This is a genomic window from Geobacillus sp. 47C-IIb, from assembly GCF_014679705.1.
GTDB lineage: Bacteria > Bacillota > Bacilli > Bacillales > Anoxybacillaceae > Geobacillus > Geobacillus thermodenitrificans.
On record NZ_CP061473.1, the window covers coordinates 1,856,690 to 1,914,360 of the forward strand.

Annotated in this window: 48 protein-coding genes and 6 pseudogenes (2 of these 54 running past the window's edge); 16 read left to right on the forward strand and 38 right to left on the reverse strand. The window is 47.0% G+C overall.

Going from position 1 to position 57,671, the window contains the following annotated elements:
* From IC804_RS09425 to IC804_RS09435, 3 genes are all read right to left on the reverse strand, one after another.
* Window positions 1-1,027, reverse strand: the 5' portion of a protein-coding gene (locus tag IC804_RS09425) for an MFS transporter (RefSeq protein WP_008880768.1). Its footprint begins 170 nt before the window's first position; 1,027 of the gene's 1,197 nt are visible here — the first part of the coding sequence; its start codon is at window positions 1,025-1,027; its stop codon lies beyond the left edge, outside the window.
* 330 nt (window positions 1,028-1,357) lie between these two features.
* Window positions 1,358-1,852, reverse strand: coding sequence for a PTS sugar transporter subunit IIA (locus IC804_RS09430; RefSeq protein ID WP_008880769.1), 495 nt, complete (start codon window positions 1,850-1,852; stop codon window positions 1,358-1,360).
* A gap of 92 nt (window positions 1,853-1,944) precedes the next feature.
* The gene (locus IC804_RS09435) at window positions 1,945-3,006 is read right to left on the reverse strand and encodes a tartrate dehydrogenase (RefSeq protein WP_008880770.1); all 1,062 of its coding nucleotides are present in this window, start codon (window positions 3,004-3,006) and stop codon (window positions 1,945-1,947) included.
* A gap of 145 nt (window positions 3,007-3,151) precedes the next feature.
* Here IC804_RS09435 and IC804_RS09440 point away from each other — a divergent pair, with 145 nt between their 5' ends.
* The 4 genes and pseudogenes from IC804_RS09440 to IC804_RS09455 form a co-directional block, all read left to right on the forward strand.
* The gene (locus tag IC804_RS09440) at window positions 3,152-4,387 is read left to right on the forward strand and encodes a PucR family transcriptional regulator (protein WP_008880771.1); all 1,236 of its coding nucleotides are present in this window, start codon (window positions 3,152-3,154) and stop codon (window positions 4,385-4,387) included.
* Between the two features lie 117 nt (window positions 4,388-4,504).
* Window positions 4,505-5,638 carry an alanine dehydrogenase gene (gene ald / locus IC804_RS09445; protein ID WP_008880772.1) on the forward strand — a complete coding sequence of 378 codons (1,134 nt, stop codon included), beginning with the start codon at window positions 4,505-4,507 and terminating at the stop codon, window positions 5,636-5,638.
* A 318-nt stretch (window positions 5,639-5,956) separates the two neighbouring features.
* On the forward strand, window positions 5,957-6,772 hold the full coding sequence (gene pdxK, locus IC804_RS09450) for a pyridoxine/pyridoxal/pyridoxamine kinase (protein ID WP_008880773.1): 816 nt from the start codon (window positions 5,957-5,959) through the stop codon (window positions 6,770-6,772).
* A gap of 92 nt (window positions 6,773-6,864) precedes the next feature.
* Window positions 6,865-8,201, forward strand: a pseudogene (locus tag IC804_RS09455) (IS1182 family transposase); the annotation flags it as partial.
* Window positions 8,202-8,744: 543 nt separating this feature from the next.
* On the opposite strand, the gene putP reads toward IC804_RS09455, so the two are convergent.
* Window positions 8,745-10,202 (reverse strand): sodium/proline symporter PutP, encoded by a 1,458-nt coding sequence (gene putP / locus IC804_RS09460; protein ID WP_008880775.1) that lies wholly within the window; start codon window positions 10,200-10,202, stop codon window positions 8,745-8,747.
* A gap of 409 nt (window positions 10,203-10,611) precedes the next feature.
* On the opposite strand from putP, the gene IC804_RS09465 reads away from it, so the two are divergent.
* The 3 genes from IC804_RS09465 (at window position 10,612) to IC804_RS09475 (ending at window position 12,879) form a co-directional block, all read left to right on the forward strand.
* On the forward strand, window positions 10,612-11,433 hold the full coding sequence (locus IC804_RS09465) for a basic amino acid ABC transporter substrate-binding protein (protein WP_008880776.1): 822 nt from the start codon (window positions 10,612-10,614) through the stop codon (window positions 11,431-11,433).
* 70 nt (window positions 11,434-11,503) lie between these two features.
* Window positions 11,504-12,160: an amino acid ABC transporter permease gene (locus IC804_RS09470; RefSeq protein ID WP_008880777.1), complete on the forward strand. Its 657-nt coding sequence runs from the start codon at window positions 11,504-11,506 to the stop codon at window positions 12,158-12,160.
* Window positions 12,157-12,879, forward strand: a complete 723-nt coding sequence (locus IC804_RS09475; protein ID WP_011888433.1) for an amino acid ABC transporter ATP-binding protein — start codon at window positions 12,157-12,159, stop codon at window positions 12,877-12,879. Before IC804_RS09470 ends, IC804_RS09475 begins: the two co-directional genes overlap by 4 nt.
* A gap of 193 nt (window positions 12,880-13,072) precedes the next feature.
* Here the strand turns inward: IC804_RS09475 and qoxD are convergent, their stop codons facing one another.
* The 5 genes from qoxD to IC804_RS09500 all read right to left on the reverse strand — a co-directional run bounded on the left by qoxD (window position 13,073) and on the right by IC804_RS09500 (window position 17,860).
* A complete protein-coding gene (gene qoxD / locus IC804_RS09480) occupies window positions 13,073-13,372 on the reverse strand; it encodes a cytochrome aa3 quinol oxidase subunit IV (protein ID WP_008880780.1) in 300 nt (99 codons plus the stop codon).
* A gap of 1 nt (window position 13,373) precedes the next feature.
* Window positions 13,374-13,988 (reverse strand): cytochrome aa3 quinol oxidase subunit III, encoded by a 615-nt coding sequence (gene qoxC / locus IC804_RS09485; RefSeq protein ID WP_011888435.1) that lies wholly within the window; start codon window positions 13,986-13,988, stop codon window positions 13,374-13,376.
* A 3-nt stretch (window positions 13,989-13,991) separates the two neighbouring features.
* Window positions 13,992-15,938: a cytochrome aa3 quinol oxidase subunit I gene (qoxB, locus tag IC804_RS09490; protein ID WP_060476334.1), complete on the reverse strand. Its 1,947-nt coding sequence runs from the start codon at window positions 15,936-15,938 to the stop codon at window positions 13,992-13,994.
* 17 nt (window positions 15,939-15,955) lie between these two features.
* Window positions 15,956-16,864 carry a cytochrome aa3 quinol oxidase subunit II gene (gene qoxA, locus IC804_RS09495; protein ID WP_011888437.1) on the reverse strand — a complete coding sequence of 303 codons (909 nt, stop codon included), beginning with the start codon at window positions 16,862-16,864 and terminating at the stop codon, window positions 15,956-15,958.
* Between the two features lie 273 nt (window positions 16,865-17,137).
* Window positions 17,138-17,860, reverse strand: a complete 723-nt coding sequence (locus IC804_RS09500; protein ID WP_081157506.1) for a TrmH family RNA methyltransferase — start codon at window positions 17,858-17,860, stop codon at window positions 17,138-17,140.
* A 233-nt stretch (window positions 17,861-18,093) separates the two neighbouring features.
* Here IC804_RS09500 and IC804_RS09505 point away from each other — a divergent pair, with 233 nt between their 5' ends.
* Entirely contained in the window at window positions 18,094-19,482 is a 1,389-nt protein-coding gene (locus IC804_RS09505; protein ID WP_008880787.1) for an amino acid permease, read from the forward strand.
* Window positions 19,483-19,586: 104 nt separating this feature from the next.
* Here IC804_RS09505 and IC804_RS19035 read toward each other — a convergent pair whose 3' ends face one another.
* The 4 genes and pseudogenes from IC804_RS19035 to IC804_RS09515 all read right to left on the reverse strand — a co-directional run bounded on the left by IC804_RS19035 (window position 19,587) and on the right by IC804_RS09515 (window position 21,979).
* Window positions 19,587-19,658: a hypothetical protein gene (locus tag IC804_RS19035; protein ID WP_366664336.1), complete on the reverse strand. Its 72-nt coding sequence runs from the start codon at window positions 19,656-19,658 to the stop codon at window positions 19,587-19,589.
* Window positions 19,628-19,906, reverse strand: coding sequence for a hypothetical protein (locus IC804_RS18865; RefSeq protein ID WP_233129498.1), 279 nt, complete (start codon window positions 19,904-19,906; stop codon window positions 19,628-19,630). Before IC804_RS18865 ends, IC804_RS19035 begins: the two co-directional genes overlap by 31 nt.
* A 27-nt stretch (window positions 19,907-19,933) precedes the next feature.
* Window positions 19,934-19,996: pseudogene (locus tag IC804_RS19040) on the reverse strand (hypothetical protein); the annotation flags it as partial.
* A 597-nt stretch (window positions 19,997-20,593) separates the two neighbouring features.
* The gene (locus IC804_RS09515; RefSeq protein WP_029761090.1) at window positions 20,594-21,979 is read right to left on the reverse strand and encodes a putative DNA binding domain-containing protein; all 1,386 of its coding nucleotides are present in this window, start codon (window positions 21,977-21,979) and stop codon (window positions 20,594-20,596) included.
* Between the two features lie 184 nt (window positions 21,980-22,163).
* Here IC804_RS09515 and IC804_RS09520 point away from each other — a divergent pair, with 184 nt between their 5' ends.
* Both IC804_RS09520 and manA read left to right on the forward strand, forming a co-directional pair.
* On the forward strand, window positions 22,164-23,690 hold the full coding sequence (locus IC804_RS09520) for an FAD-dependent oxidoreductase (protein ID WP_081157507.1): 1,527 nt from the start codon (window positions 22,164-22,166) through the stop codon (window positions 23,688-23,690).
* Window positions 23,691-23,859: 169 nt separating this feature from the next.
* Window positions 23,860-24,822, forward strand: coding sequence for a mannose-6-phosphate isomerase, class I (manA, locus tag IC804_RS09525; RefSeq protein WP_011888441.1), 963 nt, complete (start codon window positions 23,860-23,862; stop codon window positions 24,820-24,822).
* 160 nt (window positions 24,823-24,982) lie between these two features.
* On the opposite strand, the gene IC804_RS09530 is transcribed toward manA, so the two are convergent.
* A complete protein-coding gene (locus IC804_RS09530) occupies window positions 24,983-26,137 on the reverse strand; it encodes a glycerate kinase (RefSeq protein ID WP_008880791.1) in 1,155 nt (384 codons plus the stop codon).
* Between the two features lie 618 nt (window positions 26,138-26,755).
* Here IC804_RS09530 and IC804_RS09535 point away from each other — a divergent pair.
* A complete protein-coding gene (locus tag IC804_RS09535; protein WP_008880792.1) occupies window positions 26,756-27,994 on the forward strand; it encodes a GGDEF domain-containing protein in 1,239 nt (412 codons plus the stop codon).
* A 329-nt stretch (window positions 27,995-28,323) separates the two neighbouring features.
* On the opposite strand, the gene IC804_RS09540 is transcribed toward IC804_RS09535, so the two are convergent.
* The gene (locus IC804_RS09540; protein ID WP_223812797.1) at window positions 28,324-28,713 is read right to left on the reverse strand and encodes a MarR family transcriptional regulator; all 390 of its coding nucleotides are present in this window, start codon (window positions 28,711-28,713) and stop codon (window positions 28,324-28,326) included.
* A 195-nt stretch (window positions 28,714-28,908) separates the two neighbouring features.
* Here IC804_RS09540 and IC804_RS09545 point away from each other — a divergent pair, with 195 nt between their 5' ends.
* Entirely contained in the window at window positions 28,909-30,078 is a 1,170-nt protein-coding gene (locus IC804_RS09545; RefSeq protein WP_008880572.1) for an IS256 family transposase, read from the forward strand.
* Window positions 30,079-30,236: 158 nt separating this feature from the next.
* Here IC804_RS09545 and IC804_RS09550 read toward each other — a convergent pair.
* Window positions 30,237-30,434: pseudogene (locus IC804_RS09550) on the reverse strand (helix-turn-helix domain-containing protein); the annotation flags it as partial.
* A 500-nt stretch (window positions 30,435-30,934) separates the two neighbouring features.
* Here IC804_RS09550 and IC804_RS09555 point away from each other — a divergent pair.
* Together IC804_RS09555 and IC804_RS09560 are read left to right on the forward strand one after the other, a co-directional pair.
* A complete protein-coding gene (locus IC804_RS09555; protein ID WP_081157674.1) occupies window positions 30,935-31,849 on the forward strand; it encodes a tyrosine-type recombinase/integrase in 915 nt (304 codons plus the stop codon).
* 38 nt (window positions 31,850-31,887) lie between these two features.
* Window positions 31,888-32,145: a hypothetical protein gene (locus tag IC804_RS09560; RefSeq protein ID WP_081157675.1), complete on the forward strand. Its 258-nt coding sequence runs from the start codon at window positions 31,888-31,890 to the stop codon at window positions 32,143-32,145.
* Window positions 32,146-32,298: 153 nt separating this feature from the next.
* Here IC804_RS09560 and IC804_RS09565 read toward each other — a convergent pair whose 3' ends face one another.
* From IC804_RS09565 to IC804_RS09590, 6 genes and pseudogenes are all read right to left on the reverse strand, one after another.
* Window positions 32,299-33,177 carry an IS982-like element ISGth1 family transposase gene (locus tag IC804_RS09565; protein WP_087960355.1) on the reverse strand — a complete coding sequence of 293 codons (879 nt, stop codon included), beginning with the start codon at window positions 33,175-33,177 and terminating at the stop codon, window positions 32,299-32,301.
* Window positions 33,178-33,338: 161 nt separating this feature from the next.
* Window positions 33,339-34,484, reverse strand: a complete 1,146-nt coding sequence (locus IC804_RS09570) for an ABC transporter permease (RefSeq protein ID WP_081157635.1) — start codon at window positions 34,482-34,484, stop codon at window positions 33,339-33,341.
* Window position 34,485: 1 nt separating this feature from the next.
* Window positions 34,486-35,607: an ABC transporter permease gene (locus tag IC804_RS09575; protein ID WP_081157636.1), complete on the reverse strand. Its 1,122-nt coding sequence runs from the start codon at window positions 35,605-35,607 to the stop codon at window positions 34,486-34,488.
* 26 nt (window positions 35,608-35,633) lie between these two features.
* Window positions 35,634-36,506 (reverse strand): ABC transporter ATP-binding protein, encoded by an 873-nt coding sequence (locus tag IC804_RS09580; RefSeq protein ID WP_223812945.1) that lies wholly within the window; start codon window positions 36,504-36,506, stop codon window positions 35,634-35,636.
* A gap of 146 nt (window positions 36,507-36,652) precedes the next feature.
* Window positions 36,653-37,731 (reverse strand): annotated as a pseudogene (locus tag IC804_RS09585) (IS1634 family transposase); the annotation flags it as partial.
* A gap of 682 nt (window positions 37,732-38,413) precedes the next feature.
* Window positions 38,414-39,423 (reverse strand): annotated as a pseudogene (locus tag IC804_RS09590) (sensor histidine kinase).
* Here IC804_RS09590 and IC804_RS09595 point away from each other — a divergent pair.
* Window positions 39,412-40,545, forward strand: coding sequence for an IS4-like element IS5377 family transposase (locus IC804_RS09595; protein WP_015374614.1), 1,134 nt, complete (start codon window positions 39,412-39,414; stop codon window positions 40,543-40,545). The pseudogene IC804_RS09590 and the gene IC804_RS09595 overlap by 12 nt on opposite strands.
* 241 nt (window positions 40,546-40,786) lie before the next feature.
* On the opposite strand, the pseudogene IC804_RS09600 reads toward IC804_RS09595, so the two are convergent.
* Window positions 40,787-41,424: pseudogene (locus tag IC804_RS09600) on the reverse strand (response regulator).
* 240 nt (window positions 41,425-41,664) lie between these two features.
* Window positions 41,665-41,922 carry a DUF3949 domain-containing protein gene (locus IC804_RS09605; protein ID WP_081157658.1) on the reverse strand — a complete coding sequence of 86 codons (258 nt, stop codon included), beginning with the start codon at window positions 41,920-41,922 and terminating at the stop codon, window positions 41,665-41,667.
* A 126-nt stretch (window positions 41,923-42,048) separates the two neighbouring features.
* On the opposite strand from IC804_RS09605, the gene IC804_RS09610 reads away from it, so the two are divergent.
* The gene (locus IC804_RS09610; RefSeq protein WP_081157659.1) at window positions 42,049-42,309 is read left to right on the forward strand and encodes an NUDIX hydrolase; all 261 of its coding nucleotides are present in this window, start codon (window positions 42,049-42,051) and stop codon (window positions 42,307-42,309) included.
* A gap of 263 nt (window positions 42,310-42,572) precedes the next feature.
* Here IC804_RS09610 and IC804_RS09615 read toward each other — a convergent pair whose 3' ends face one another.
* From IC804_RS09615 to IC804_RS09680, 14 genes are all read right to left on the reverse strand, one after another.
* Window positions 42,573-43,451 carry an IS982 family transposase gene (locus IC804_RS09615; RefSeq protein WP_190300596.1) on the reverse strand — a complete coding sequence of 293 codons (879 nt, stop codon included), beginning with the start codon at window positions 43,449-43,451 and terminating at the stop codon, window positions 42,573-42,575.
* Window positions 43,452-43,560: 109 nt separating this feature from the next.
* A protein-coding gene (locus IC804_RS09620; RefSeq protein WP_076611651.1) for an IS630-like element ISBs2 family transposase occupies window positions 43,561-44,606 on the reverse strand; the annotation gives its coding sequence in 2 pieces (ribosomal slippage) (window positions 43,561-44,100 and window positions 44,103-44,606; 1,044 coding nt in all).
* A 140-nt stretch (window positions 44,607-44,746) separates the two neighbouring features.
* Window positions 44,747-45,226, reverse strand: coding sequence for a 23S rRNA (pseudouridine(1915)-N(3))-methyltransferase RlmH (rlmH, locus tag IC804_RS09625; protein WP_041264774.1), 480 nt, complete (start codon window positions 45,224-45,226; stop codon window positions 44,747-44,749).
* Between the two features lie 83 nt (window positions 45,227-45,309).
* The gene (locus IC804_RS09630) at window positions 45,310-45,459 is read right to left on the reverse strand and encodes a CxxH/CxxC protein (RefSeq protein ID WP_008880799.1); all 150 of its coding nucleotides are present in this window, start codon (window positions 45,457-45,459) and stop codon (window positions 45,310-45,312) included.
* A 66-nt stretch (window positions 45,460-45,525) separates the two neighbouring features.
* Complete coding sequence (locus IC804_RS09635; RefSeq protein WP_035499498.1) at window positions 45,526-46,743, reverse strand: S1C family serine protease; 1,218 nt, start codon at window positions 46,741-46,743, stop codon at window positions 45,526-45,528.
* Window positions 46,744-46,844: 101 nt separating this feature from the next.
* Window positions 46,845-47,639 carry an MBL fold metallo-hydrolase gene (locus tag IC804_RS09640; RefSeq protein WP_008880801.1) on the reverse strand — a complete coding sequence of 265 codons (795 nt, stop codon included), beginning with the start codon at window positions 47,637-47,639 and terminating at the stop codon, window positions 46,845-46,847.
* Between the two features lie 6 nt (window positions 47,640-47,645).
* On the reverse strand, window positions 47,646-48,428 hold the full coding sequence (locus IC804_RS09645) for a two-component system regulatory protein YycI (protein WP_008880802.1): 783 nt from the start codon (window positions 48,426-48,428) through the stop codon (window positions 47,646-47,648).
* The gene (locus tag IC804_RS09650; RefSeq protein ID WP_008880803.1) at window positions 48,415-49,743 is read right to left on the reverse strand and encodes a YycH family regulatory protein; all 1,329 of its coding nucleotides are present in this window, start codon (window positions 49,741-49,743) and stop codon (window positions 48,415-48,417) included. The genes IC804_RS09645 and IC804_RS09650 overlap by 14 nt, the downstream gene beginning before the upstream one ends.
* The gene (walK, locus tag IC804_RS09655; RefSeq protein ID WP_081157359.1) at window positions 49,736-51,565 is read right to left on the reverse strand and encodes a cell wall metabolism sensor histidine kinase WalK; all 1,830 of its coding nucleotides are present in this window, start codon (window positions 51,563-51,565) and stop codon (window positions 49,736-49,738) included. The genes IC804_RS09650 and walK overlap by 8 nt, the downstream gene beginning before the upstream one ends.
* 6 nt (window positions 51,566-51,571) lie before the next feature.
* Window positions 51,572-52,243, reverse strand: a complete 672-nt coding sequence (yycF, locus tag IC804_RS09660; RefSeq protein WP_190300597.1) for a response regulator YycF — start codon at window positions 52,241-52,243, stop codon at window positions 51,572-51,574.
* Between the two features lie 224 nt (window positions 52,244-52,467).
* Window positions 52,468-53,754 carry an adenylosuccinate synthase gene (locus tag IC804_RS09665; protein WP_008880807.1) on the reverse strand — a complete coding sequence of 429 codons (1,287 nt, stop codon included), beginning with the start codon at window positions 53,752-53,754 and terminating at the stop codon, window positions 52,468-52,470.
* A gap of 159 nt (window positions 53,755-53,913) precedes the next feature.
* Complete coding sequence (dnaB, locus tag IC804_RS09670; protein ID WP_008880808.1) at window positions 53,914-55,278, reverse strand: replicative DNA helicase; 1,365 nt, start codon at window positions 55,276-55,278, stop codon at window positions 53,914-53,916.
* 94 nt (window positions 55,279-55,372) lie between these two features.
* Window positions 55,373-55,822, reverse strand: coding sequence for a 50S ribosomal protein L9 (rplI, locus tag IC804_RS09675; RefSeq protein ID WP_011888453.1), 450 nt, complete (start codon window positions 55,820-55,822; stop codon window positions 55,373-55,375).
* On the reverse strand, window positions 55,819-57,671 hold the 3' portion of the coding sequence (locus IC804_RS09680; RefSeq protein WP_029761080.1) for a DHH family phosphoesterase. The gene runs 124 nt beyond the window's last position; 1,853 of the gene's 1,977 nt are visible here — the last part of the coding sequence; its start codon lies beyond the right edge, outside the window; the stop codon is at window positions 55,819-55,821. The genes rplI and IC804_RS09680 overlap by 4 nt, the downstream gene beginning before the upstream one ends.

Here is a 57,671-nt window from a genome sequence, read left to right on the forward strand (position 1 = left end):
CCGCCATACCGGCCCCGGTCGCACGGATTGACGTCGGGTATTGCTCCGGCGTGTAGGCGTACAGCGCCCCCCAGGCGCCAAGGTTGAAAAACGAGAGGAAGATGCCAGCTGCCATCAATCCAACAAGCGACTCGGCCGTACCGAAAAAGTAAGCACTCGCCGCTGTACCAAGCAAATAGGTGGTCAAAACAAACTTCCGCCCCGCCCGCTCGATCAGCCATGCGGCGCTGAAATAGCCAGGCAGTTGCGCCAAGGTCATGATGAGCACATATTCAAAGCTTTGGATTAAACTAAATCCCTTCATCACCATAACACTTGGCAGCCATAAAAACATGCCGTAGTACGAAAAGACGACACAAAACCAAAGGAGCCAAAGCATCGTCGTTTCCTTCCGATACGGAGCCGACCATACTTTCGCAATGTTGCTCCATACCGTTTCTTCTTTTTTTGTCGCTACAAACCGCGGTGAATCCGGCAATTGGAGGCGCAAATAAATGGCGTACAGCGCCGGTACGGCCGCCAACCATAACGCCACTCGCCAACCGTAAGTCGGAATGACAAAATACGAAATGAGCGCCGCCAGCAACCAGCCGCCGGCCCAAAAGCTTTCAAGCAGCACGACGACCCGGCCGCGGTCAGCCGCCGGCACCGCTTCGGAGACTAATGTCGAGGCAACCGGCAACTCACCGCCAAGCCCCATGCCAATCAAAAAACGAAGCACCAAAAATGCGGCCAACGTTGTCGTCAACGCTGACAGCCCGCTGCCGACCGAAAACAATAACAATGTGATAATAAAGACGTTTTTCCGGCCGATCCGGTCAGCCAGCAACCCGAACAAGAGCGCCCCGACCGCCATGCCGATCGAGTTGATACTGCCGATCCAGCCGACCTGCCCTGCATTTAAGTTCCAATCTTTTTGCAAGGCGGCCATCAAAAACGACAACATACCGACATCCATCGCATCAAACAGCCAGCCAAGGCCGGCGATACCTAACAGCTTGCGCTGGGAAATCGTCTGTTGATTCATGTATATCCTCCTGTCATTATTGATGTCAAGACAGAACCTATATCCATTATAGAAGCGGTTCAGCGCAAATTCAATCATATATTGATCATTTTCTCACAAAACGAACCGTCACATACAATGACCGCTCCCCTTCACTCACGCTTGGAAGTGAGGGTTTCTCGGTTCGAAATGATAAAAAAAAGCCGCCAAACAATTCCCCCTCGTTTGACAGCTTTGTAGATGCAAGCATATTTTAGCGTTCCCATTTCTCGATATCCATATGAAGATACCCGTGAGTGCCAATTCCAACCGGCTGGTTATCCTGATGTGAGGAAAACCGGGCGGTGAATGTTATTTCATTTTTACATGAAATAAGACGGTCTCCCCTTTTGTCGCCGAGCCTTCAGCCTTTTTCTCAAGGGTAGCAAGCGCGTCGCCGTTCGTAATGATGATCGGCGTAATGGCGCTTTTCGCCTTTTCACGAACGAGCGAGAAGTCAACAGAAAGGAGCCGCTCGCCTCGTTTCACCCGGTCGCCGGCCTGTACATGGGCGGTAAACCCTTCTCCGTTCATCGCCACCGTATCGATGCCGACATGAATAAGCAGCTCAACCCCTGCTTCCGAGCGCAAGCCAACGGCATGTTTCGTCGGAAAAAGCTGAATGACTTCGCCATCCACTGGAGCGACAACGTCCCCGTCCGTTGGATCAATGGCGATACCGTCGCCCATCATTTTTTGCGCAAACACCGGATCAGGCACGTCCTCAAGTGGCACGACCGTCCCACTCAGCGGCGCAACAATCGTTTCTTCCTCTGACTGTTTTTTGCCAAACCATTTTTTGAACAACGTATGTCATCCTTTCTTTGTCAGTTCTTCCGACAACAAGTATACCCGAATGGAAGGAAACTGCAAACCGCGCCGCTTGCTGCTCTGACGGGTCAAGCATGCTCGCGCAAGCGTCGGCAAATTTCCGCGGCTACTTCCTTCGTCGTCGCCGTGCCGCCGATATCCGGCGTTTTGACGCCGTCGGCCGTAACCTCCTCGACTACGTTTAACAACAGAGCGCCGAGTTCTTCTTCACCGAAATGGTCAAGCATTAATTTGGCCGTCCAAATTTGCCCGATCGGGTTGGCAATGCCTTTGCCGTAAATGTCGGGCGCTGAACCGTGCACGGGCTCAAACATTGACGGGTACTTGCCGTTGACGTTTATGTTCGCCGCCGGAGCGATGCCGATGCTTCCCATAATGGCGCCGCCGAGGTCAGTCAAAATGTCGCCGAACAAGTTGCTTGCGACAACAACGTCAAACATGTGTGGCCGTGTGACAAAAAAGGCCGCCAACGCGTCGATATGGTACGACGCGGTCGCGACATCCGGATAGTCGCGCTTGACGTCGGCGAACACTTCGTCCCAAAACGGCATCGTATGGAAAATACCGTTTGATTTCGTTGCGCTCGTCACATGCCTTTTCCGCTTTTGGGCCAGCTCGAACGCGTAGCGCATCGCCCGCTCCGTTCCTTTGCGGGTAAATACGGCGTTTTGGATGGCGATTTCATCTTCACCGCGATGAATGCGCCCACCGACTTCGCTATATTCACCTTCGCTGTTTTCACGGACGACGATGAAATCAAATTCGTGCGGCTCCGCAAGCGGGGAGGACAAGCCGCGGAAATATTTCGCCGGACGGATATTGATCACTTGTTCAAATTCGCGGCGGATTTTCAAGAGCAAGCCCCATAATGAAATATGATCGGGAACAAGCGCTGGATTGCCGACCGCTCCAAGAAAAATGGCATCAAAATTTCGCAAAATCGATAACCCGTCATCCGGCATCATTTTGCCGTGTTCAACATAGTAGTCACAGCTCCACGGAAATTCGGTGAACGAAAACGTCATCCCCCCATGGACATCGGCGACGGCCCGCAGCACATCCAACGCTGCTGGCACGACTTCCTTACCGATGCCGTCGCCCGGAATAACAGCGATTTCCCACTTTTTCACAACCATCTCCTCCTTGTCCACTCTCTCTTTGCCATTCATTCAACAAAAAGTGCACTCACTCCTCTTTCTTTGTAGAATGCATGAACAATCCTCATTTATGGTAAAATCAAACTAAAATCCTATGGACAATGCGAGGGAAACAAATATGTCTCATTACAATGACCCGTTCCGCGGCGAGTTTGACAGCCTTGAAGAGTTTGCCGACCGCGTCAGCGACGTGCTGCGATGTCCGGTGACCATCGAAGACGCGAACCATCGGCTCATCGCCTACAGCGCCCATGATGATTACACCGACCCGGCACGGACGGCGACAATCATCAGCCGACGCGTTCCAGAAAAAGTGATTAACAGCTTATGGAAACAAGGTGCCATTCCAGCGTTGCTGAAAAGCCGTGAACCGGTGCGCGTTCCACCAATTGAAGGTGTTGGCCTCGGCAGCCGCGTCGCCGTCTCCATTTGGAAAAACGATGAAGTGATCGGCTTTATCTGGGTGCTCGAAACGAACCGGACGCTCTCGCCTGAGGAGATGGAATGGCTGAAGCTGGCGGCCAAAGCGGCGAAAAATAAAGTGTTGCAACTGTATATGCGCAAAAACAAAAAAGAAGAACGAGTGCAAGAGCTGTTTTGGAAACTACTCACCAGTCATATCGCGACCGAAGATGAAATCCGTGCGCACCTTGCCGCGATGCAAATTACGGCAGCGCCGCAGTTTGCTGTCGTCGTCTTCCGTTTTGCGGCCGATTTGACCACCGAAATGGAACGGCAAATTTCCTATTTATTACAAACAACTCAGCAACTCCCGCTCCTTCTCTATACAACCGACAGACGTAACGTCATTTTGCTAGCAGCGCCGAAAACAGATCAGCCGCTAAAAGAGCTGAACGAATTCATCGAGTCGTTTTCTGCGAAGATGAAAGAGCGATTTCACATTCATGATGTGCAAAGCGGATTCGGTGGCGTATACGAGTCATATCGTCTGATCGAAAAAAGCTACCGTGAAGCGCTCGCCGTACTAGCGCTGAAAGAAAAATTCGGCAATGAAATAAAGACGGTTTACGGCTACGCCCAGCTCGGCATTTACCAGTTTTTTGACTTTTTGCTTGAGAAAAAGCGGCAAGGGGAATGGGCCAACCCAGCTTTAGCCAAGCTGCACATATACGATAAAAAACATCATAGCGATTTAGTGAAAACGTTCGAAACATTCTTTGATCATAATGAAAACGTGCAAGAAACCGCCGACGCCCTCAACATTCACCCGAACACGCTTGCTTACCGGTTAAAAAGAATCGCTGACATTGCTGAGCTTGATCTCAATGATATGAATCAAAAAATCAAATTATATATCGATATTAAATTAGCAAAATATGAAGCGCACAGTTAATTTGTGAAAATCCACAAAAACTGTGTGCTTCTTTTCTCTTTTTTGAACAATGTCCGACCTGCTCCTTTTCTTTTATACTATAGGTGCAGCCACTTCTTACGAGGAGGAACGATATTGATGATTATTGGAGTACCAAAGGAAATCAAAAATAACGAAAACCGTGTCGCGATTACGCCAGCAGGCGTTTTGTCATTCGTTCAAGCAGGACATAAAGTGCTCATCGAAAAAGAGGCAGGAGTTGGAAGCGGTTTCAGCGACGACGATTACATCCGCGCTGGAGCGCAAATCATTGAACGTGCCGAAGACGTTTGGGCACAGGCTGATATGGTAATGAAGGTAAAAGAGCCGCTGCCAAGTGAATACGGCTATTTCCGTCCAGGTCTCATTTTGTTCACGTATTTGCATTTGGCGGCAGAGCCGGAATTGACTCGCGCCTTAAAAGAAAGCGGTGTCATCGCCATCGCTTATGAGACAGTGCAAGTCGGCCGCACGCTGCCGTTGTTGACGCCGATGAGTGAAGTCGCTGGACGGATGGCGGCGCAAATCGGGGCGCAATTCTTAGAAAAACCGTACGGAGGAAAAGGCATTTTGCTTAGCGGCGTTCCTGGCGTTGCCCGCGGTAAAGTAACGATCATCGGCGGTGGGGTCGTCGGTACGAACGCAGCAAAAGTCGCGGTCGGTCTTGGTGCAGACGTGACGATCATCGACTTGAACGCTGACCGTCTCCGTGAGCTCGACGACATTTTCGGCCACCAAATTACAACGCTCATGTCCAACCCGATGAACATCGCTGAAGCAGTTGCTGAAGCTGACCTTGTCATCGGTGCGGTTCTCATCCCAGGCGCACGGGCACCGAAACTCGTCACGGAAGATATGGTAAAAGCAATGAAACCGGGTTCGGTCATTGTCGATGTCGCCATCGACCAAGGCGGTATCGTTGAAACGAGCGACCACGTCACGACACATGACAACCCGACCTACGTCAAACACGGTGTCGTCCACTATGCAGTCGCTAACATGCCGGGTGCCGTCCCGCGCACTTCGACGATCGCCTTGACGAACGTCACGATCCCATACGCTTTACAAATCGCTAATAAAGGCGTTATCCAAGCCATTGCTGACAACCCGGCGCTCGAGCTTGGCCTCAACGTCGCCAACGGCGAAATCACGTACGAAGCGGTTGCCCGCGACCTCGGTTACCGCTACGTACCGGCCCGCGAAGCGCTCGGCAAAACGTTGGCGGCCAACTAAACGCTAACGAATGCGGCCGGCAAAGCGCGTTGTCGGCCGCATGTTCATCGCTGCCCATTCACTGCCATAAATTGCCGTCCCATACGGACGGCTTTTTTTATTTGTTCGTCATGCAAAATCGTTTTCTTCCATCAAGACAGGCGTTGTATAATGATAATGCTTGGGAAAGAAGGACGTTTTGTGAACTGTCTAGAAAAACAGATTGTTTCGCGGCGCGTTCGCTTGTTCTCGAGATCTTTTCTGCCGATGTGGAACGACTGTTTTATCCTTGAGACAGATTCATGATATGATTTTCATTAAAAAGGAGAGTGAATCACGATGACGATGCCCAAAGCATTAACGATCGCCGGCTCAGACAGCAGTGGCGGCGCTGGACTGCAAGCGGATATAAAAACCTTTCAAGAGCTTGGCGTGTATGGAATGACGGCGATTACGACAATCGTCGCCATGGATCCGCACAATCGTTGGGCGCATCAAGTGTTTCCTGTTGACTTGGCAACGATCGAAGCTCAGCTTGAGACGATCATCGTCGGTGTCGGCGTTGACGCCTTAAAAACAGGGATGTTACCGACGACTGACATCATTGAGTTGGCCGCACGAACGATTGAAAAACACGGCTTAACAAACGCCGTCATCGACCCAGTCATGGTGTGCAAAGGGGCGGACGAGCCGCTTCACCCAGAAAATACAGTGTGCTACCGTGAAACGCTCGTGCCAAAAGCGACGGTTGTGACGCCGAATTTGTTTGAGGCAGCTCAATTATCCGGTCTGCCGCGCATTGAAACGGTGGAAGATATGAAAGAGGCAGCCGGGCGCATTCATGAGCTCGGCGCGCAATATGTCATCGTCAAAGGTGGACGGAAAATCCCGCATGACTACGCAGTCGATGTCCTCTATGACGGCAAAACGTTCGAGCTGCTTGAATCAGAACGAATTGAAACGACGTATACACATGGAGCCGGCTGTACGTTCTCGGCGGCCATCGCTGCCGAACTGGCAAAAGGCCGCCCGGTCAAAGACGCCATTGCGACCGCCAAGGCGTTCATCACCGCTGCCATTCGCCATTCATTCCCATTAAACGAATACGTAGGACCGACACACCACGGCGCTTACCGCCGCTATATGGAACAATAGACAAGGCTTCAGCCTTGTCTCAGCTTGTCGACAAAGTCGACAAGCTGTTTTATTATGAAGGTAAGACGAGGGAGAAATGGAGGAAAGGAACGATGCTTCGGCCACACCAAGAAGATGGGCGCTATACCGAAACCACGGTGAAACTGGATGATCTGGTTCCAGAGGATCACTTGGTAAGAAAGCTGGATGCGGCCATTGATTTTTCTTTTATCTATGATGTGGTGAAAGATCTCTACTCTCCTGATCATGGACGTCCGAGCATTGATCCAGTGATGTTGTTTAAAATGTATTTGATTCAGTATGTATTTGGGATTCGCTCCATGCGTGAAACCGTCGAACAAATCCGAACCAACGTCGCCTACCGTTGGTTTTTAGGACTTAGTCTTCATGATCCCGTTCCTCATCACTCGACGCCAAGTAAAAACTATGCGCGTCGTTTCGCTGGAACGGATGTATTCCATCAAATTTTTTCACGGATTTTAAAAGAAGCCTTTGAACACGGATTGGTAGATTCGAGTGTCTTGTACGTAGACTCCACTCATGTCAAAGCAAGCGCCAATAAAAAGAAGTTTACAACGGAAATGGCAGAAGTCGAAGCCAAAGCCTACCAACAGGAACTCGAAAAAGAAATCGAACGGGATCGGATCGCTCATGGAAAATCGCCGTTGCCATCTGAGAAAAAAAAAAACGGGAAGTAAAAGTAAGCAAAACGGATCCGGAGAGCGGACTGTTGGTGAAAAATGAACGGGAGCGAGTGTTTGCCTATTCGTATCATACAGCTTGTGATCGCAACGGATGGATTCTACAGACCTACGTGACGGCAGCCAACGTCCATGACAGTCAAGCGTTTTTTGTGCTGTTCGAACGAGTGAAACGGGAAATCCAATCATGTCCGGAAGCCGTGTGTGTAGACGCAGGATATAAAACTCCTGCCATTGCCAAGTATTTACTCGAACAAGGGGTAAAGCCGATTTGGCCGTACACTCGCCCGAAAACAAAAGATGGATTCTTTCGGAAATCAGATTTTGTGTATGACGAATATTTTGATTGTTATCTATGCCCCAATGATCAAGTTCTATCTTACTCTACTACGAATCGGGAAGGGTACCGGGAATACAAATCGGACCCGGCGGTGTGCCGAAGCTGTCCGTATCTTCATCAGTGCACGCAAAGCAAGAGCTACACCAAAGTAGTCACTCGCCACGTATGGCAGGACTACTATGAAGAAGCAGAGCATTTGCGGTATGTTCCGGAATACCGGGAACTCTATGCCCTCCGAAAAGAGACGATTGAACGGGATTTCGCCGATATGAAAGAGAAGCATGGTCTGCGCTGGACGCATTACCGGGGATTGGAAAAAAATGAGGCGCAGGCGATGCTTGTTTGTGCTGCCATGAATTTAAAAAAACTGGCGAATTACCTATGGAAGGCGAAGCACCGCCCTTTCTTTTCCTTTGCATGGCTTCCCATCCTACCCACTTTTTTTGAAAACATAGTCTATTTATGGAACAAAATGGGTTTCAGACATTCGTCTGAAACCCATTTTGTCAACAGTCTGAGACAAGGCTTCAGCCTTGTCTTTTTTTATCAAGCAGCAGGTGGCCGCATCGGGACATCTAACTGCCGTCTCGCCGTCAAAAACAGATTTCATGATGAGGTTTCCATGTGCAGGAGCGAAAAAAGGAGGCGCAATGATATCGAAAAGGTCTAGGATAAGGGATTCCTTCCACCTAAGCATGAAAATGGCGTGCGCATTTTCAGAAAAAAAGGGCGGTCGCGACATAGCGCAACCGCCACACCGACTTGTACTCGGATGGGGACGGGACGACATCATGCCGCGACAAACGCCCGCATCCGGACTAGAATCGGGTGACATGGTGTCGCGACAACACCTGTACTTGAGTCGGGACATACAAAATATCTCATTGATAACAGGGTGTCCCTACGACAAAGGACACCCTGTTTGTCTTGCTTATGACAGCGACTGTTTAAACCGGTCAAATTGCTCGGCCACTTTCCCTTCCGGTGCCTTCGTCAGCAAGCTCACCACGACAATGGCAAGCAAGCTTGCGGCAAATCCCGGGATCATTTCATACAGCAGCCCTTTTAAGTAGTCTGATTGCGTCCAGAGGATGACTGTCATCGCTCCGGCGACCATGCCGGCGAACGCTCCCCATTTCGTCATTCGCCGCCAAAACAAGCTTAGCAAAATAACTGGACCAAATGACGCGCCAAACCCAGCCCACGCATAGCCGACCAAGTTTAAAATGGTGTCGTTTTTCGTGTATGCCAACGCGGTCGCGACAATGGCGACAACGAGCACCGACAGGCGGCCGACAAGGACAAGCTCCTTGTCTGAAGCCGAGCGGCGGAACAGCACTTTATACAAATCTTCAGTCAGCGAGCTGGACGTGACAAGCAGCTGTGAGGAAATCGTGCTCATGATCGCTGCCAAAATCGCCGCCAGCAAAAATCCCGTGATGATTGGATGGAACAAAATTTCACCAAGTTGGATAAACACCGTTTCCGGGTCATCGAGCTTCATGCCGCGTTGCGAAAAGTAAGCGATTCCAAAAAGACCTGTCAGCATCGCCCCAACGATTGAAAAAATCATCCAGCCCATGCCAATGCGACGGGCGCTTTTCATTTCTTTGACCGATTTAATGGCCATAAAACGGACGATAATGTGCGGTTGGCCAAAATAACCAAGCCCCCAGGCGAATAATGAAATAATCCCGAGAAAACTCGTTCCTTTCCACAGATCTAACAAAGCTGGATCAATATCGCGAATCGTCTCGATCGTATCAACCGGCCCACCTGTGTGAAACAGTGTCACAGCCGGGACAAGAATGAGAGCGATAAACATGATGGTCCCTTGTACAAAGTCCGTCCAGCTGACCGCCAAAAAGCCGCCGAACAACGTATAAGCAACGACAACACCGCCGACGATCCATAACCCCGTATGGTAGCTGACCCCAAACGAGTTCTCAAACAACACACCACCTGAGACAAGACCGGATGAAACGTAAAACGTGAAAAAGATCATAATGACAATCCCAGACACCATCCGCAACAATTTCGTCGTATCGCTGAAGCGATTTTCTAAAAATTCCGGAATCGTAATCGAGTCGTTCGCTACTTCTGTATAAACACGCAGCCGCGGCGCAACATACAGCCAGTTCGCATAAGCGCCTAGCGTCAGCCCGATGGCAATCCAAGCGGCGCTCACCCCGTCAAGATACATCGCTCCTGGCAACCCCATCAACAGCCAGCCACTCATATCGGAAGCCCCAGCGCTCAACGCGGTGACCGCTGGTCCGAGCGTCCGACCGCCGAGCACATAATCGGACAAATTGGACGTCCGTTTATACGCCCAATAACCGATCCAAAGCATGCCAACTAAATAAACAATGACGGAAAATAAAACCATGAAGGCTCTCCTTCCTTTGCTGTCTTGTCATCACTTTCATCATAACGAAATCGATAGTATTTACACAATAGTATTTATTTTTTTCCATATCGCTATAGTAAACGAATTCACAAAACCTTTGCCAATCCCTATCCCTTTCTGCTATAATATTTTGTAAATTCAAATAAATCATTTGTACTTTTCTCTATTACAAAAACTATTTCATAAAAATGCATGTAAAATTATATTCCCCATATAAATTCCAGTTAATGCAGAGAAAAACATTGGAAAAATGCGCATTTTCCCTTTTTGTAACCAAGTACCAAAATGTTCAAACAATTATTTTTATAAAACCTATTGCATAATCACAAAAATATTGATAGTATGATAATCGTTCATCGACAATGATTCCAAAGGGGGATTTTCTAGGATGTTAAGATTGAAGAAAGGATTCATCGTGGCTGTCGTTGCTGCGTTGTTTATGGCGCTCGCCGCTTGCGGCAAGTCGACAGAAACAACCTCTTCGTCAGGCAGTGAGAAAGAAACGAAACAAAAAATCACTGTCGGAACAGACGCTGCGTTTGCTCCGTTTGAGTATATGGAAAAAGGGAAAGTCGTTGGTTTTGATGCTGACCTTCTCGATGCGGTCATGAAAGAAGCCGGCTTGGACTATGAGTTGAAAAACATCGGCTGGGATCCGCTGTTCGCTTCGCTGCAAAGCAAAGAAATCGACATGGGCATTTCCGGTATTACTATCACGGATAAGCGGAAACAATCGTATGATTTCTCAGCTCCGTACTTTGAAGCAACCCAAGTGATCTTAGTGAAAGAAGGCAGCCCAGTGAAAAACGCCCTCGACTTAAAAGGGAAAACGATCGGTGTCCAAAACGCGACCACTGGTCAAGAAGCTGCTGAAAAGCTGTTTGGCAAAGGTGAGCATATTAAAAAGTTCGAAACAAGTGTTGTTGCCATTATGGAGATGTTAAACGGCGGTGTTGATGCCGTGATCACCGATAACGCAGTAGCGAACGAATATGTGAAAAACAATCCGGACAAAAAATTGCAAGTCATTGAAGATCCGGACAACTTCACTTCGGAATATTACGGTATCATCTTCCCGAAAGATAGCGACTTGAAAGCAAAAGTGGATGAAGCGTTAAAGAACATCATTGAAAACGGTAAATATACAGAAGTTTACAAAAAATGGTTTGGCATAGAACCGAATATTGAAAATTTAAAGCAACAACAATAAGCGCACGAACAAAGGAAAATGCGTAACTGCTAGCAAGTTACGCATTTTTCTTAAGAGAAAGGTGAGATTGATGGATTTTCGTTTTGATATTATTGTTGAATACGCTCCTTACTTTTGGAAAGGGCTGCTCGTAACGATCGGCGTATCATTAGCCGGCATCGTGTTCGGCCTCATCCTCGGCCTGTTCATCGGCCTTGGGAAAATGTCCAGGCACCCACTCATCCGCCTGCCGTTCACATGGTACATTAACTTTTTCCGCGGCACGCCACTTGTCGTGCAAATTTTGCTCGTCCATTTTGGTGCCATGCCGCTTTTGCTTGCAGAACCGAACGCCCTCGTTTCCTTAGTCGTCTCACTGTCACTGAACTCCGCCGCCTATGTCGCGGAAATTTTCCGCGCCGGTATCCAATCCATCGACAAAGGGCAAATGGAAGCGGCTCGCTCGCTTGGGATGACGCACGCGCAAGCGATGCGATACATTATTTTGCCGCAGGCGTTAAAGCGGATGATTCCGCCGTTTGCGAACGAGTTTATCGTCTTGATTAAAGATTCGTCGCTCGGGATGATTATCGCCGCCCCGGAAATTATGTACTGGGGAAAAGCGGCCGCTGGTGAGTATTACCGCGTCTGGGAGCCGTATTTAACCGTTGCATTTATCTATTTAATTTTGACGCTCTCCTTAAGCAAACTGTCACATTATCTTGAAAGGAAGTATTCGACCCAATGATCGATGTACGCCAATTAAAAAAATCGTTCGGTTCACTCCAAGTGTTAAAAGGAATCGACGCGCATATTCACGAAGGGGAAGTTGTCGTCGTCATCGGCCCATCGGGATCGGGGAAATCGACGTTTTTGCGTTGTTTAAACTTGCTTGAGGATTTCGATGAAGGTGAGATTATCATTGACGGCATCAATTTGAAGGCGAAAGACACCAATTTAAATAAAGTGCGCGAGGAAGTCGGCATGGTGTTTCAACGCTTTAACTTGTTCCCTCACATGACGGTGCTCAACAACATTACACTCGCGCCGATGAAAGTGCGCAAATGGCCGCGCGAAAAAGCGGAAGCAAAAGCGATGGAACTGCTCGCCAAAGTCGGTTTGCAAGACAAAGCCAATGTCTATCCGGATTCCCTCTCCGGTGGGCAGGCGCAGCGCGTTGCCATCGCCCGGGCATTGGCCATGGAACCGAAAATCATGCTCTTTGACGAACCGACGTCAGCCCTTGACCCAGAAATGGTCGGCGAAGTGCTTTCCGTCATGAAGCAGCTCGCCAATGAGGGGATGACGATGGTCATTGTCACCCATGAGATGGGCTTTGCCCGCGAGGTCGGTGACCGCGTCTTATTTATGGACGGCGGCTACATCGTCGAAGAAGGAAAACCGGGAGACTTGTTCGACCGCCCGCAGCACGAGCGGACAAAAGCGTTTTTGTCAAAAGTATTGTAAAAGGCGTCTTGCCATTTGGGGCAAGACGCCTTTTCTATGGTGAAATTTCTCCCTTTCACACCGCCTTCCTGGAAAGTTAAGCAAAAATGATTGTTTCTCCCTTTTGGGGCGGTTTTTGAGGCTAAGGTTTGCAAGATTTTTTAAGCTGGCCGCATTGACGATGACACCACCGGGTCTCTAGGCCAATCTTGCTTTACAATACAAATTGCATGACCCAAACCGAACCGGCCACAACAACGACAGCGATGAAAAAGCTGTACACCATGTTGAACGTTTGCACTTTGCCGCTGTCGCTTTCCGCTACATGCATGAACATAAATAGTTGCAAGCTTGCTTGAATCATCGCAAACAAAACAATGACGACGATGACTGCCTTAAGCGGCAGCCCGGACGAGAGCGCCACCCACAGTGCCGCAAACGTTAAGAGGAGCGAAAGAACAAAACCGATTAGATGTTTCCATGGAAATGATTCATGATGGCCGTTCGTACCCATGTTACACCACCATCCCTAACAAATAAACGAGCGTGAAAATAAAAATCCAAACAACGTCTAAAAAGTGCCAATACAAGCTGACGATAAACACTTTTCTTGCTGTTTTTACTGTCAACCCGCGCTGGAGTAACTGGATGATGATGAAAATCATCCAGCCGATCCCTAAACTGACGTGAGCGCCGTGCGTGCCGACAAGGACGAAAAAGCTTGATAAAAAGGCGCTTGTCTGCATCGTCGCCCCTTCATGGACATAATGAATAAACTCGCGAACTTCAAATGTAATAAACCCAATCCCAAGCAAAAGCGTAACAAGCAGCCAAGCGAGAAGCCCAGCAAGCCGGCCGCGGCGCATTTCAAAAATGGCCAACCCGCACGTGAAACTACTCGTCAACAATAACAACGTTTCAATCAATACGTCTTTTACTTGGAACAATTCCTGCGCTGTCGGTCCGGAGCCGGTTCGCTGGAATAAGACAAGGTAAGTCGCAAACAAGGTCGCAAATAAGACGACTTCTGCCCCTAAAAAAATCCAAAATCCTAAAATGTTGAGCCGATTTTCCTCTGTCCGATACTCAAGCGGCATCGTTTCATCATAACGATGTACTGCTTCTCCCATTCGTCACGCCCCCTTTCGCGCCGCTCGCTCAGTCCGTTTAATTTCATCGACGCCAATATGATAGCCGTCATCATTTTCAAACGAGCGGAGAATGAGCCCGAGCACAATGAACAACGCACCGGCAATCGCTAATGCAAACCATTTGAACACAAGACCAAACCCTGCGACAAAGAATGCGACCGAGATCCAAAACGGACGCCCCGAATTGCTTGGCATATGGATCGGCTTCAATTCCTCCTCTTTCACTTGGAAACCGCCTTGTTTTTTCTTCATTACCCAGTACGCATCCAAATCGTCAACAACCGGAGTGACCGGGAAATTGTAGTGCACCGGTGGCGACGCAGTCGCCCACTCAAGCGTCCGTCCATTCCACGGGTCGCCGGTCATGTCACGTTCGCCATAGCGAGCGCTGTAATAAATGTTATAGCAAAGTACAATAAATCCGATTCCCATCAGCACCGCCCCAACGGTCGCAACGACGTTGAGCGGCGTCCAGCCGAGACCGTCCGAATATGTGTACATGCGGCGCGTCATTCCCATAAGTCCGAGGAAATACATCGGGAAGAAACAGACGTTAAAGCCGATCATAAATAGCCAAAACGTCCATTTGCCGAGCCGCTCGTTTAACATATGGCCGAACATCTTCGGATACCAGTAATGCAAGCCGGCAAAGCAGGCAAACACCACACCCGCGATTAACACATAATGGAAGTGGGCAATCAAGAAATAGCTGTTATGATATTGGTAATCAGCCGCTGCCATCGCCAGCATAACGCCCGTCACACCGCCGATGACAAAGTTCGGAATGAATGCCAGCGACCAAAGCATCGCCGTCGTAAAACGGATTTTCCCTTTCCGGAGCGTAAACAACCAGTTGAAAATTTTTACCCCGGTTGGGATGGCAACAGCCATCGTCGTAATCGAGAATACCGAGTTAACCGCTGGTCCGGCGCCCATCGTAAAGAAATGGTGCACCCAAACAATAAAGCTTAAAAAGGCGATACCGACGATCGAGTAAACCATCGCTTTATAGCCAAACAGCCGTTTCTGCGCAAACGTACTGACGATTTCCGAGAAAATGCCGAACGCTGGCAAAATCACAATATATACTTCCGGATGTCCCCAAATCCAGAACAAGTTCGCCCACAGCATCGACATACCGCCATTCGCCATCGTGAAAAACTGTGTATCAAATAAGCGGTCGAACGTCATTAACGCCAACGCAACTGTCAACACTGGGAAAGCGAACACAATCAAAACGCACGTAATGAGAATCGTCCACGTAAACATTGGCATGCGCATCAACGTCATGCCTGGCGCGCGCATTTTCAAAATCGTCACAAGGAAGTTGATTCCGGTCATTAACGTTCCGATCCCGGAAATTTGCAAGGAAACAGCGTAATAGTTGTTGCCGACGCCAGGGCTGAACTCATTGCCAGCGAGCGGAAAGTACGCCGTCCAACCAGCATCCGGCGAACCGCCAATGACAAACGAAATGTTAAACAACATTGCACCGAAGAAAAAGAGCCAAAAACTTAACGCATTCAAGTATGGAAACGCGACATCGCGCGCCCCGATTTGCAGCGGAACGACAATGTTCATCAAACCGATAATAAACGGCATCGCCATAAACAAAATCATAATCGTCCCGTGCGTAGTGAAAATTTCATTATAATGCTGGGCATCAAGAAAATTCATATTAGGAGCTGTCAACTGTGCCCGCATTAAAAGGGCATCGACGCCGCCGCGGAAGAGCATGAGCACCGCGCAAATAATGTACATGACGCCAATTTTTTTATGGTCGACAGTCGTAAGCCATTCATTCCAAATCCATTTCCACTTTTTAAAATACGTCAATACAAACACAATGCCGACCATCGTTAAGACGATCGCGACATCAGCCGCATAAATCAGCGGCTCACCCGTGACGAAAAACTCGCTCCATTTCATCGCCCGTTCCCCCCTTCTTATTCTCCGTGATGATGACTGTCTTTCGCCATGTCATGGTCTGGGTTGCCATGGTTACCTGCTGATTTCCTCTCGACATGATGGCTGTTTTGTTTCGCATGGTCAATCCATTCTAAATGCGTATTTGAGAACGTCATCCGCCCGACAAGTCCCGGTTCTAAAATTTTTGCATACTTGTTCTCATTGAGCTTCGGCGCCGTTTGTTTCACTTCGTTGACCCATTGCTTAAAGTCGTCTCCTTTTTGCGCGACGACTTCAAACTCCATATGGGTGAACTTTTCCCCGGAAAAGTTGGCGCTTCGCCCCATATATGACCCCGGTTTGTCAGCTTGTAAAATCAGCTCTGTCTCCATGCCGTCCATGGCGTATTTTTGTCCGCCTAACTCTGGCACCCAAAATGAGTTCATCGGTCCGACTGAAGTCAGCTTAAACCTGACCGGAACACCCGCTGGAATATGGACATAGTTGACCGTTTCAATGTTCTCTTCCGGATAACTGAAAATCCATTTCCAATTGGCTGCCGTAACATGAATCGTTATTGGTTTGACTTTATCGGTCGGCGGCTTCTCAAAGGCAAACGTCGCCTTCACCGTCGGAACAGCAAGCGCCGCAACAATCAAAACGGGAATCGCTGTCCAGACGATTTCAAGCAGCGTGTTTCCTTCTTCATCCGGCGGCTCGTAATCGGCGTTCTCCGGCTTCTCCCGATAACGAATGAGCACGACCGTAAATAAAGTAAAGACAACGACAATAATCAACAGCATAAAGCCGATTGACCACATAATTAAGTCGTACTGCGTTCGCGCCACCGGTCCTTGTGGGTTGAGCACTGCTGTACGCTCGACGCAACCACTAAGCAAAAAGAGGAGCGGCAAGACCGACAGCGCGCGCCATATCGCCCGTTTCATCACTGTATATCCTCCTTCGTCCGCCCCCACCATGTGAGGCGTGCCTTCTATGCATATTGTCTTAGTTTCTACCATATCAAAGTTAAAAATATTTGAAACTGACGGGTGTAAAAGTTCATAAATCGGCAAAACATTTGTCACGAACTGTTCAACCATTGTTCAAGAAATCGTCATCCATTTTCCCCGATTAGGGAAATATTGATCCGGAAGGGGATTCACACAAAAATATTCCATCAAAAAAAATAACCGGGTTCCCTTCTCAAAAGAACCCGGTTATTTTCCTATTGTTGGTACATATCCTTGCTGTTCCAATTGTTTGCGGATGCGCGGATGCAATGTCTGCCACATCCATTGTTCGTACAGTGTCTTTTTCTCTTCATGTGACAAATAATAGCGTCTCCCTACTTGGCGCCGCGCCCGCTCAGTGACATCATACAGCGTCAATGCCGCAGCAACAGAAATGTTAAAACTTTGGACAAAGCCGTACATCGGGATGACGAACGTCCCATCTGCCAAACGGAGCGCCTCTTCCGATACACCGCTATGTTCGTTGCCGAACAATAACACCGTCGGCTTAGAAACATTTACCTCGGAAAGCGGAATCGTCCCTTCGCCGAGATAGCTCGCATACACTTGATACCCTTGCCGTTTTAAGTCGCTGATGGCCGTTTTGATATCCGGTTGCCGATGAAGCGTCAGCCATTGGTCGGCATAACGCGTCACAAGCCGATTCGGCGAAAACGGCGCCCTCCCGGTGACAACATGGACATCTTGAATGCCAAACGCCTCCGCTGTTCGCAACACGGCGGCTTGGTTGTGCGGATCATCCACCGCTTCCATCAAGACAGTGATATAGCGGGTGCGCTCGTTCAACACGTCATACATCCGTTTTAGCCGCTTTGGCAAAATCATTTCCCAAATTAGACGCGTTTGCTCGGTGAGCAATCCTTCTTGCTGCAATTGTTCAAGAAATGCTTTCGCTTCCCGTTCCTCCATCATCATCACCTTCATTCCGTTCCGCTTATTTTGCGTTTCCCATTGTACAAAATATAAGGCAAGGAGGCAATTCCCCTATTTCAAATAATATTTTGATTATTCAATAAATAATATTTTGGAAATATTGTTCATTTACAAATCGTTGTCATATCGATTACTATTATATTGTAAGCGCTTTATGAAAATTTTTTCGCAAAATATTATTTATTATCAATTGCTAGGAGGAAAAATAGATGGAGCAAAAGCAGCCGCAATTGCATCGAGGATTGGAAGAACGCCACATTTCGCTCATGTCGCTCGGCGCAGCGATTGGCGTTGGCTTGTTCCTTGGTTCGGCATCCGCAATTGAAATGGCTGGGCCGGCGATTTTGCTTGGCTATGCGATCAGCGGTGCCATTATGTTTTTTATCATGCGAGCATTAGGTGAAATGGCGGTCGAACATCCGGTTGCCGGTTCGTTCAGCCGTTATGCGCATAACTATTTAGGGCCGCTCGCCGGTTATTTGACCGGTTGGAACTATTGGTTTTTATGGGTGGTCACATGTATCGCTGAGATTACAGCCGTTGGTATTTATATGCAGTTTTGGTTCCCTGATACACCACGTTGGGCATGGGCGCTCGCTGCCCTTGTACTCATGACGTCCATTAACTTCCTTGCCGTAAAAGCGTATGGGGAGTTTGAGTTTTGGTTTGCTTTGATCAAGATTGTCACGATCATCGCCATGATTGTCGTTGGCTTAGGAATGATTATATTCGGCATCGGCAACGGCGGTATCGCCACCGGTATTAGTAATCTTTGGAAACACGGCGGCTTTTTCCCGAACGGGATTAGCGGTGTGCTCATGTCGCTGCAAATGGTCGTGTTCGCCTATTTAGGCATCGAAATGATCGGTGTCACAGCAGGAGAAGTGAAAAATCCGCAAAAATCGTTGACAAAAGCCATTAATACTGTGTTTTGGCGTATTTTAATTTTCTACGTCGGTGCATTGTTCGTCATTATGTCCATTTACCCTTGGAATGAAATTGGTCAAAAAGGGAGCCCGTTTGTGTTGACATTTGAAAAAGTCGGCATTCATGCCGCCGCGGGTATCATTAACTTTGTCGTCTTGACGGCTGCCCTGTCGTCGTGCAACAGTGGTATTTTCAGCACGAGCCGGATGCTGTTTAACCTGTCCGAACAAAAAGAGGCGCCACAAGCATTTAGCCGTTTAACTAACCGCGGCATCCCTGGCACCGCTTTGATCGTCACCGCCCTTGCCATGCTGGTCGGCGTCTATTTGAACTACGTATCGGAAAAAGTGTTCCAATGGGTGACAAGTATCGCAACGTTCGGCGCTATTTGGACGTGGTCCATTATTTTGCTTTCCCAACTGAAGTTCCGTAAGCAGCTTAGCGCAGAACAAGTGAAACGACTAGCATTCAAAATGCCATTTTATCCGTACAGCTCTTATGTATCGCTTGCCTTCTTAATTGGTGTCATCATCTTAATGGCGTATTTCCCGGATACGCGCATCGCATTGATCGTCGGCCCAACGTGGTTGCTGTTGCTGACAGCGATCTACTTCATTAAAGGAATGCACCGCCGCGAACACCGCGAGCAAGAGAAAAAGCAAGCTGTATAATAAATGCAGTGACCCCTGTCAAGTAGACAGGAAGAAAAAAGCCCATTTAAACACCCTCAGTTCTGTATTCATACGGACTCAGGGTGTTTTATTTTTTGGAAACACTAATGGTTATAAAAATGAATATCGTTGTGTACGACCTCCTTCACCTCTTCGGCTGTGCGAAACGAGCGCAGATGGAAACCATCCGCCTTGAAATGGCGAAAAACGCTTTCCATGCAGGCATTGTCCAGAACAGTTTTCTTTCCTGGACATCCTGACCTTCCGTTTGTCCGTTAAAGATGAGATAAGTGATATCCGTCACCCATTTCTCGTTGGGGTTGGTCGCATGGAAATTTCTGTTCAGATGATTGCCTGAAATGGCATCGGATGCTTTCTTCCCGTAATAAGGCCGTTTCTTCTGAATGACGGCGCGAATGCCCATCTCCCTCATCAGCCTTTGCACCCGTTTATGATTGACACTCAGCTGGTATTTCCGTTTGAGCCAGACTTGGACTCCCCGATCCCCATAGATGTGCCTTTGAGCTCTTTATGACATTCCGCGATGTTTTTCTTCCAATGCTCGCCTTCCCGTTGCTTTCGAGAAGGGTGTTCCTATCGTTTGGCCCACTTGTCGTATCCACTTCGAGACACACCTGCGATCTCACATAACGGTTGAATCAAACCATGACGTCCGTCCATTTCATGAATGATAGCGAATTTCTTGTGAGCAGGTACGACTTCCGGCCCTCCTTTCACTCCTCTAAGAGTTTTTTTACATCTCTACTTCCGCTTCAAGACGCCTCGTTTCAGGATCTTCAAGGTATTTTCCTTCCCTTGTTGTGGGTCTCTTCGCTTTTCCTTTCCCCCTTAGATTCCTTCCCATTCATCCATCGACGCACCGTGGAATGAGCGACTCCCAACTCCTTAGCGATGATTTTGTAGCCCATGCCCTTGTTGAAATAGAAATCCACGACTTTCTTTTTAAACGCTAAATCATATGTTTCCCATAGAAAAATCCCCTCCATAGTAAACAGATTCGCGGGCTTTCTTTTTCTGTCTACTATAAGGGGATCATATCACGCTAAGGTACCCTTTTCCTTTTATTGCCGCGCATTGGTCACCAACATGATTATTTACCCGTCCCAATATAGGCTTGACGAGGATGGTTCGGTTGGTCAGGATATTTCAGACGAATTTTTCCTTCTTCTAATAGTTTTCCTAAATAGTTGTTGCGCAACCCGTCCGGTGTTCGTTCAAGCAGCGCCGCCAGCTCCTTCAGCCGCAGCGGCCGTTCGCAGCACAAGCGGACGATCATCTCTTCCATCACCGCCGGAGCCAACCGTTTTTTTTGACGCGCCAATTCCGCCATCTTCCATAATCGTTCATCGATCTTTCCCTCTTCCTCTCCTCCATCCGTATCATGAACATTCGCTTCGTTACTATCGGAGTTCGGTGAGTTAGTTACGGAGTTGGGTTCGTTATTTATGAACTTCGGCAGTTTATTTACGGAGTTTCCGATGTTTTTTACGGAGTCGCCACCGTTGTTTAAGGAGTTTGAGACATTATTCATGGAGTTTAGCTCGTTATTTATGGAGTTTGAGCTGGTATTTATGGAGTTGGGTTCGTTATTTACGAAGCTCTCCTCAATCCATCGATCATCTTGTTCCGTCCATTCTTGTTCAGTCTGTTGCAATGGTTCGTCTGTTTCTGTTTCAATCGTTGCGCCCGCCTCGGCTGGAAATAACAATGGGCATAACGTAACGATCGTACGATTAGGATTCGTTTGTTGCGAGATATCGACCGGTTGGACAAGCACCCGTTCTTGCATATCATGCATTCGTTTTAGACCGGATCCTGCCCGCTTGCATACGTCAATCAATAAAAACATTTTAAAGACGTTCGGATTGCGCAAATTGCTCATTTGTCCGGCCAACGCAGCCTCAACTGGGATGCGGAATCGACCGGGATTAGCAAAGCGAAATGCCCCGTCTTCTTTTTCGACAGTAATGCCTCCTTCTTCCCCATAATCGGCATGGACGAGCGCATTTACTAATGCCTCACCGAGAATACTGCGCCCTTCATCCGACCAAACGTGACGCTCCAGCTCAGCAAGCACGCGGAAATAAAAATCGTACACATTGCCGGACCATGTCCCGTCCTGCGAAGTGAACCGCTTCGTCCAACCCGTTTCCTTCGCATCGGCATACTCTCGGTACTCTAAAAAGTATTGCGGCAGCACCTCGGTAATGATCCGCTCCTCGCTGAACATCAACAGGCCAGCGAGTGTCAGCCCTTCTTTGCTGCTGTCGCGCAGCTTACCCCATGCACCAATTTTGTATAAAAATTCTTTTGTCTCAAGCCCGTTCCACGGATGGCCCGGCTTGACGCGGGCAAACCGCTCCCGGTAATGGCTGACCGTTTCAAAGTTGAGCTCGCTTAAGCTGTAATGCTCCAAAATCAAACTATCCGCCATCGTATTGGCGCGTTCATGGAACGAATTTGTATATTTATTCATTCCCAATCTTCCTTTAACATTATTTTTGCAAAACAGTCTTGTTTCTCCATTTCTATTGTATCATCTTTCATTCTCCTTGCGGACGATTGCCAAAAAAAGAAAGCGGTTGTGGATATGTGGAATAACAGGCCATGGCAAAGAGCAAACTACAGAAAACAATATTGGCATGCAAGGAGGCCTACGTATGTCATCCCTTCCTTCTATCGTTGAACCGTACTGGCGCGATTCTGTCTCACTTCCGTCTTTTCCGAAGCTTGATGGAGACATTTCCGTCGATGTCGTGGTCGTCGGTGGCGGCATTTCTGGCATTACAACCGCTTATTTGCTGGCGACGCAAGGAGCACGTGTTGCCCTTCTTGAAGCCGATCGGCTGCTCAACGGGACGACGGGCCACACGACGGCGAAAATTACCGCCCAGCATGATCTAGTATACGATGAGTTTCTCAACCATTTCGGCAAGGAGAAAGCGCGTCTTTATTATGACGCCTGCATGGATGCGCTTGGCTTCATTCGCCGCACGGTTGAACAGCATGAGATCGACTGCGACTTTTGCGAACAAGACGCCTACATTTATACGACATCTTCCTCTTCATTTCAAAAGTTAGTGAAAGAGTGGGAGGCATATGAGCGGCTCGGTATCGACGGCGCTTTCGTTGAGTCCATCCCGCTCCCGCTGCCGGTGAAAGCGGCGGTTGTGATGAAGCGACAAGCCCAGTTTCACCCGCTCAAATATTTAGTCAAACTTGTCGATGCCATGACAAAGGCAGGAGTCGCGATTTACGAATACACGCCGGTCGCCGACATCGAGCAAGGGAAGCGGCTGTCCGTCGTGACGCGCGACAAAAAGCGAGTGGAATGTGACCATGTCGCCGTCTGTTCCCACTTTCCGTTTTATGACGGCGGGTTTTACTTTTCCCGCATGTATGCTGAGCGGTCATACGTGTTAGGAGTGACGATTACTGAACCTTATCCTGGCGGTATGTATTTAAACGCCGATAACCCGAAGCGCTCGGTCCGTTCCGCCGCGGCGAACGGTGAGACACTTATTCTCATCGGCGGGGAAAACCATAAAACCGGCCAAGGGGTACCGACGATGCGACATTATGAGGCGCTTTCCTCGTTTGCCTCGCAGCTGTTTACGGTGAAAGACATCCGTTACCGCTGGTCGGCCCAAGACTTGACGACGCTTGATAAAATGCCATATATTGGACCAATGACAGCCGATGCGCCAAACATTTATGTCGCGACAGGATACCGGAAATGGGGGATGACAAACGGGACTACCGCAGGGATGTTGCTGTCTGACCTCATTCTCGGCCGCGACAATCAATATCGCGACTTGTACTCCCCGTCGCGTTTTTACGCTGACCCGAGTGTGAAGCAGTTTTTCACAACAAACCTTGATGTCGCCAAACATTTATTGGCTGGCAAAATCGAGCCGGCCATCCGCCGGCCGCAAGACTTGGCGCGCGGGGAGGGAGCGGTCGTCTCGGTCAATGGGAAACGAGCCGGCGCCTACAAAGACGAGAACGGGACACTTCATGTCGTCGACACGACGTGCACCCATATGGGCTGTGAACTTGAATGGAACAGCGGCGACCGGACGTGGGACTGTCCTTGCCATGGCTCGCGCTTTTCGATCGATGGTGACGTCGTCGAAGGCCCGGCGAAGCAGCCGTTGACACGTATTGAACTCGATGAATCGTCTTGATGTGCTACTTCCTGTGTATCTATACATGGGAGCGAAATGTTCTTTTTTCTTGATGAGGGGGATCGTATGTTCGTTCCCCCTCATCATTTTCGTTTGCCGACGGTGTATTTCATGGTAAGATGAAGACAGGATCACCGTAATTTTTACTGTTTTTGGGGGGGGGAACGATATGCATCAAGAACCGATTTTTCTCACTCCTGTCTTCCAAGAGCGCATTTGGGGCGGCACGAAGCTCGCCGAACGGTTCGGCTACGATATCCCGTCATCGCAAACAGGGGAATGTTGGGCTGTATCGGCCCATCCGCACGGACAGACGGTTGTCGCCCGCGGGCCGTTTCAAGGGATGACGCTTGGACAGCTATGGGAGGAGCGCCGCGACTTGTTCGGCAATTTTCCATCCGATCGCTTTCCGTTGCTGACGAAAATTTTAGACGCCAACGCCGATTTGTCCGTCCAAGTCCATCCGGATGACGACTATGCAAAAACAAACGAAGGCGGGGAGCTCGGTAAGACAGAATGTTGGTACATTATTGACTGCAAGCCGGGCGCCCAGTTAATTTACGGCCATTATGCCCAAACGAAGGAAGAGCTGCGCGCCATGATGGAGGCGGGAGAATGGGATCGTTTGCTGCGAAAAGTGCCAATCCATCCCGGCGACTTCTTCTATGTCCCGAGCGGCACGATTCACGCCCTCTGTGAGGGGACGCTTGTCCTCGAGACGCAGCAAAGCTCTGACACGACTTATCGCGTCTACGATTACGACCGCGTCGACAGCCAAGGCCGGAAGCGTGAGCTCCACTTAGAGAAAGCCATTGACGTCACCACTGTCCCGCATCGCGACACCGATGTCCAGCCCCATGTCGCCAACATACCTGGTGCAACCGTGACGACCTTTGTGGAGGGCGACTACTTTGGCGTCCAAAAATGGCATGTCCATGGAGAAGCCGAGTGGGAGCAGACGAAGCCATTTCTCATCGTCAGCATCCTTCAAGGAGAGGGCGAGCTTGTTCACGGCGAGCGTACATACCCGATCCGCCAAGGTGACCATTTTATTTTGCCGCACCAATTCGGCCGGTTTGCGATTCGTGGCACACTTGAAGCCATTGCCTCTTGGCCACGGACAAGCAAATAAACAAGAGAGGTGTCCCAAACAATAACGGGACACCTTTTTTCTATATACGTACGTCATGCAATATCCTTAGGGAAAAGGGATTTTTGGATATATCCCTCTATTTTAGAGTGCTCCTTCTTCTGAGAGCACGATTTCGCTAAAAAGTGACTCTCCCAAAACATCAAAGAGAAGATGTTTTTCCTATTTGTCCAAGGCGATACACAGAGGCAATATGTCGCGCGGTTTGCGTCACATAACGTTCTGCTTGCTCAAGCGCTTGCTCAAGCGGCACGACACCTGGGACAATCGTAAATAGCGCGTCAATGCCATGGTCCAACACAGCTGTGCTGTCGTCGCCTAGTGAGCCGGCGATGCCGATGACCGGGACGCCGAACCGCTTCGCTGTCTTGGCGACGCCAATCGGCGTTTTGCCAAATACCGTCTGTCCATCAATTCGCCCTTCGCCGGTGATGACGAGATCCGCCCCTTTGACGCGCTCCGCGAGCTGGACCGTTTCGATCACAATATCGACGCCACGCTTTAATTCAGCCGGAAGAAATGCGAGCAACCCTGCACCTAAGCCGCCGGCCGCGCCAGCGCCTGGGATGTCGCCCACTTGTTTGCCAAGTTCGCGTCTGATCATGTCGGCGTAATGGGCTAAGTTTCGGTCGAGGATTGCCACCATGTCCGGTGTCGCCCCTTTTTGCGGCCCGAAAATGGCAGATGCCCCTTTTGCGCCAGTCAACGGGTTATCAACGTCGCAAGCCACATCAATACGGACACTCTTGAGGCGTGGATCGAGCTCGGAAAGGTCAATCGCCTGCAAATCGGCGAGCGCCCCGCCGCCTGGCCCAATGTCGCGTCCGTCGCGATCTAAAAGCCGCCCGCCAAGCGCCTGCACCATGCCGGCGCCGCCGTCGTTTGTCGCGCTGCCGCCGAGGCCGATGATAAGATGGTTAGCGCCAGCGTCAAGCGCGGCGCGGATCAGTTCCCCTGTCCCTCGCGTCGTCGTCACTAACGGATTGCGCCGGTCGCGCGGGACAAGATGCAATCCTGAGGCGGCCGCCATCTCAATCACTGCTGTCTTCCCGTCGCCCAGCAAGCCGAAAAACGCCAAAACCGGCTCACCGAGCGGGCCGGTCACTTCGACTTCCACGATGCGGCCGCCGGTCGCGTCAACGAGTGACTGCACAGTTCCTTCTCCACCATCAGCCATCGGCACCTTCACGTATTCAGCTTCTGGAAACACCATCCGAAACCCGCGTTCGACCGCCTCAGCGACTTCAAGTGCTGAAAGGCTCTCTTTAAACGAATCTGGGGCAATAACAATTTTCATCTTTTTTCCTCCTCCAAATGATGAAACAAAGCGAAACACGCCAAAACAACAGCTTGAAACAACCGACTATGAAACTGGTCGGTGGCTCGCATGGCACAACGTTCAATCATTTTTTCTCTATCTGACCGTTTTTCACTACCCTTTTGGGAAATGCTCTTGCACGGCAAATAGTGAAAGACCGTCCCTAGAAACGCTCACATCGCGCTTTCTTTACAGACGGAAAACATCGATGTCTAACCCTGTCCCTTTCATTGCCCATATTATATACGAAAAAACCGATATCCAGCTATACCGTTTTTCAAGGAACGAATAGCGGCTTCAGGTATATATGATTCAATAGATGTCAAATTTTGTGGAAAAAAGGTGAAAATAAATGGAATTTTTTCTATTTTCAGAATTGGATATATAATACTATAATAGATTTAACGAGATGGCCGTTGGTTCTAATCGTGAATATACTAGTGCCGTAAAAACACCAGCTTCTAAATGGGCTATTCACCGTTTTTTAATGACGTATATTTTTGTTTAAGGCCACTGGCATATAGGTGGCCCTCCTTTTTTAGCATGGCTTCGCCAACGCCAAAGTCGTCAGAGGTCAGATCATAGGAGAGGGCTGAGATGTTACTCCGAGCACGACCGATTATTTTTGCTGTTTTTTTCGTTTCAATCGCCGTTGCCTTTGTGTCAAAGCCGATTTCCTTCGATCGTACGTATGTCATCGCCCTGCTATTTTACTGGCTGTTTTCTAGCTTATATTCTCACTTGCGCGTCGTCGACAAAACGAAAAACAATATCCCGGTTGATTACGGCATTAACTACAGCTTATCGTTCGCCTTATTTGCCGGCCCGCTCGGACTGTTTATTTTTGAAACATTATTTCGTCTCACTGAACATGTGACAAAAAAATATTTGAAAACAGCGGAGCCGGATGAATGGCTGCATACATTGTACAATATCGGTTCTTTTGTAACATTCAATTCACTGGCGTTTGCCTTATATAATCTCCTTCATCCGTGGTTTCAGTCTGTTCCGTTCATCGGCTTTTGGCTGCTTATGTTTCTACTCGTCATCATCGTTTCCTTTTTGACTGATTGCTGTCTCATCGTAATCTTTTACATAACCGGCGACATTCGCACAAAGCGTGAAGCACTGGATTTTATTAAGACAAGAAGCTGGATGGATATAGGAAAAACCGTACTGACAAATGGCCTGTTATTTCTCTTTTTGCAAGAACAGCGCTGGGATATGCTCTTGAGTTTGTTTTTGCTCAATTACTTCGTCAGCTGCTCATTCTTTTCCAAATCGCAAAGCATCCAGCATAAACTAGAACGCGATCAGTTTGAAAGAATGGCATATACCGATTTTCTGACCGGTGTTCATAACCGAGCCTACATGGACCAGACGATTGCCAAGTTAAATGGAACAGGGGAATGGATTGGCGTTGTCGTTGCTGATATCGACAATTTTAAAGCGATTAATGACACGTACAACCACGCCGTCGGCGATGAAGTCATTCGCCACTTTGCCTTGACATTGAAACAGTTTCTTAAAGAGGACGATTTTTTGTTCCGCAGCGGTGGGGAAGAGTTTACCATGTTTTTGCGCCATCGCACATTTGAAGAAAGTGTTCAGCTTGTCGAAAAGATGCGGGAAACTGTACGCCACAGCACGGTGTTGGTCGATGACGGAACGGCCAAACGTCCAATTGCTTACACATCATCATTCGGTCTCTACTTTTTCCAGACAGGAGGAACGACATCACTCGAAAAGGCATACGTCTATGCGGATCACTTATTGCTCCGTTCGAAAGAAAGCGGCAAAAATAAAATATCGGCCCAATGCGGGGGAGTTGCGTAGCGAAGCAACTCCCTTTTCGTTTTCTCCCGCCCAATGTTGTGAATGATGGGAAACAGACATCAACAACTACCTCGTCGCCATTGTCGAGAAGGTCAAGACTCAAGGGAGAAAAATAACTGATAGGTAGAGCGAGCAGCGGAAACACATCATTTTTGGCAACGATAGTAAGTATCTGTTTAATATCCCAAGTAATGGTGTCTCTATTTATGTGTATACAAATAACAAAGCACATCTACTTGTTTTTTCCACACGGAGGTCGAAAGTGGATCTCACCTCTATATCCAGCTTTACGAATAATTATGGTACAGTTCACAAAAATGCACAGAACATTATTTTTGTTTTATTTTCTTCGTTTCCCGCTTAAATACTTCAGTAGTTTTCCTAATATAATCATTTATTACTTCCATTTCTGCTGGACTATACTTAGATACAACCTTCCCTATTTCCTGTCCAAATGATTGGAAATATGGCCCTAATTCAGAGCCTATTTTTTCAAAATTTGCTTTAATAATCACCTTTCGCCTATCGTCTGGATCTCTATCCCTATATACAAAATTCTTCTTTTCAAGCCTGTCCACAACTGTTGTCACCATGCCCGTTGACAAGCCTGTTATTGATGCTATTTCCCCAGCGGTCAATCCTTCAAATGGGATGATTCCCAATACTTTATAATCTGTTAAATTCAACCCCACTCTTTCTGCTACCGTTTGATGAAACATAATTAAAGCCAAACTGAACTCTTTTCCCAAATTTATCGACCTTTGTTCATTTGATTGATTATTTATCGTTGACAAGTTCATTACCCCGATGATGTATAAAATTTTGTGTAAAGCATTTTGCTAGAACAAAGAAAAAAGGTAGGGTATTCTCTGATTTGGACCACAACACATTCCAGAGAAAGGAGTACCCTACCTATGTCTAAAAGAAGTATACCGAATGTCGACTGGGCAAATCAACTGGAAAATGCCATTCGTCAGTTTGTAAAAGAAAAATTAGAACTGATTATGCGGGAAGAAATCAAAAATTTCCTCGAAATCGAACAGGCTGGAACGCCGAATATGAGAAACGGCTACTATCAGCGAAATCTAGATACACAATATGGCCGGATTGAGGGTCTTTTGGTTCCAAGAGACCGAAACGGGGAATTTCAAACACAGTTGTTTGCCCCTTACCAACGGCACACGGGCTGGCTGGAGGAAGCAATCATTAGGATGTACCAAAGTGGCATGAGCACGCGTGAAATTGGCAAGTTTATCGAACGAATTCTAGGAAGCACCTATTCTCCTGCGACGATCAGCCGGATTACCGATGTCGTGAAGGAAGACATCGAGAAATGGCACGCTCGTCCACTACACCAGCGTTATTCGGTCTTATATTTGGACGGCTTGTACGTGAAACTTCGCCGGGATACGGTAGAGAAAGAAGTTATTTATGTGGTATTGGGGGTGAACGAAGAAGGGTATCGTGAAATTCTTGATTTCTTCGTAGGAGGACAAGAAAGCGCCTATGTATGGCAGGAGATTCTCCAACAGCTCTACAAAAGAGGCGTCAAGGAAGTGCTTCTTGGCGTCTTCGATGGCCTTCCGGGGTTGGAGGAAGCCTTTAAGGCGGTGTATCCGAAAGCCGATGTGCAGCGCTGTGTCGTGCACAAAGTCCGCAACACCCTCAGCCGTGTTCGGAAAAAAGATCAATTCGAAATGGCGGAGGACCTGAAACTCATTTATCGTTCTCCGAATAAAGAAATCGCATTGGAGATGTTTCAACAGTTTCAATCCAAATGGTCTCACAAATACCCAAGGGAAGTCCAATCTTGGGCAAATGAGTTGGATGTCCTTCTCACCTTTATGGACTATCCAAGCAGTATTCGAAGTGTGATTTATACGACCAATGCCATCGAACGAACGATCAAGGAGATTCGGAAACGCCTAAAACCGATGAACAGTTTGAGCAGTTTAGAAGCCGCTGAAAAAGTCGTATATTTGACGATACAGGACTTTAACGAGAAATGGGCAGGGCGAAAGTTGCGAGGATTTGCCGAAGCGCAAGAAGCCCTTCAACGAATGTTTGAAGAACGTTATTGTTAACCAAATATTGTAAATAAACAAAATAAGGGGATTTCCCTTTCCACACAAGAGACTGAATATTCAGTCTCTTGTGTGAAGGAAACCGGTTCCCTATCCATTCCAAATCCATTTCAGAGATACCCTATCTATCTTACATTACACAAAATTCTTGACGGTACCAGACCGCGCTGGGCGTAGGCATGAATATAGTTATAAATAGTTTTCTTGGATCGACCAATAATCGTTGCGATTTCTCCTTTGGTATATCCCTGCAAATGAAGATAAATCGCTTGGTAGCGTTCATATGCTCGTTTACTTTTTGCTTCTTTCATGGCAGTGGACAACTTTTCGATCTCGTCTTTGTGATTTGGCATCATATTTTCTCTCCGTTCCCCTATTTTCTCTTTGTATTTATTCGCCGTGGAACGGGAGAAAACCTTTATTTCAATTTATATATAAAGGATTGTTTTGGTCAATATCATTACTTTTTTTAGCATATTTCATATTTAATATTGCAAACAAATCTACAGTCCGTTGTATTACCAGAGAAATGTTCAGCGACACAAATATGTAAATATGATCTTTTCTGAAAAAACTTATAAATCAACAACAAGTAACCATCCCCCTTGATATACAAGGGGTTTTTCTCATTTGTAGAGGGTTGACAAAATATGTTGCATTCAACAATACCCAACAAAACGAGACGAGATTTTTTCTCGTCTTTTTTATATGATTAAACTAGTCATATAATCTACGTTATATGTCTAACAATCTATTCTTTTTTATGATATACTCGTCATATAATGTTATTTTTTCAATCGATTTTTTGCTCTTCGAACCCTTTTAAACTCGTCGTATAAGTGAAAGGATGAAAAAGATGCTACACGAATATGAAACGTATTTGCAAGAGAAGGGGTTTTCTCCTAACACCGTGATCTCCTATCTCAATGACGTGAATCAGTTTTTGAAAGACTTGCATCTTCGTCCAGGCGATTACGTTACGTCGGCCGACATTCGCAAATGGATTCAGCAAATGTTGAATCCGGTAGAAGGGAAACCGTTGGCTATCTCCACGATCAATCGCCGTCTGAATTCGCTGCGAAGCTTCTATGCGTGGGCGGTCAAACATCATAAGCTTGAGCAGAACCCAATGAAAGACATCCAGGATTTAAAATCAGCCGATGAAGATAACGAAAAAATCATGTGGCTCACAGAAGAAGAATTCGAGGACTTATTGCATCGGATGCGGAAAAAACCGGTGCAAAGCCGGGGAGTCGATCCTGAAGAGAAATATCGCCGGGACCGTGCAGTGGTGTACCTGCTTACCTATGCAGGATTGCGAGTAGAGGAGTTATCCAATTTAAAATTAACGGACTTAGATTTAGAGATGAAACGAATTCGGATCGTGGGAAAGGGGATGAAGGTTCGGACGGTACCGATCTCGAATATCTTGCTGGCAGAACTCGAGGATTGGCTTAAGTTTCGCGCGGAAATGGCGAAAAAGAAACCGCATGTGGCCGAATCGCCATACGTCTTTTACAGCCAACGTTCTCCGAAGTTTTCGGTAAGGGGCATCCAGCGAATGATCGAAAGCTACAGCCTGCCAAATAAAAAACTGACGCCCCATATGTTTCGGCATACGTTTTGTAAGTGGATGTTAAAGGCGACGAACAACGATATCGAGAAAGTGCGGAGGCTTGCTGGTCACAGTAATATCGCCACGACATCCCGATACTTAAAAGACAGCTATAGTGATTTGGCGGATGCCGTGGAGGCGTTGCCAAAGTTCTAACCCAAATAAATTTATTCCTGAAGGGAGAAGATCTGTTTATGACGAAGCGATTACAAGTCATTGACGGGTATTTTGACGACAATACGTTTTATATGCGTAGCATTGCTGGATTTCCATTAGAAGGTCGCTTCAAAGCCGCTGGTCTTCGTTCGTTAGCACGATTGATCGACGAAAACGAACCTTTTTCGTTCATCATGGGGCAAAATACCATGATCCATGTCCCCGTAGTGCTGAATCGGCAGCTGAAGCAGGAACTGTTTATGATTGTGGAGAAGCTGGAAGCTGAAAAGGAATAAAAATAACGGAAGAGACAGAGGAAAAACAATGATGAGACTTGAAAAAATCATTTTCTAGGAATTAGAATACAAAGCGATTATGATTATCTGAAAATACTAGAGCGAGAGAAGCACAAGAAAATAAACCAAGTTACCCGTGGTGCTAGTTGAGTCTTAACGCTCAACTAGCCCAAGAACAACAAGGGAGTAAGCCAGTAAAATACCATCCAGTGCCGTTTCAAATCCAGAAACCGAGTTCGCTCGAATCTCGGTGATCCGATACGAATCGACTAAAATCGAAAACACGGTTTCAATCACTTTGCGTTTTCGTTTCATCCACTGTTTCCATGCGTCGGATTGGAGAATTCGCTGATTTTTTCGAACGGGCGTCCAAAAAGCGACTCGATGCTCTTCGTACAGCTTCTTTTGCAGTTTTTGGCTGATGTACCCTTTGTCACCTAGGTTATATGGATGTGGAATTTGCGTCATGACGGTTTCAGCGGCCACCCGGTCGTGACAAGACGCTTCGGTGACAACATATCCCATCGGAAGCCCTTGGTCGGTGACCTGCAGGTGAAGTTTCAACCCATAGAAAGTGATCCTTTTGGAAGCACAATAGCCAATATCCGCAATTCCACGAAACCGTTTGGCGCGATACATTCGAGCTGAATGACACAGCTCGATCGGCAAACTGTCCACGACCGCATACGCATGGTGTTGTCCACGCTTGGCCAGCTGGTGCCGCATCCACTTGATCGCAAAGCCAAGCGCTCGGCAGCGACGGTTGTATCGAGAACGTTCAGGGAACAAGTCCTTGGAAAACAAATTCCCGATCACAAACCGGTGCCAAGCCCGTTCGGAAGTGAAGCCTAACAACTTTCCAAGGACATGGACGGCGATGATGACCTCGTCCTTCTGTTTCAACAAATGAAGATTTCGACGTTGAAGATGAATCTGGATACTCGATAGTTGAGCTGATACAAAACACAAAATCGATACATATTGTTTTTGAAGTTTGGCTCGATCTGTTGTAAAATGAAAGTGCTCTTGCATGTGAATTCTCCTTTTAAATGTTTGGTCGCACTTTCATTTTAAGGAGATCCTCATGCAAGGGCTATTTTTATGCTTGTCTGATTTTATCTAGCACCACGGGTATAGTGATGTTTTGTAAAATGATCACCTATATTTGCCTAACCATGGGAAAGAGACATTGGTTATAAAAAATTGCCCACACTATGATTTCTCCCAAATTTGTAAACAGCAATTAAGAAAAAAGCGAGCGCAAAGGCAAAGAGAATCAGTATATTTAAATATAAGCTTCCGAAATGATGCCCTTGCTGTAATTTCAATAGCGTATCTAACGCCCACCGCTGCGGAAGAAAATCAGCCATTTTTTGCGCAAACGCAGGCATAATATCCACTGGCCAAAAACATCCAGCAAGCATGCATGTAGGAACCGTTAATAAATTTTGCATCGCTCCTGAAGAAGCGGAACTGCTCGCAAAAGCCACTGTCATTAACGCTACTCCAATGGCTACCAAGGCAAAAAGCATAAGGATCGTTGTCATTTGCCAAAAAGGAATATTTGTTTTGATGTGAAATACTGTATCCATCATGATTAGCGTAATGATAATCTGCCCCGTCATTACGATCATGTTGACGATGACATTTGATAATACATACTGCTTTGCATTAATAGGAGTGGATAATAATCGGAAATAGGTTCGATTTTCTTTTTCTTTAATAATGATTTCGGCTAAATTTCCCGCCGATAAAAGCATGATCATGAGCAAATATCCGATCGTTTGATACGTCATATATTTGTGTTTCGATGTATCTTGTAACGAATGGACTGACATGTTGAACGGAGCTTGCTGATAACGTTTGTACATCTCCAAAAACGTATGTTCATCCCCTTTTGCAATTTGGCCGAGGGCAGCAATATTATCGATGTAATGATACAGATACGATTTGATAAAACCTGTAATTTCTGTTCCCCGGATCGAAACGATTTGAATATGGCTAGGACGTCCTTCTTGAACGCTTTGTGAAAACCCTGAATGAAAAATAACCACACAGTCTAGTTTTCCAGACGTGATTTTGTCGTCTATTTCCGATTTCTTCACCTTCGTAACCGATATATGTTCAATGCTTTTGATAAAACGTATCGTATCATTGGTAATATAATGAGGATCATGGTTTATCATACCGACATGCAACTCCTTCGCTGTAGAACCTCCGTAAGCAAGTAGAGATATTATAATCCCGATCAATGGAGTACCAAAATATAATAGTATATTTCTTTTGTTGCTAAACGTCCTTTTTAATGTATGCCTTATTAGCCAAACGAGATCGCGCATCTTATAATCCCTCCCGTCTTGTGAGCGACATCCCTGCAATCAGCAAAAACAATGCTGATAATCCGACATTTAGGAGCATGGCAGGAAAGCTGGCGGACAAATCGTTGGCATAAATCATTTTCGTAATAGCCGTGTTTGCCCATGTGAGCGGAGAAAGATTAGTAATCAACCTTGCTATTGTACTTGTAGCTTCTATTTTAAAATACGCCCCGCCAAAGAAAGACGCTAACTGTATCACCACCATGACAATCATTTTCGCAGCTCCTTCTGTCCTTGCAATGTAGCTGATGCCTAGCCCGAAACTAACGGCGAATAGTACTTCGGTGAACACTACAAGGTATACGAGTGCAAGATGGTTTCCCCAATACGCTTTGAAGACAAACTTACTGAAAACGATGATAATGGCAACGCAAAGAAAATTGGTAACCATGCTTCCGAGTATTTTTCCGATAAAAATTTCACTTTTATGAATTGGCGCCGCTAGTAACCGATCTGCTGTTTTCCGTGTTCTTTCTCCCCTTATTAAATAACTGGCCGATACGGCTCCATAAAGAGCAATCATCGTTGTCATCGTAATGGCATAATAGTCCATGGCGCCTGGTTGTCGTTTAGAATGCAGGGGGGTTTCTTGTATATAATCATCACGATGGCCGTTGTTCATCAGCATATGGACTTGATTGGGCTTTACTTGCACCACAGCCGCAACCATATTATATTTATCGGCAAAAGCAGCCACCATTCCTTGAATAATACTGCCTTTGACCGAATTGCTATTGTTCGTATACAGCTGTACGCCTTGATTATCGATTTCCATGTAACCGTCATAATTTCCCTGCTTGACCTCTCTTCTCCCATCCATATGATAGGAAGCTTTTTTGAAATGAATGTCAGATTTCTTTGCTTCTTCTATAAATGTACGAACATATTTGGAAAACTCCCCAGCCGTTTTGTCTTTGTACAAAACATGAATATCCCCTACCGAAATGGTGGAATCAAACGCATTGGAAAGAGCCGTACCAAGTATTAACATGAGCACAATCGGAAATGCAAGCATAAAAACAAGCGTTCTCACATCGCGAAACTCTCTTTTTATTTCTTTTATGGCAATATTAACGATATTCAAGGGCAAACCTCCTTTGTATTACAAGGCTAATCTCTTAAATTTCTTCCCGTTAAGGTAAGGAAGACCGTTTCTAAATTTGGTGACTTTTCTTCCAGTGAACGTATTTCTACGCCATCATTCATCAAACATTGGATAATGCGGTTAAGGTTATTGACTCCTATATCCGAGCTGATTTTCACCATGTTTTCTTCGCATTGCACTGCCTTTACTCCACTAATGGCTTTAAGTTTGTTGATATCCATGTTATCCATTGATTTGACTCCAATCCAAACGTCTTTTGTATTCGTGATAATCGCTTCAAGCTGTTCTTTCGTTCCCTCCGCAATGATTTTTCCATGATCAATGATGGCAATTCGCGTGCAGATTTCTTCGACTTCCTCCATATAGTGGCTTGTATAAATGATCGTGCATCCCATTTCGTTGAGCTTTTTGACAGAGGCCAAAATATAATTTCTAGATTGCGGATCAATGCCCACGGTAGGCTCATCCATAATAATCAGCTTCGGTCGATGGGCGATCGCGCAAGCGATATTTAATCTGCGTTTCATTCCGCCTGAAAAATTTTTCGGATAGCTTTTTTGTTTATCGCTTAATCCGACAAACTGTAATGCTTCTTCTACCCGCTCATGTAGCTGGGAACCACGCAGTCCGTATAAGCCGGCAAAAAATTTCACATTTTCATATGCCGTTAAATCTTCATAAATCGCAATATCTTGGGGAACGATACCGATATTTCCTTTCGCAAAATGGCTATGTTTGCCAATGTCTTTTCCAAGAATCTTGATCTCACCCGCATTGGGACGCAGCAGCCCGGAAATCATATTGATTGTCGTACTTTTCCCAGCGCCGTTTGCCCCGAGGAATCCAAATATTTCCCTTTCCGCCACCGTTAAAGACATATTATCTACTGCGATGAAGTCGCCAAATTTTTTCGTTACGTTTTTGATTTCTAACCCGAGTTCGACAGTCACTAGGCAAACAAAATGCCTCTCGCCCCTTGATACAAAAGGGATCGGAGGCATTTGGGCACACTTCGGGCGTGTATCTAGGTGCGAGGGTGGATGCCTAGAATCTTTGGAGGAGGTTCCAGCCCTAGAGCCGCAAGGAATAGCGCTTGTTTGGCCGTCAGTTCGGTTCGTTGATAAAGGTCGCCGTTTTTTGAAGAAAAATGTCCAAGCATGAGACGCTCGCATTCGTCTCTTACTTTCGGCCACGATTCATGAGTTCGGATCTCCACGATCCGAACCAGCAAGAGAGCCAGCCAACTGAGCAGCACATGCGCCCGGATACGGTCTTCCAAGCGATGATACATGGGGCGCAGCTCGAGTGTTGATTTCAACGTCCGAAAGGCCTGCTCGATATCCACCAGTTGCTTATACCCGAGCGCGACATCCTCGGCAGACAAGGTGTCATCGGAGGTTCGGATGAGATATTTGCCATCGTACGTTTCCGCTTCACGAACCGCTTGCTTGTCGATGCGAAGCGTTCCATCCTTCAATTGACGCAAGTATTTTCCGTAGGACGGATGGGAACGCAGCCGGCAGGTGGCCTTATGATGAGCTTCATTGGGGAGTTGGCGAAGCCCTCCAACTCCTCTTTCAGCGATTCGAGCAGCTTTTCCCGTTCCTTGCGTTGGCGTTCGGCTTCGCTGGGATTGTACACGAGAACATAGCGCTGACGCGCTTCTCCGTCGCCCACGATGATTTCTTTGATATGCAAGTTCTCGCGAACTTGTTGGTAGCGCCCGCGACGGTTTAGGGCCTCTTCGACGGCGGCTTTGCCGGACCGCATTTTTTCGCCGACAATGTAGTGTCCCCCGGCCTGTTGCAAGATTCGCAAATTCTCTTCAGACGAAAATCCGCGGTCCATCACGCTGATCACACGCCCAAGCTTCCAGCCAATCAAGTCTTGTTTCACCTGTTTGATGACCGTCATATCCATCGTATTGCCAGGCCATACCCAAGCGCGAATGGGGACTCCTTCCCGGGTAACGGCCAGTCCAATGACGATTTGGACCAAATCGGGACGCTTATCTTTGGAAAACCCCTGCTTTCGAAGCGATTCTCCTTCTGGTGTTTCGGATGGATCCACTTCGAAGTACGACGAAGTCGTATCAAAGTAAATCCCGAGTTCGACAGTGACTAGGCAAACAAATCGCCTCCCAGCCCTTGATACAGAAGGGCTGAGAGGCAATTGGGCATACTTCTAGCGTGTATCTAGGAGCGAGGATGAATGTCTAGGATCTTCAGAGGAGGCTCCAGCCCTAGAGCCACAGAGGTTTTCCTTTGTTTGGTCGTGATCTTTGTACACTGATAGAGGTCACGATATTTTGAAGAAAAATGTCCTAACGTGGAGCGCTGACATTTGTCTCTTACTTTCGGCCACGATTTTACTCTCGATTCGGATCAAGAGGAGGATTAGACCGTGGAGAAGCACGTGAGCATAGATGCAATCCTCCAATTGATGGTACATTGACAGTAACCACGGTTACCCATCGAATGTACATGTCTATATTATAAACAAAAAAACTTTATATTAAAAGGATTAAATTATAAAGCGTGTGCCTATGAAATTCGGCGTTTTTTCCTAGGTTATCCACCGCTAAACCCTTGATATAACGGCATTTCTGGCATTTTCATTTGCCTAAAATGGGCCTCAAACTGTCGAACTCGGGTCTAATATGTTCATCCTTTCACCCTCTTTACCTGCTTTATGTTGCTTATTATAGAAAAAAAGACGAACCCCTGTAAGTGTAGGAGTTCATCTTCTTCACATGAGAATTTTCATGTTTTCTGCATGAAGTCATTCATTGAAGAATAGGAAGCAACGTTGTCACAGAAAAGCCTTTTGTGCCATCGACAATTACAGTACCGTTTACCGAAGCGGCCCGTTCTTCCATTCCCATGATTCCAAGGCCTTTTTTTATTTTTTCGGCGCCTTTTCCATTATCTTTCACTTCCACTTTAATGAGAGTGTTAAGTACATGAATCTCAACGGAAACGACAGTCGCTTCCGCATATTTCATCGCGTTCGTCAACGCCTCGGTAATATTCTCATAAATAATTTTCCATTGAATAGGGGAAATGACCTCCAAATCCCCTTGCATACAAGCGGAATTCGAATATGATGTTTAGCCGAAAATTCCTCTATGAATAATCTCACTCGATTCATACCGATTTGTTCGGATGGAGGCTTTATTTGTTTTAACGTCATTCTTATATTTTCAATTCCTTCTTTCGAAATATGGATGGCATTTTGCAATAGTTCTTTTGCTTTTCCTTTGTCCATATCCATTAAGCGTTTCGCCGCTTCCATCTGAATGAGTGCTCCGGTCATGGAATGTCCGATTTTATCATGGATTTCTTGAGACAGCCGGTTTCGTTCCTCTAATTGCAGCGTATATTCTGACTGCTTTATGTATTCATGATATTCGTTTAAACTCTTGGTTAATCGTTGCATATCTTTCCGCATTTTATCAAGGCGGTCTTCCAATTGTTCTGTTCTAAACGTGTACTGTTTTGCCATGGTAACACCCATAAAAGTAAACGACGCAACAAGTCCATATATAGGATATACGTCTTCTTGGACAAAGAAAATTGGAAGCAAAAGCAAGAGAAACAGTATCCATTTTTTACGTATATGGCCAGAAACGAATTCATATAGATTGATGGGCAAAAGCAAAATAAATAAAGGGTAAATATCAGGCGTGTTGATTATCCAATAAAATCCAAAGGGTATAGAAAAAAGAGCACCTTTCCTGTAGAATGTGAGTAGCGACACAAACAAACCCAGGAGGTGCTCTCTATGAACAAGCATACCACACTCCCGAATTTGATGCAAAAACTTGTTTCGGATGAAGAGATTCAACTGATTGCCGAAGCGGTTGGGTATCGTGATTCGTCTCGAACCTTTACGTTGCGCGAGTTGATTCACTTCTTCCTGCTGGCCGCCATGCATCAATGGAAAAGCTTTCGCCACGGAGCCGATGTGGGGCCTCTGTATGGATTGCCGCGATTCCATTATTCAACTGTATCCAAGAAAGCGAAAGAAGTTCCCTATGACATCATGAAACGCTTGTTGGCGTTGATCATTTCCAAGTGCAACCGCCAAACCCGCCGTTCGCTTCGGTTTCCCAAACCGCTTCGGGTGGTGGATTCGACGACCGTCACGGTCGGGAAAAACCGCCTGCCATGGGCGCCGTATCACGGCGAACGCGCCGGAGTGAAGCTGCACGTCGCGTATTCGCCGGAATCCTCGTTGCCGGCAGACGTGGTGGAAACCATCGGACTGCGTCATGATGGCCCGGTGGGAGAACAGTTGACGAACGCTCAACAAGTGCTGGTGGAAGACCGGGCGTATTTCAAAATCGAACGCCTCGATCGATTTGTGGAGCAGCATCAGCTCTTTGTCATTCGGATGAAGGACAACATCGAACTTCATCAGAAAAAAAGCTTGAAACGCCTTTCCAGCACATCCTCATCGGTTCAAGCCGACTTCACGTGCCAGTTGGGGACGAAACAATGCCGCTCCACCAAGCGTCACCGGGTGGTGATCTTTCGAGATGCGAATGGCCGCGACATTCGGGTCGTGACGAACCTCTTCCATGCGTCTGCGGAAACCATTGCCGACATGTACCAACAACGTTGGACTGTTGAGGTCTTTTTCCGTTGGGTGAAGCAATATCTGAATGTCCCGACCTTGTTTGGCACGACGGAAAATGCGGTATACAACCAACTGTTTGCGGCGTTCATCGCGTATGTGTTGCTGCGATGGCTGTATGATCAAACCAAAAAACAGACGAACGTCTCTCTTTCCTTCATTTCGTTCGTTCGCCGTTTTTTCTCTGGGCAGCTTCCTCTCGATTGGAAATCCGGGATGGCCGCTGCTTTGTTTGAGTATGCCCAAATTTATGGAAGGCGTATGTCTAATTTTGGATAATCAACACTCGTGGGTAAATATAGAAACTCGCAGTAAGTATAAGACCGATCGATAGCAGCACCGCGCCCTTTTTCACTGTATCTTTTTTGACGATGTAAATGACCATATTGATACAAAAGTAGACAAGAGAAGAAAAGACAAACCAAGAAATAGCGGTATTATCAGAGTACACGTAACAGACAGCCACGTAGACCCACACGATTAGTTTGCTCAGGATGAACCAAAGCTCCATTGATCTCCCTCAACTAATTTTTCCTGTTAAATAATAAATGGCAATCTGTGTGCGATGCTGTAATCCTGTTTTATCTAAAATCGAAGTGATGTAATTGGCGACTGTTCCTTCCGATATAAAAAGCTGTTTCGAAATCTCTTTGTTCGAAAGCCCTTTCGCAATGAGAGACATAATTTCCATTTCTCTTTCCGTAAAAAGGCTCTTGTCGACTTTAGGTTCTGCTTCTTTTTCTTCTTTTAAGCTGAACTTGATCTTTTCCATTACAACATCCTGCATAATGATATTTCCGTTATATACTGCTTTAATCGCTTCCCGTATTCTCTCTGGGTCGGTATTTTTCAAAAATATCCTTTCGCGCCGTTTCGGACGGCATCTAAAATATATTCATCGTCATCAAAAGTAGTAAGTATAAGCGGTTTCGTCTTTGTTTGCTCACATATGAGTTTGGTCGCTTCGACCCCGTTCATATTCGGCATACGCACATCCAATAGCGCGATATCTACATCATGATTCTTGCAGTAATGGAATGCTTCTTGTCCATCATTCACTGTCGCTACGACCTCAAACTCATCGTACGTGCTTAATATAATTCGCATTCCTTCGCGAACAAAGGAATTATCATCGGCTATAATGACTTTTATTTTCATCGGTTTTGGCGAAGAGGTGTCCGTCATCCCTATTCACATCCTTTCCTCTCTTTTCATTTTACTATATTTATCTCCACAACCGGATATATGTGTAGGAATATGGATAAAATGGACACCTACTTCCTCCTATCATCTCCAAACATCTTTCTACAACAGATACACTCCGTAAACATCAGTCAATAGATCCGTAAGGAATGGAGCGAAACAGCCGTGGTGCATCTGACCCGCACACCCCCACTTTTACTCCTTTGTATTGCAATGACGCAATCGATACAAAAAATGAGCAACAAGCGCAGCAGGCCAATTCATTATATTTCCTTGCATGTGGTAATGCAGCTGTTCTTCTTCAAACGACATATTTTCATACATTTGTTCTTGCGAAAGCTTCGATTTTCTTGTCCGTTCTTTTATCCCCGATATATACAAATATTGAATCGGAACCATCACAAAGAAATACAACAAAGCAATGCCTCCAAAAAATAGCCATGCAGATGACATCACACACTCCCCCTTTTTATTATATTACGAACCAAATTTCCAAAAGTTTCATTTCCATTGTAATGGATAAAAGGAATTTCTTCTATATGCGCAGAAATACAGAACAAAGAATAGGAGGAGGGACGGATGGAACATCCAAAAACGTTACTAAGAAAAAACAGTTATGCCATCATGGAAGATGAGTATAGCCGTATGTATATTTCTGTCCCAGAAAACGAATCGGTGGTCATTCTTGCGAAGGAAAAAAATGCGTTTTTACTGATTGAACAGTTTCGCCAGCCAATCGGTTCCTGCGTCATACAGCTCCCTGGCGGAGGAGTAGAGCGTGGAGAAAACTTGGAGCAGGCGGCAAAACGAGAATTGCTCGAAGAAACAGGATATGAATGAGAAGCCGTTCATTATCTTGGCAAACTGTATCCTGCACCCTGGCGTTCAAACGAAGTCACTCACGTATTTTATACCGATCAGGTTCACCAACGCAGCCAGCAAAAGCTGGAAGCCCATGAAACGATTAAGGTACAAAAAATTAATGTCCAAGACTGCCTGAAACAAGTCAGAGAAAACAAACTTCATGATGCCGAACTTTGCTATGCTTTGCTGCAGGCGCTGTTGAAAGGATATATATATATACCCGTGGTGCTAGTTGAGCGTCAACGCTCCACTAGCCCAAGAACAACGAGAGAATGGGCCAATAAAATGCCATCAAGCGCTGTTTCAAATCCAGAAACCGAATTGGCACGAATTTCCGTAATCCGAAATGAATCCACTAAAACCGAGAACGCAGTTTCGACGATTTTGCGTTTTTGCTTCATCCATTGTTTCCATTTTTTTGATTGCGCAACTCGTTGATTTTTCCGAGCAGGCGTCCAAAAAGCGATTTTGTATTCATCGTATAGTTTCTTTTGCAAGGCTTGGCTCACATATCCTTTGTCGCCAAGTGTATACGGATGAGGATGTTGGGCCATCACGGTTTCCGCAGCTGTCCGGTCGTGGCAGGATGCTTCGGTCAGGACATATCCCATCGGAAGCGCTTGGTCGGTAATCTGAAGATGAAGCTTAAATCCATAGTAAGCCATCTTTTTGGATGCACAATACCCAATATCTGCGATTCCTTGAAATCGTTTGACGCGATACATTCGTGCGTGGTGGCAGAGTTCAATGGGTAAGCTATCCACCACCGCATAAGCGTGATGTTGTCCACATTTGGCGAGTTGGTGACGAATCCATTTGATCGCCCAACGCAACGACCGGCATCGACGGTTGTATCGAGAGCGCTCTGGGAACATTTCCTTTGTGAACAGGTTTCCAATGACAAATCGATGCCAAGCCCGTTCCGAAGTAAACCCCAGCAATTTTCCAAGAATGTGAATGGCGATGATGACCTCATCCTCTTGCTTCAACAAATGACAATTTCGACGTTGTAAATACATCTGGATACAAGGCAATTGTTCTGATACAAAGAATAAGATCGCGGCATATTGCTTTTGAATTTTTGCTTGGTCTATTGTAAAATGAAAGTGCTCTTGCATGGGACTTCTCCTTTTGGATGTTTGTTCGCACTTTCATTTTAAAGGAGATCCTCATGCAAGGGCTGTTTTTATGTCTTGAGATTTTATCTATATAAGTTGAATTAAAGATTTACAACTGAACACACAAACGATCGATCGTTTGTTCTGGTTTCTGGTTGATTCGCTGAATAAAGGCTTGGACATTCTTTCTAATTTCTTGCACACTCGAATAGAACACGTTGTAAATCACGTCTGATTTCAGCCATTTCCATAGCCCTTCAATCAAGTTCAATTGCGGACTGTATGGTGGCAAAAAGACGAGCTCTAACCGATCTTCGTGTTCTTTTAAAAATGGCTGAATGAGTTTGGCATGGTGAATTCGAGCGTTATCTAAAATCATCACTATTTTGCCTGTGGGATAGCGTTCTAACACAAGTTGAAGAAATCGAAGAAATGTTTCCGCGTCATAGCATTCTTCTTCGATGCAAAACACTTCCCCTGTTTCGTAGTTCAACGTGCCAATCAGCTTCAGCCCTTGATGTTTTCCAAACGTCGGAATGATTCGTTGTTTTCCTTTGACAAACCATGTTTTTTGAATCGCTTGGTAATCACGAATCATCGACTCATCTTGAAAGAGGACATGGGCGATGTTCCCATCTACCAGTTTTTTTTTACTTCAGGGAAGGTGATTTCGACGAATTCTTTTTGTTTCTCTTCATCGGCATTGGCTAGTGTATAGGTCGGTTTCGTATAGCTTAGCCCTAACCGATGCAGAATGTCACTTGTTCCGCGAAGCGTGTATGTTGGCCCCCACTTTTGTTGAATGAGTTCAGCGATTATCGCAAGCGTCCAATTATATTTTGCTTCGAATCCCACATCTACGGGGAGCTGATGTTCAATGATCAAAGCCAGCTCTTTTTCCTGCTCAGGGGTCAATCGACGTGGGGCGCCAGGTGAGTATTTCATCTCCAGTCCATCAAGACCGCGCTGGGCGTAGGCATGAATATAGTTATAAATAGTTTTCTTGGATCGACCAATAATCGTTGCGATTTCTCCTTTGGTATATCCCTGCAAATGAAGATAAATCGCTTGGTAGCGTTCATATGCTCGTTTACTTTTTGCTTCTTTCATGGCAGTGGACAACTTTTCGATCTCGTCTTTGTGATTTGGCATCATATTTTCTCTCCGTTCCCCTATTTTCTCTTTGTATTTATTCGCCGTGGAACGGGAGAAAACCTTTATTTCAATTTATATAGCACCACGGGTATCATTTATTTATGATTCGGTTCTTTCCTTGTTGGTTCCTAAAAAACCATTTACTTATGATACGGTTCCCCTCGGTTAATCCGAAACGCACGATAAATTTGCTCAAGCAAAATAAGGCGCATGAGTTGGTGTGGGAAAGTCATTTTGGAAAACGACAATGCCTCGTCAGCACGAGCCATCACTTGTTTGCTTAAGCCAAGCGATCCGCCGATAACAAAAACCACTTTGCTTTTTCCATAAGTGGCAAGCTCATCGAGGCGAGCGGCGAATTGTTCGGACGATTTCATTTTCCCTTCAATGGCAAGCGCAATAACATGGGCATCGTGTGGAATTTTCGCCAACAGCCGCTCACCCTCGCGCTGTTTAATTTGTTCTTCCTCGAGTTCGCTAGCCCGCTCAGGGGTTTTTTCATCAGCGACTTCGATGATTTCTATTTTGGCGTATGCAGATAGGCGCTTTGTATACTCTTGCACCCCTGCGATCAAGTATTTTTCTTTCAACTTACCTACAGCTGCAATGGAGATATGCACAAGTAATCCCTACCTTATAAACAACTTATCAACAACAATTATCCACATATACACAACACATATCCACATGTTGTGCAAAAATATCATTTTCCTACTACATATACAGCCGTTTTTTCACAAAATCGGCACTGTTGTTCATTGTTATCCACAGGTTCGATATCAGGCGCCTGTTCTGTCTCATCCACATATTCGTCAATGGCGATATCAATATGTTCTTCACATGTGAATATCATCTTTCTCGCCCCTTTCCTTGTGGAAAAAAGAAGGAGCGTTCCCGCTCCCTTCGCTGTTTTTTTTGTTTAGTACGACTCGGGCGCCAGTTTCATCGTGATCGTCCGCTTTTTCCCATCACGATAAAACGTGACTTCCATTTGCTCTCCAACTGATTTTTTCGTATACAAATACTTGCGTAAATCAAGCACGTTACGGACTTTTTCGCCGTCTAGTGCCACGATGACGTCAAACTGCTGCAAACCTGCTTGCGCAGCCGGCGACATCGGCACAACTTGGATGACTGCTACTCCTTCTGTCACGTTCGACGGTAAATGAAGCGTCGCCTTCAAATGGTACGATGGGATGTCGCTGAGTGAGCGGAGCTCTACCCCCATGTATGGCCGACGTACTTGTCCGTATTTTTCCAAGTCGGAAATAATCGGGATGGCTGCATTGATCGGAATGGAAAATCCGATCCCTTCTACCGCTTCTTGAGCAATTTTCATCGAATTAATTCCGATCACTTGTCCTTTCATGTTCACGAGAGCACCGCCACTGTTGCCAGGGTTAATCGCCGCGTCTGTCTGCAATACTTCCGCGTTCCAGTCCGGTGTGCCGTCTTGATCCAAGTCGACTTCCACCGTCCGGTTCGTCCCAGAAATAATTCCTTGCGTCACCGATCCAGCAAACTGTAAACCAAGCGGATTGCCGATAGCGATGACCGGCTCACCCAGCTTCACTGTATCAGAATTGCCGAATTGGGCGACTTTTTTTACGTGTTTCGCGTCAATTTCCAACACAGCTAAATCCATGAGCACATCGCTGCCGAGCAGCTTGGCCGGCACTCTCGTTCCATCTTTTAAACTCACTTCCAACTGGCTAGCGTTTTCAACGACATGGTGGTTCGTGACAACAAACGCTCGGCCACCAGCCTTTTTATAAATAACGCCCGACCCAACACCGGCTTCGCCTCCTTGCGACCAAAAACCCGCTGCCTGAATATTGACGACGCCGACAACCGCATCGGACGCTTGATCGATCGCTTTCGTTACCGCTGTTGTCACATCAACAGAAACACTTTGCTGGATGGGGGGAGCCCCGTTTTCCCCTTCACGTTCTTCCTCTCCGCCCTGCGGCGGCACAACCTCATATGGGAGGACGTCCCAACGGGAAAGTGTCGGGATGGACATGAGGACGAGCAGCCCTCCTAGTATAGCACCGACAAGCGCAGAAACGAACGAACCGCTGCGCCGTTTTCGTCTCGTCTGTCCATTCGGTTCATAATGGTCATCGTAATATCCCATGCTCACCACCCCTTTCTCATTCATCTCCATCCCTCATTATAATCATGAGCAGGACAAAAAATCCAACAAATGCATTTTCTTCAGTTTAGACAAAAGAGGCATCACACATACGCCAACGCTGTCGCTTGACGCGGGTCAGTATCGTACAGACGAAAGCGGTCGCCGACCTCCAGACCCCTCTGCTCAAGCGTTTGCGTCACGGTCATGCGCGCCAGCTCCTTCATATTGTTATCTTGGCTTAAATGGGCTAAATAAATTTGTTTCGTCCGTTCGCCAATCACATCAGCGAGCACAAGCCCCGCTTCTTCATTGGAAATATGGCCGACATCACTTAAAATGCGGCGCTTGACGTTCCACGGATATCTCCCCATTCGCAACATCCCGACATCATGGTTACTCTCCAATACAAATACGTCGGCGTTTTCAATCGTCTTTTTCATCCGCTCACTCACATAGCCGGTATCCGTGAGCAAGGCGAGCTTTTTCTCTCCATAGTGGAAGACGTAAAACATCGGCTCGGCTGCATCGTGGGAAACACCGAATGATTCAACGTCAACATCGCCAAACGTTTTCACCGTGCCGAGCGGAAAGACAAATTTCTGCTCGGTCGGGATGTCACCGATGGCCTGCTCCATTGCCCGCCACGTTTTTTCATTCGCATAAACCGGCAGACGGTACTTGCGGGCGAGGACGCCGAGCCCTTTAATGTGGTCGCTATGTTCATGGGTCACAAGCAGCGCATCAAGCTGCTTCGGATGGCGGCCGATTTCCGCGAATAGCTGCTCGAGCTGTTTGCCGCTCAAGCCGGCATCGACAAGCAGGCGCTGGCTGTCTGTTTCGATGTAAAAGGCGTTGCCAGTACTGCCGCTTGCTAGTACACTAAATCGCATTGTCATTTGTTTTCACTCCAACACATTTCCTTGATCATTAATGACTTGCCCTTCAAACGCGTTGACAAAATAGTCTTTTTTCCGGTTGACCACGATATGCCATGTCGGTGTCAACACTTGCGAGGCAGTAAATTGGACAAGTCCATAATAGCCAAGCTCGATTCTAGTGACGTGATCCCCTGGCTGCAAATGTCCTCTTCGATACAGCGTCTCAATCGCCTTAATGGCCGGAACGACATCCTGTTTCCGTTCGTATTTTTCCAAGTCAACGAGCATCGTCTGTTCGTAGGAAAGCGCCTCTTTTTGCTCATTGACGTGGATGACAAGCTTGCTGTTTTCGTTGTCATAAATCATTTTCCCGTCATATACTTGGTAGCAAATCACTGTACCTTTCTTTTTGTCAAATGACCAAAAGGCATATTGTTCCCCATTTAAGATGTGCCGCTGTAAAAACTCGCTCAGTTGGTACTGATCTTCGAAGTTGAAAGCGACCGGATGAGTGAACGTCCCTTTCAACTTTGTTTCTCCTTCAATTTCTACCTTTTGTCCGGATAGTTTTTTCGTATCGGCACTAGTAAACGACCGACTTTTACCGCTAACATACACCGCTTTTGTCACTTCTTTTGGCAAATCGACATATGTAATGCCGTTCGCTTCGAGCTGTTCTTCAATCGTCGTTTCTAAAATAACGTCAAGCTGACTGCTGTTTCGTTTCTCCATAAACTGATAAATTAAAAAACAATCAAGGATGAGGAACACAATAATAAAAATCGTCTTCGTTTTACTCCAATCCATTGGTTCCCCCTCCTCTGCTCTCTCTACCGACACTCACTTTTTTCCACGTTTGCCCATACAAATAAAACCATGCCGGTTCAAGACGGATCACCTTTTCCCGTTCTGGATCTTTGATGAGCTCATAGCCGATGGCAATATCTTTCACGAGCGCTTTACGGACGTCTTTCATTGCTTCGATCTGTTTGACAATATCTCGGCCGGACGGCAACGTTGTCGGTGTACGGTTACGGTCATCAATTTCAAGGCGGAACAGCGGGCGCTGGTACTTCATTAAATCGCTTGCTCCCCATGTTTCCACAATTTCTGACATGCCATATTCGTTAAAAACCGGATAGCCGTTCACAACAAGGCGGAAAATGATTTTCCGGTCCTCTTCACTCCAGCGGACAAAATGGTACAGATCGGTCCATCCACCATGTTCATTGACAAAATTGATGCTTTTTTGAATGAGATGAGTTTCCGATTTGGTTTGACTCATATCCGAGGCGCGCGCTGCTGGATTGACATACAACAGCGTTCGTTGGAGAAAATCAACGTTCATCAGCCGTGAACCATCGGTATATTCTTCACCAAACGGAATCAAGTCTTTTTTAACAAAACTCGGATCGCTAAAAAGCGCCTCTTTAAATTTATCGACATCTAATTCATCGGTATAGTATTGCAAGCTACTGAGCGCCACTTCGCTTTCCGGCAAGTAAAGCTGTTTCGTCTCGCTGACTGGATATGCAAAATAACGGGCAAAATGGTTTGTTTCTTTCGTCAGCCGTCTGATTGCCACCAGCGAAGCGTCACTAGCAACCGCTTTATAAATTTTTTGCTTGTCCGTTGCCATAAAATACACTGGAAACTCATCGTCTCCTTCAAGTGGAACGAGAATACGGTCGAATGACAAATCGTCCAATCCTTTATCATCTACAGTGAAAATTAATCGGTATATGTCAATGGGGATTTCGTCTGGATAAATAATTTCCAGCCGCTCCTTGCCATTTAAAAACGTAAAAAACTTTCCTGCCGGAACAGAAGACGAAATGTTTTCGAAGTCGTCAAGCGTCCATTTTTTTATTTCTTTCAACACTTCATTTTTCTCTTCTTCTTTCGTCACGGCATAGTGGGCACCGTTTTTATGGATAATCATCTGTTTGGGCTGCACGACCATCGCCGTATCGACTTGTGTATTGCTCACGGAAACGTGCTGAATATAATCATCGTTTTGCAGCACATCATATTTCGGATAGTATGTCCATAAAACAAACGTCAACGTAATGCTGATCAGCACGAGCACCGTCAACACGACTGTTTTAATCTGCTCATACATTGTACCAGTCATCCTTTTGTTCTCGTTCTAATGGCAACGTAAAGTAAATCGTCGTCCCTTTATGTTCTTTGCTTTCCGCCCAAATTGTCCCACCGTGGGCGATCACCAATTCTTTGGCAATGGCCAGTCCAAGGCCGGTGCCACCCAATTTGCGCGACCGTGCCTTATCGACCCGGTAAAAACGCTCAAAAATTTTGGCCAAATCCGCTTTCGGAATGCCGACTCCTTCATCGCTGATACTAATGATGATTTCATCAGCCAGCTCGCGCACCCGAAACGTGATCGTCCCACCTTGGGGAGAGTATTTTATTGCGTTGGAAATGATGTTATCCAACACTTGCGTAATTTTATCTTCATCCACTTCAATGAAAATCGCCTCGCGTGGAATGTTGCGAACAAACCGGATATTGTCGCTTTTCGTCAGTTCAAACCGGTCAATAATTTTGTGAAAATAAGCCGAGAAGTTGATCCACGTTTTCTTCAGTTTATAGTCTTTGCTGTCTAGTTTCGATAGATGGAGCAAATCGTTGACGAGCCGAATCATCCGCTCGGTTTCATTTTGCACGACTTGAATGAATCTTGGTGCGATCTCTTTATCTTGCCATGCACCGTCAGCCAACGCTTCTAAATAACTTTTCATCGTCGTCAGCGGCGTGCGCAATTCATGCGACACATTGGCGACAAACTGCCGCCGTTCGCGGTCGATTTTTTCCTGTTCAGTCACGTCGTGCAAGACGACGATCAACCCGTTGATCAGTCCGCCTTCTTTTTGAATGACTGACAACGAGGCGCGCAAAATATACAATTCCTCATCTGTGCTGAAATCCAAAATGAGCGAATCGTGCTCCTCGAGCAACGTTTCAAACGTATATTGATCGGCGATGCCAAGCACATCAACAATTGAACTCGACAGCACTGTTTCACGTGAAACATTCAAAATGTTGAGCGCTGCATCATTAATCAAAATGACGCGGCCGCGGCGGTCGGTCGCGATGACCCCGTCGGTCATATGTGTCAGCACCGACTCAAGTTTGCGCCGCTCCCCTTCCGTCGTTGCCTGCGCCTCCTGCAGCTTTTTTGTCAAGTTGTTAAACGTCATCGCCAGCTGCCCGATTTCATCGTAGCCATACACTTTCACCTTGCGTGAAAAATCGCCTCTCGTCATCGCCAGCGCTTGTCGGCGCATATCGGAAATGGGGCGGGTGATCGTGCGCGACAAAAAAATGCCGAGCACGGCGGTAATGGCGAGAGCGATCCCCGTTCCGGTCGCCAAAATCATATTAATTTGCCTCATTTGTGAAAAGACGTTTTCCATCGAGGCAATCACATAAATGACACCCTTGACTTCCCCACTCGTTTTGATCGGAGTTGAGGAAATGTACATCCGATAGCCTGTCTTCGAATCAAGCAGCATCCGGTCGACAATTTCACCCGTGACGAGCGAACGTTTCACATAAATCTCCGTCGTTCGCTTTCCGACGATGTTTTGCATATACGGATTGGACGTCGCCAATACTTTCCCTTTCTCATCGATGACGCGCACCTCTGAAATATCTTGGGAAACGAAATCATGAAGAAGCGAACGGATGTCTTCCTCCAATGTCGGGCTTTTCTCATCCCGCTCCCGACTCATTGCCTGCTCAACGTTATAAGCAAGCAGCGTCACCCGTTCGTTCAACGAGTTTTTGAAGTTTTGCACCAGTTCCGTTTCCAGCTTGCGGACGAAGTACACGCCAATAATTTGCATCGCAATGAGAATCAACAACACATAAATAATGACAAACTTAAAATGAATCGAACGAAACGGACCTAACTTTTTCATCTCGGCTCATGACTCCTGTTCCGGGTTGCGCAAGTAGTAGCCGACCCCCCGTCTAGTAACGATCCATGACGGGTGAGAAGGGTTATCCTCAATTTTTTCACGCAGCCGTCTTACCGTTACATCGACCGTGCGTACATCGCCATAATAGTCATAACCCCAGACCGTTTGCAACAAATGCTCGCGCGTCATCACTTGGCCAATATGTTTCGCCAAATAGTGGAGCAGTTCAAATTCGCGGTGAGTCAATTCAATCGTTTCCCCGCGCTTTTGTACGACATACGCGTCCGGACGGATTACAAGCGGACCGACGACGATTTCATTCGTTTCGCTCTCCTCTTCCTCTTGGGTCGCTGTTTGCGCATGGCGGCGCAAGTTCGCTTTCACCCGCGCCAATAGCTCCCGCGTGCTGAACGGTTTGGTGACATAATCGTCTGCTCCGAGCTCCAGTCCAAGCACTTTATCAATCTCCGAGTCTTTCGCCGTCAGCATAATAATTGGCATATCGTATTTTTTTCGCACTTCGCGGCATACTTCCATCCCATCTTTTAGCGGAAGCATAATATCAAGCAAAATTAAATCCGGCATTGTTTCTTCCAAAACCGTATCACTTCGCAAGTTAAATTGCAAAATATCAGCAATCGGTTTTTCATCATCAACAACTAAAATGCGTTTTTCCATCTCGTTCACATCCTTCCCTTTTGCGATGGAATGCTATCATTACTAATTTATCATGTTATGAAAATGAAATCATCCTTTGTCGATTGCCATTTTGAGGGGTAGGCTGATCGACTTTTTCTCCTTAAAGGCAAGTGGCTTCGAAAATGTGATCTCCGGCGCGAAAACAATGAAAAAGGCATAGACGCACAAGCATCTATGCCTGCTTCCTATCGACCGTCACTCGCTTACGCGTAGACGCTGCGGACGACATTCGTTTGCGAGCGATCCGGGCCGACGGAGAAAATCGAGAGCGGGATGCCGGTGAGCTGGGAAATGCGCTCGACATAGTGGCGAGCGTTCGCCGGCAGCTCGTCCAAGCTTCTCACACCAGTAATGTCTTCCGTCCAGCCTGGCAGCTCTTCATAAATCGGCTCACATTCGGCCAATACTTTTAAGCTGGCTGGAAATTCTTCAATCACTTCACCACGATAACGGTAGGCCACGCAAATTTTCAATGTTTCAATACCGGTTAAGACGTCAATCGAATTGAGCGACAAGTCGGTGATACCGCTCACCCGACGGGCGTGGCGGACGACGACGCTGTCAAACCAGCCGACGCGGCGCGGACGGCCGGTTGTCGTCCCATACTCGCGGCCGACTTCGCGGATGCGGTCGCCAATTTCATCGTGCAGCTCGGTCGGGAACGGCCCATCGCCGACGCGCGTCGTGTATGCTTTCGCCACCCCAACGACATGTTTAATTTTCGTTGGGCCGACACCAGCGCCGATCGTCACCCCACCAGCTACCGGGTTGGATGACGTAACAAACGGATATGTCCCTTGGTCGATATCGAGCATGACACCTTGCGCCCCTTCAAACAAGACGCGACGCCCTTCATCGAGCGCATTGTTCAACACGACTGATGTGTCGCAAACGTACTTAGCGATTTGTTGACCGTACTCGTAGTATTCTTCGAAAATGTCCTCGTGCCGGAAGCCTTCGACCCCGTACACTTTTTCAAACAACATGTTTTTCTCTTCTAAATTGCGGGCCAACTTTTCCGCGAACACATCGCGGTCAAGCAAATCAACGATACGAATGCCGATGCGCGCCGCTTTGTCCATGTATGCCGGGCCAATCCCTTTTTTCGTCGTGCCGATTTTGTTCGCACCTTTCCGCTCTTCCTCGAGCCCATCCAGTTTCAAATGGTATGGCAAAATAACATGAGCGCGGTTGCTAATGCGTAAATTATCCGTCGAAATGCCGTGTTCATGCAAATATGAGAGTTCAGCGACAAGCGCTTTCGGGTCGACAACCATTCCGTTGCCGATGACACAAATTTTATCTTTATAAAAAATGCCCGACGGGATTAAGTGCAGCTTGTACTTTTCCCCGTTAAACACGATCGTGTGTCCGGCGTTGTTTCCTCCTTGGTATCGGGCAATCACTTCCGCATTTTCCGATAAAAAGTCAGTAATTTTTCCTTTCCCTTCATCGCCCCATTGTGTGCCGACAACAACAACTGACGACATGGCGAGCACCTCCAGTTTCCACGGTCTAAACATTGTAAGTGTAACAGTTTTCAGGCATAAAGTCAATGAAACACGAACATTAAAAACAATTATAAACTATTTTATTCGTTTATTAACCAGAGACATGAAAAGAGGCGATGCCATTGGCATCGCGCTGTTTTATGCTCCTGGCGGAATTTGCGCCTCATCGAAACGGCGCTCTAAGTTCACAAATTTATTATACTCTTTAATAAAAGCAAGCTGTACCGTCCCCACTGGGCCGTTACGCTGTTTCGCGATAATGATCTCGATAATATTTTTGTTCTCGGAATCTTTGTTGTAATAATCATCCCGATATAAAAAAGCGACGATATCAGCGTCTTGCTCAATGCTTCCGGATTCACGAATGTCGGACATCATCGGCCGCTTGTCTTGGCGCTGCTCAACGCTGCGCGACAGCTGTGACAAGGCGATGACTGGCACTTCGAGCTCGCGGGCGAGCGCCTTTAACGAACGGGAAATTTCCGATACTTCCTGCTGGCGGTTTTCTTTGCTGCGTCCGCTTCCTTGGATAAGCTGCAAATAGTCAATGACGATCATGCCAAGGCCGCTTTCTTGTTTCAGACGACGGCACTTGGCGCGAATATCACTGACGCGGATGCTCGGCGTATCGTCAATATAAATGCCAGCGTTCGATAAGCTCCCCATCGCCATCGTCAGCTTACCCCAGTCTTCCGGCGTCAGTTGGCCGGTGCGCAAGTTTTGTGCATTGATATTTCCCTCGGCGCAAAGCATCCGCATCACGAGCTGCTGGGCACTCATTTCTAAACTGAAAATGGCAACATTTTCGTTTGCTTTTGTGGCTACGTTCTGCGCGATGTTTAAAGCAAACGCCGTTTTCCCGACCGACGGCCGGGCAGCAACGATGATCAAATCGCTCCGCTGAAAACCGGACGTCATCCGGTCAAGCTCAGTAAATCCCGTCGGGATGCCGGTAATTTCTCCGTTCCGGTTATGGAGCATTTCAATATTATCGTACGTTTGAACGAGAATATCCTTAATATTTTTAAAGGCACCTGAATGTTTCCGTTGGGAAACCTCCATAATTTTTTGTTCTGCTTCATCAAGCAGAAGGTCGATTTCGTCTTCCCTTGTATACCCGTCCTGGGCGATCGATGTCGCCGTACGGATGAGGCGGCGAAGCACCGATTTTTCTTCCACGATGCGGGCGTAATATTCAACGTTAGCCGCTGTCGGCACGGCATCGGCGAGCTCGCTTAAATATGAGACACCGCCGATCTCTTCAAGCTGCTCGGAAGCAGCGAGTTCCGCTGTCACTGTGACTAAATCAACCGGTTCGCCTTTGTCGGCGACACGAAGCATGGCGTGGAAAATTTTTTGATGGGCCGCGCGGTAAAAATCTTCTGGAATTAACATTTCCGAAGCGAGCGTTAACGCAGTGGGATCTAAAAACACGGCGCCAAGCACAGCCTGCTCGGCTTCAATGCTTTGCGGAGGAATTCGTTCAGAAAAAAGTTCACTCATCGTCTCACCACCTTTTCCCCTGTTAGCCGATAAGCAAGGAAGCCCCGCCGCAGCGGGCGGGGACATCTTCGCATCTTGGAGTGAACCGTCACCGTTATTTTTGTTCCGTCACGTGCACTTTTAATGTTGCTGACACTTCCGGATGAAGCTTCACCGGCACGTTCGTATATCCGAGGGCGCGAATGGCATCGTTAAGCTCGATTTTCCGCTTGTCGAGCTTTAGGCCGTGCTGGGCTTGCAGCGCCTCAGCAATTTGCTTGCTCGTGATCGAGCCGAACAAACGGCCTCCCTCACCTGCCTTCGCCGCAATTTCCACTGTCAGCTTTTCAAGCTGCTCTTTTAACTTTTTGGCATTCGCCAGCTCTTCCGCCGCTTGGCGCTGTTCTTTTTGTTTTTGCGCTTCGAGTGCTTTTAAATTCGCTGGCGTCGCTTCAATGGCCAACCCTTGTTTGAACAAAAAGTTGTTCGCATAACCGTCGGCAACGTTTTTGATTTCCCCTTTTTTCCCTTTTCCTTTTACATCTTTCAAAAAAATGACCTTCATACTGGCTTACCCCCCTCAAAATAGTCATGAATCGCTTCACGCAGCTGCTGCTCCGCCTCTCCGACCGTCACACCGGAAAGCTGAGCGGCAGCATTCGTTAAGTGCCCGCCTCCGCCAAGCCGTTCCATAATCACTTGCACATTGACATCGCCCAGCGAGCGGGCGCTAATGCCGACTGTTCCGTCGCCTCGCTTGGAAATGACGAACGAAGCGACAACACCGCTTAACGTGAGAAGCGTATCAGCCGTTTGCGCGATTAACACTTGGTCATGCACTTCGTTCTCGTCTCCTTTAGCGATGGCAATGCCATGTTCATCGATTGCTGCCCGCTCAATCAATTTTGCCCGTTTAACGTAATTGGCCACGCTTTCCCGCAGCAGCTTTTGCACGAGCACCGTATCCGCCCCTTGAGCGCGCAAATATGAAGCCGCATCGAACGTCCGTGAACCGGTGCGGAGCGTGAAGCTCTTCGTATCAACGACAATGCCAGCAAGCAACGCTGTCGCTTCAAGCATCGAAAGTTTCACTCGTTTTGGCTGATACTCCAACAACTCAGTGACAAGCTCAGACGTCGACGAGGCGTACGGCTCCATATAGACGAGAATCGGCGCCTCGATAAACTCTTCACCGCGGCGATGGTGATCGATGACGACGATATGGTCGGCACGATATAACAGCCGTTCCTCAATGACAAGCGACGGCCGATGGGTATCAACAACGATCAAAAGCGTATCTTCCGTTATGAGCTCAAGCGCCTGTTCTGGCTTGATGCATCTTGCCCATAAATCGGCCTGTTTTTTCATTTCCTCAAGCAGCCGCTGCGCTCCAGCGTCTGTTTTCATAGCGTCAACAACAAGAAATCCTTCCTTTTGGTTCGATTGAACAACTTTTAAAATGCCAATGGCGGCTCCAAGCGCGTCCATATCCGGGTATTTGTGACCCATAATGAGCACTTTATCGCTCTCGGCAATCAGTTCGCGAAGCGCATGGGAAATGACGCGGGCGCGGACGCGCGTCCGCTTTTCCATCGGATTCGTTTTGCCTCCGTAAAACTTGACTTTTCCGTTTCCTTGCTTAATCGCCACTTGGTCGCCGCCGCGTCCTAACGCTAGGTCTAGGCTCGATTGAGCAAGCGTCCCAAGTTCGGGAAGCGAGGACACGCCGGCACCGATGCCGATGCTTAACGTAATCTGGGCCTGATGTTTTGCCGTTTGTTCACGCACTTCGTCCAAAATCGAAAACTTACTTTTTTCCAATTGCGTCAATATATGCTCGTTTAATACAGCAATAAACCGGTCGGAGGACGTTCGTTTTAAAAAGATGCCGTAATCATTCGCCCAACGGTTTAATACGGACGTGACAAGGCTGTTCATTTGGCTCTTCGCTTGATCGTCCATTCCTTGGGTAATCTCATCGTAATTATCAAGAAAAATGATCGCCAACACCAATCGCTCTGTCTCATAACGCCGTCTCAGCTCCATATGCTCAGTAACATCGAAAAAGTAAAGAAGCCGTTCATGGCGGTGGACGATCACTTTCAGCTGTTTTCCATTCAGTTCAATGATTTCTTCGTCGGTTTTCCCTTTTTTCACAAAAGCAGCCAACGGTTCGGAAAGTTCAGCGAGCGAACGCCCAATTAATGTCTGTTCTTTAAAACAAGCTGCTAAAAACCGGTTCGACCATTCGATTTTGTCTTCCTCATCGAGGAGCAGAATACCGATCGGCATCTGCATCAGCGCTTCCTCGCTGACTTTTTTTACTCGGTATGACAAGTTGGAAATATATTGTTGCAGCTCCTTGTGTAAAGAGCGTTGCGACCAAATGACGTAATAAAGCAAAAAACCAACAC

Coding starts and splice junctions, on each gene's coding strand:
- IC804_RS09560 (WP_081157675.1), top strand. CDS start 31,888: ATGACGAAGCGATTACAAGTCATTGACGGGTATTTTGACGACAATACG.
- IC804_RS09615 (WP_190300596.1), bottom strand. CDS start 43,451: ATGCAAGAGCACTTTCATTTTACAATAGACCAAGCAAAAATTCAAAAG.
- IC804_RS09595 (WP_015374614.1), top strand. CDS start 39,412: ATGAACAAGCATACCACACTCCCGAATTTGATGCAAAAACTTGTTTCG.
- IC804_RS09580 (WP_223812945.1), bottom strand. CDS start 36,506: ATGTCTTTAACGGTGGCGGAAAGGGAAATATTTGGATTCCTCGGGGCA.
- pdxK (WP_008880773.1), top strand. CDS start 5,957: ATGACGATGCCCAAAGCATTAACGATCGCCGGCTCAGACAGCAGTGGC.
- IC804_RS09630 (WP_008880799.1), bottom strand. CDS start 45,459: ATGATATTCACATGTGAAGAACATATTGATATCGCCATTGACGAATAT.
- IC804_RS09555 (WP_081157674.1), top strand. CDS start 30,935: ATGCTACACGAATATGAAACGTATTTGCAAGAGAAGGGGTTTTCTCCT.
- manA (WP_011888441.1), top strand. CDS start 23,860: ATGCATCAAGAACCGATTTTTCTCACTCCTGTCTTCCAAGAGCGCATT.
- rplI (WP_011888453.1), bottom strand. CDS start 55,822: ATGAAGGTCATTTTTTTGAAAGATGTAAAAGGAAAAGGGAAAAAAGGG.
- IC804_RS09610 (WP_081157659.1), top strand. CDS start 42,049: ATGGAACATCCAAAAACGTTACTAAGAAAAAACAGTTATGCCATCATG.
- IC804_RS09535 (WP_008880792.1), top strand. CDS start 26,756: ATGTTACTCCGAGCACGACCGATTATTTTTGCTGTTTTTTTCGTTTCA.
- ald (WP_008880772.1), top strand. CDS start 4,505: ATGATTATTGGAGTACCAAAGGAAATCAAAAATAACGAAAACCGTGTC.
- IC804_RS09465 (WP_008880776.1), top strand. CDS start 10,612: ATGTTAAGATTGAAGAAAGGATTCATCGTGGCTGTCGTTGCTGCGTTG.
- IC804_RS09515 (WP_029761090.1), bottom strand. CDS start 21,979: ATGAATAAATATACAAATTCGTTCCATGAACGCGCCAATACGATGGCG.
- putP (WP_008880775.1), bottom strand. CDS start 10,202: ATGGTTTTATTTTCCGTCATTGTTTATTTAGTTGGCATGCTTTGGATC.
- IC804_RS09570 (WP_081157635.1), bottom strand. CDS start 34,484: ATGCGCGATCTCGTTTGGCTAATAAGGCATACATTAAAAAGGACGTTT.
- yycF (WP_190300597.1), bottom strand. CDS start 52,243: ATGGAAAAACGCATTTTAGTTGTTGATGATGAAAAACCGATTGCTGAT.
- IC804_RS09520 (WP_081157507.1), top strand. CDS start 22,164: ATGTCATCCCTTCCTTCTATCGTTGAACCGTACTGGCGCGATTCTGTC.
- walK (WP_081157359.1), bottom strand. CDS start 51,565: ATGAAAAAGTTAGGTCCGTTTCGTTCGATTCATTTTAAGTTTGTCATT.
- IC804_RS18865 (WP_233129498.1), bottom strand. CDS start 19,906: ATGGGCATTCGCGCCGTCATTCAGAAGAAACGGCCTTATTACGGGAAG.
- dnaB (WP_008880808.1), bottom strand. CDS start 55,278: ATGAGTGAACTTTTTTCTGAACGAATTCCTCCGCAAAGCATTGAAGCC.
- qoxB (WP_060476334.1), bottom strand. CDS start 15,938: ATGAAATGGAGCGAGTTTTTCGTCACGGGTGAGCCGCTGATTTATGCG.
- IC804_RS09640 (WP_008880801.1), bottom strand. CDS start 47,639: ATGACAATGCGATTTAGTGTACTAGCAAGCGGCAGTACTGGCAACGCC.
- IC804_RS09440 (WP_008880771.1), top strand. CDS start 3,152: ATGTCTCATTACAATGACCCGTTCCGCGGCGAGTTTGACAGCCTTGAA.
- IC804_RS09540 (WP_223812797.1), bottom strand. CDS start 28,713: ATGTTTCATCAAACGGTAGCAGAAAGAGTGGGGTTGAATTTAACAGAT.
- IC804_RS09645 (WP_008880802.1), bottom strand. CDS start 48,428: ATGGATTGGAGTAAAACGAAGACGATTTTTATTATTGTGTTCCTCATC.
- IC804_RS09650 (WP_008880803.1), bottom strand. CDS start 49,743: ATGTATGAGCAGATTAAAACAGTCGTGTTGACGGTGCTCGTGCTGATC.
- IC804_RS09505 (WP_008880787.1), top strand. CDS start 18,094: ATGGAGCAAAAGCAGCCGCAATTGCATCGAGGATTGGAAGAACGCCAC.
- IC804_RS09635 (WP_035499498.1), bottom strand. CDS start 46,743: ATGGGATATTACGATGACCATTATGAACCGAATGGACAGACGAGACGA.
- qoxA (WP_011888437.1), bottom strand. CDS start 16,864: ATGAAACGGGCGATATGGCGCGCGCTGTCGGTCTTGCCGCTCCTCTTT.
- IC804_RS09475 (WP_011888433.1), top strand. CDS start 12,157: ATGATCGATGTACGCCAATTAAAAAAATCGTTCGGTTCACTCCAAGTG.
- IC804_RS09500 (WP_081157506.1), bottom strand. CDS start 17,860: ATGGAGGAACGGGAAGCGAAAGCATTTCTTGAACAATTGCAGCAAGAA.
- IC804_RS09665 (WP_008880807.1), bottom strand. CDS start 53,754: ATGTCGTCAGTTGTTGTTGTCGGCACACAATGGGGCGATGAAGGGAAA.
- qoxD (WP_008880780.1), bottom strand. CDS start 13,372: ATGGGTACGAACGGCCATCATGAATCATTTCCATGGAAACATCTAATC.
- IC804_RS09530 (WP_008880791.1), bottom strand. CDS start 26,137: ATGAAAATTGTTATTGCCCCAGATTCGTTTAAAGAGAGCCTTTCAGCA.
- IC804_RS09605 (WP_081157658.1), bottom strand. CDS start 41,922: ATGTCATCTGCATGGCTATTTTTTGGAGGCATTGCTTTGTTGTATTTC.
- qoxC (WP_011888435.1), bottom strand. CDS start 13,988: ATGGGAGAAGCAGTACATCGTTATGATGAAACGATGCCGCTTGAGTAT.
- IC804_RS09565 (WP_087960355.1), bottom strand. CDS start 33,177: ATGCAAGAGCACTTTCATTTTACAACAGATCGAGCCAAACTTCAAAAA.
- IC804_RS09470 (WP_008880777.1), top strand. CDS start 11,504: ATGGATTTTCGTTTTGATATTATTGTTGAATACGCTCCTTACTTTTGG.
- IC804_RS09545 (WP_008880572.1), top strand. CDS start 28,909: ATGTCTAAAAGAAGTATACCGAATGTCGACTGGGCAAATCAACTGGAA.